A 56,222-nucleotide genomic window follows, 5' to 3' on the forward strand; every position below is an offset into this window, starting at 1 on the left:
GCCCTTGTAGCTCAGTGGTAGAGCACTCCCTTGGTAAGGGAGAGGCCACGTGTTCGATCCACGTCAAGGGCACCAGTATCCTTTCCCCGCAGCTGTAAAAATGCCCATGGCGGCGTTGTCCTTCCTCGCCGTACATGCGTACTGTCTTCGTCAGTCCGCCTTGCCCTGAACATTTTTCCATCTGCTCTGCTATCCGTCGCCCGCATCGCCTCCGCGTTTCAATACACCCGCTCGACCTTCAAGCCCTTCTGACGCAATAAATCCGGCACGCTTTTTTCTCCGACCAGGTGCAGCACGCCGATGGCGGCCAGGCTGTGCTTTTCGCGCGCCAGGAGTTTGGCGATGCCGTCGGCCAGGGCCGGGTTGCGGCCGTCCAGCAACACCTTTTGCACGAACTGCGCGGCGAACGAGGGGTCCGTCGCCGCCTTTGCCGCCAGCTTGTCGAAGGCGGCCGCGTCGGCGTTGCGCCATGCATCGGCGATCTCGCGCGCTTCCTGGCTTTGTTCCTGGTCTTCGATCGACGCCACGCCGTCTTCCAGGAAACGGCACTGCTCAAGCGGCGACATGGCGCCAAACAGCGCCATCTGGCCTTCCATCGATTCGAGTTCCACCACGGGGATCTTGCGCGCCTTGGCCTGCTGCGACAGATAATTGTCGACGGCCAGGTCGGAGCGGTAACCGAGGGTGGCAAATTCGCCGATGGCCAGCACGCTGGCGAGCATCCATGGCTTCATCGGCGCCACCGATTCGGCCGGAATGCCGTATTTTTGCAACAGCGGCGCCAGGCGCGGAGCCAGGGTCTGGCGGCAGTCGGCCGGCACTTTGCTGCCCGGCGCCTCCATGCCGTATTTCAGCACGGCGCTCACAGCCTTGCGCGGATCGGCGCCGGGGTCGATCTCCAGCGCCAGCGCCCCGGCCCGGTGCAGCGCCTGCGTTACTGTCGGCTCGAGCGGGTAAAAATCGGGCGCGCCGACATGGATGGTGCCGAACAGATACAGGGTGTGGGCCGCATCCTGCACCTTGAACAGCGCGCCGCGGTTTTGCGCCACGGGCGGCGCTTCGGCGAAGGCCGCCTGCAACGGCAGCAAGAATAATCCGCAAAACATCACTATAATCTGGCGTCGCATGGTTTTCCTGATTGTTGAATTTTTCATCTTCTCTCGCTAGCAAAGACTCTCGTGCCTGTGTCCCATCTTAACCGCTCGTCGCCGGTCTGGCTGTTTGACCTCGACAACACGCTGCACAATGCCTCGCACGCCATCTTCCCCACCATCACGGCCAATATGAACACGTATATTGCCCGGGTGCTGGGCGACGGCGTGACGCCGGCCGACGACGCCATCGTCAATGCGGCGCGCGCGGCCTACTGGCGCCGCTATGGCGCCACCTTGCTGGGCATGGTCAAGCACCATCAGGTGCAGGCCGCGCATTTTTTGCACGAGACGCACGCCTTCGACGATTTGCGCGCCATGATACGCGCCGAGCGGGGACTGGGGGCTTTACTCAAACGCCTGCCTGGCCGTAAAATTTTACTCACCAACGCGCCGCTGCGCTATTCGAGCGACGTGATGCGCCACCTGGGACTGCGCCAGCACTTTTCACACCACGTCGCCATCGAGGCGATGCAGGTGCACCGCCAGCTGCGGCCCAAGCCATCGACGCTGATGCTGCGCAAACTGATGCGCAAGCACCAGATCCGCCCTGGCCGCTGCATCCTGGTGGAAGACACCCTCGCCAACCTGAAGGGCGCAAAAAGACTGGGCCTGCGCACGGCCTGGGTCACGCAATACCTGAAAATGGCCGACCCGATCGGCGTGGCGAAGTTGCCCAAGGCGTTAAATCGCCCCGCTTACGTCGATGTCAAAGTAAAATCTGTCCGGCATTTGGCACGCCGCCTTCACCGTCTGCGTTGAAGGGGACTCCTGGACTTCCGGCTGACGCCGGAAGCTGCACCGCTAGCGGCGGTGACGGACTTCCCCATCAAGGCAGCATTTTTTTTAACGACAAGAGAAAATATGGCAAGCACACCGCCGGGCCAACGCAGGCTACAAATTCTTCAGGCCCTCGCCGCAATGCTGGAGCAGCCGAAAGGCGAAAAGATCACCACCGCCGCACTGGCGGCCAGACTGGCCGTCTCGGAAGCGGCCCTGTACCGCCATTTCGCCAGCAAGGCGCAAATGTTCGAAGGGCTGATCGAATTCATCGAGTCAAGCGTCTTCGGCCTGATCAACCAGATCGCGGAAAAGCACAGCGACGGGATGACGCAGACGCGCGACATCATCGGCATGCTGCTCAATTTCGCCATCAGCAATCCGGGCATGACGCGCGTACTGATCGGCGATGCGCTGGTCAATGAGGACGAGCGCCTGCAAGTGCGCATGAACCAGTTCTACGACCGCGTGGAGCTGGCGCTCAAGCAGGCCTTGCGCGTGGCCGCCGCCGAAGGCCATGGCAAGGAAAACGAAGTGGCGGCGCGCGCCACCCTGATCGTCAGCTTCGTCATTGGACGCTGGCACCGCTACGCCAAGAGCGGCTTCAAGATCAATCCCTCCCAGGAAGCGGCGCTGCAAATCGCCATGCTGCTGGGGTAAGTCACCGCCGCGGCTGTCCCCATGCATACCGACTGTTTCGCCCTGCTCGACGACGCCAGCACGCCCGGCGCCGCATCGCGCCTGTACACGGGCCTGACGGCGGTCTTGCGGTGCAGCGAGGGGGAACAGTGGCCGGCCCTGCTCGAAGGGCTGCAAGCGGCCTTGGAACGCGGCCAGTATGCCGTCAGCGTGTGCAGCTACGAGCTGGGCGCGCACTTGCTGGCCATGCCGCCGCGCGCGGCGGATCCCGGCGCGCCGCCGCTGGCGCAGGTGCTCGTCTTCGAACATTGCACGCCGCTGTCGCAGGACGAGGTGCTGCAGTGGCTGGCCGCTCGTACGCCAGCGGCGCAAACGCCGGCCGGCATCGCCGGCATCCGCGCCAACGTGGATCAGGCCGAATTCACGCGCGCGCTGGGGCGCATCCACGACTACATCGTGGCCGGCGACACCTATCAGGTCAACTATACGTATCGGCTGCGCTTCGACGCCTTCGGCTCGCCTCTGGCCCTGTATGCGCGGCTGCGCGCCCGCCAGCCCGTGCCGTATGGCGCGCTGGTGATGCTGCCCGATGGCGGCGCCCTGCTGTCGCTGTCGCCGGAGCTGTTCGTGCGCCATGCGCAGGGCGAACTGACGGCGCGTCCGATGAAAGGCACGGCGCCGGCGGCCCCGCCTGAACAAACGGACGAAAACGCGCGCCGCGCGGCCGTCCTGACCAATGATCCGAAAAACCGCGCGGAAAACCTGATGATCGTCGACCTGCTGCGCAACGACATCGGCCGCATCGCCGCCACGGGCTCCGTCAAGGTGCCCGCCCTGTTCCAGGTGACGCGCTACAGCAGCGTGCTGCAGATGACGTCCACCGTGCAGGCGCGTTTGCGCGGCGACGCCAGCCTGGCCGACATCTTCCAGGCCTTGTATCCGTGCGGCTCGATCACGGGCGCGCCGAAACGCCGCACCATGGAGATCATCGCCGAACTGGAACCGGCGCCGCGCGGCATCTACACGGGCGCCATCGGCTGGTTCGATCCGCCAAGCGCCGGTAGTGCCCACGCCGTGGGCGACTTCTGCATGTCCGTGCCGATACGCACCCTGGCCCTGCAGCCGGCGGGCCCTGACGGCCTGCGGCGCGGCGAGATGGGCGTGGGCGCCGGCATCGTCCTCGACAGCGACCCGCACGAGGAATTTGCGGAATGCCAGCTCAAGGCCCGCTTCCTGACGGGGCTGACCAATGACTTCGAACTGTTCGAGACCCTGCACGCGAGCCGCGCCGGCGGCTGCCGCCAGCAGGAGCGCCACCTGGCGCGCCTGGCCGCCTCCTGCGCCTACTTCGGTTTTGCCTGGGATGCGGACGCGGCCCGCGCCGCGCTGCAGACGGCCTGCGCCGCGCGCCCCGACAATGCGCCCTTCCGCCTGCGCCTGGCGCTGCGCCAGGACGGCCAGTTTACGACGCAAAGCGGCGCCCTGTCGCCCTTGCCGGAGACGGTCAACATCATGCTGGCGCCCGAGGCCACGAATGCCGACGACCTGTTCCTGCGCCACAAGAGCAGCGTGCGCGCGCGCTATGACGCAGCGTGGCGCGCGGCCGAGGCGCAAGGCGCCTTCGACATGCTGTTCTTTAACGAGCGGGGCGAGCTGACGGAGGGCGGACGCAGCAATGTCTTCGTCCTGCTCGATGGCCGCTGGCATACGCCGCCCCTGTCCTGCGGCCTGCTGCCCGGCGTGCAGCGCGCAGCCATGCTGGCCGATCCCGCCTGGAACGCGCAGGAAACCATCATCACGCGGGCCATGCTGGCGCGGGCAGAGGCGATCGTCGTGTGCAATGCGCTGCGCGGGGCGCTGCCGGCTGCTCTTATTTAAAGATCGACACGCATCTCGTAACCGCCGTAGATCATCCGCTTGCCATCGAACGGCAGCTTGGCCGGGTCCATCATCTCGGCCAGGCGCGGGTCTTTCATGACCTTGTCGTTGATTTCATCGCGCTTGGCGCGCGACTCATACACAATCCATGAAAACACCACCACTTCGCCATCCTGCAAGTCCACCGCCTGCGGGAACGAAGTCAGCTTGCCCGGCTTGACATCGTCACCCACGCACTCGCGAAATTCCAGCGCGCCATATTCGCGCCAGACGGCGCCGCAACTGCGCGACATGGCCAGATAAGCATCGAGCTTGGCTTTCGGTACGGGCACCACAAATCCATCGACATATGCCATGATGATCTCCTTTGTTGTGACAAACGCGAACAACCAGCTTAGGATAATGATGGCAAGACGACAAGCACGGCATTAAAAAAAAAGCAGGCGTTCAAGCCTGCTTGTGTATCTGCAATTTACATCGCCAGCGCTTTTTCCACCGCGCCAACGAGTTTCTTGTCGTCCGGCGTCACCTTGCTGGGGAAGCTTTCCACCACTTTACCGTGGCGGTCGATCAGGTATTTGTGGAAATTCCAGGCCGGGGTCTTGCCCGTCTGCTTGATCAGGTCCACATACAGCGGGTTCGGATTGGGGCCGGAGACGACGGACTTCGAAAACATGGGGAACTTCACGCCATAGGTGTTGTAGCAGAAATCGGCGATTTCCTTGCTGTTGCCCGGCTCCTGCTTGCCGAAATCGTTCGACGGGAAACCCAGCACCACCAGGCCCTTGCTGCCGTACTTGGCGTACAGCGCCTCGAGACCTTCATATTGATTGGTAAAACCGCAATAACTGGCCGTATTGACGACCAGCACGACCTTGCCTGCGTACTGGCACAGGTTTTGCGGCGCTTCATCCTGCAGGCGGTTGAAGGTCTGCTTGAGGATGGCGGGGCAGGCGGCCGGAGCTATGGCAGCTGGCGCGGTTTCGGCGGCATGGGCCGGCATGGCCAGGCTGGCGCCGGCGGCAAGGGTGGTAAGCGCAAACAGCTGGGCAAGGGTCTTGGACATGAGGGGCACCATGGTTGAACGGAAAAAAACCATTCTATGTCAAACGCCGCGCGCGCGTACAAGACGGACAACAACAGCGATAGCTTGAGCGACATCAACGACGGTGCAGTACTTGCCCAGCGCACAGTTTTTTTACCTATGCTCGGCCTTCCTGTCCCTGCCTTGTGGAGTTGCCATGCCCTTCCCTCACCTGACCGCATTACCCACCGCCCTGCTGGCCGCCAGCCTGCTCATCCTGGCGCCAGCCAGCACGCACGCCGCCACGACGGCCAAAGCCGCCAAGCCCGCCGCAACCAAGGACGCCCCCGCCCTGCCCGCCTACCAGGCCGATCTGAGCCAGACCACCGTGTCCGGCCTGTCCTCGGGCGGCTTCATGGCGGCGCAGTTTGCCGTCGCCTACTCGGCCACCGTCGCCGGCGCCGGCATCATCGCGGGCGGCCCGTATTTCTGCTCGGGCCAGCCGGGCCGCTTCCCGTATATTCCCTACCTGACGAATGCCCTGACCACTTGCATGAATCCGGGCAGCGCGCAAGTGGCGCCGCCCGTCGCCAGCGAATTGCTGCGCGCGGCGAACGATTTTGCGCGCGAACGTCTCATCGATGACACGGCCAACCTGAAACGCCAGCGCGTGTATCTGTTCAGCGGAACGAAAGACCAGACCGTGACGCGGCCGGTGGTGGAACAGGTGGGGAAATTCTATCAACTGGCAGGCACGCCGGCGGCGCAGATCCGCTTCGTCGACACGCTAGGCGCGGGCCACGCCATTTTGACCGACAGCAATCAGGACAAGCCGTGCGCCGTGACGGAGTCGCCGTTCATCAACGACTGCGACTACGTCCAGGCGCGCGACATCCTGCAGCACCTGTACCCGGACCTGCAACCGTCGTCGACCACCCTGACGGGCAAGCTGATCGCCTTCAACCAGCGCAGCTTCATCCAGAACGCGTATTCGAGCATGAACAATACGGGCTACGCCTACATCCCGAAAGCGTGCGACAGCGAGAGCTGCCGCGTGCACGTGGTGTTCCACGGCTGCCTGCAAACGACGCAGGCGATCGGCGACCGTTTCTATACCAGCACCGGCTACAACCAGGTGGCGGACGCCAACAAGATCATCGTGCTGTATCCGCAGGCCGAACCGAGCCCCGTCTATCCGTACAACCCGAAAGGCTGCTGGGATTTCTGGGGCTACACCAGCATCAACCCGATCGACCCGGATTTCTACCGCAAGAGCGGCACGCAGATGGAAGCGGTCAAGGGCATGCTGGACCGCCTCGCCGCGCGCCGCGGCTCGCGTTAAGCGGCCTTAGATGCCGCCCATGCAGATGTACTTGATCACGAGGTAGTCTTCGATACCGTAGGTCGATCCTTCACGGCCCAGGCCCGATTGCTTGACGCCGCCGAAGGGGGCGATCTCGTTCGAGATCAGGCCCGTGTTGACGCCGACCATGCCCGTTTCCAGGCCTTCTGCCACGCGCCAGATGCGGCCGATGTCGCGCGAATAGAAGTAGGCGGCCAGGCCGAATTCCGTGTTGTTGGCCAGGGCGATGACTTCATCGTCCGTCTTGAAGCGGAACAGGGGCGCCAGCGGGCCGAAGGTTTCCTCGGTGGCCACGCGCATGTCGTTCGTCACGTCGGCGATGATGGTCGGCTCGAAGAAGCCGTTGCCCAGCGCATGGCGCTTGCCGCCGGCCAGCAGGCGGCCGCCCTTGCCCAGCGCGTCGGCCACGTGCTCTTCCACCTTGGCGACGGCCTTCGCATCGATCAGCGGGCCTTGCGTGACGCCCGCCTCGATGCCATTGCCGACTTTCAGCTTGGCCACAGCAGCCACCAGCTTGTCGGCAAACGCGTCATACACGCTGTCCTGCACGTACAGGCGGTTGGCGCACACGCAGGTCTGGCCCGCGTTGCGGTATTTCGAGGCGATGGCGCCTTCCACGGCCGCATCCAGGTCGGCGTCGTCGAAGACGATGAACGGCGCATTGCCGCCCAGTTCCAGCGACAGTTTCTTGATCGTCGGCGCGCACTGTTCCGCCAGCAAACGGCCCACCTGGGTCGAGCCCGTAAACGTCAGCTTGCGCACGATGGGGTTCGATGTCATTTCGCCGCCGATGTCTTTCGGCGCGCCCGTGACGATGCTGAACACGCCCGCCGGCACGCCCGCGCGCTCGGCCAGCACGGCCAACGCCAGCGCGGAAAACGGCGTTGCCTCGGCCGGTTTGAGGACCATCGGGCAGCCGGCGGCCAGGGCCGGGCCGACCTTGCGCGTGATCATGGCAGCAGGGAAATTCCACGGCGTGATGGCGGCGCACACGCCGATCGGCTCCTTGGTGATGACCAGGCGGCGGTCGGGCCACGGCGATTGCAGGGTATCGCCTGCAACGCGCTTGCCTTCTTCGGCAAACCACTCGATGAACGAGGCGCCGAACTGCACTTCGCCCTTCGCTTCCGGCAAGGGCTTGCCCTGCTCGGTGGTCATGATCAGCGCCAGGTCGTCGGCGTTTTCCAGGATCAGGTCATGCCAGCGGCGCAGCACGGCCGCGCGCTCCTTGGCCGTCTTCTTGCGCCAGGCGGGCCAGGCGGCATTGGCCGCCTCGATGGCGCGGCGCGTCTCGGCCGCGCCCATCAGGGGCACCGTGCCGATATGCTCGCCGGTGGCGGGATTGCTCACATTAATCGTCTGGCCACCATCGGCATCCGCCCAGGCTCCATTCACGTAAGCCTGGTGACGCAACAAGGTAGGATCTTTCAACTGCAGCATATGGATCTCCGGTCTGGTTTGAATTATCGACGAGGGATACTATGCCACAGCGCGGCCGATTCCGCAGGCGATGGGCGGAACTACTCGACCTTGAAAGACGACAGTTTCGGGTCCGGCGCCGGGTATTCGAGTTTCATGGCCTGCAGCGTTTCCAGCAGTAGCGAGGCCACCACCAGGTTGCGCTGCGTTTTGGAATTCGATGGCACGACGTACCACGGCGCGTGATCGGCATCGGTCTCGCGGATCGCCGTTTCATAGGCGCGCTGGTAGCCATCCCACTTCTTGCGCTGGGCGATATCGTTGGGATCGAACTTCCACTGGCGGTCGGGATCGTCGAGCCGCTCCTGCAGCCGTCCCCGCTGCTCGTCTTTCGAAATATGCAGGAAGACTTTCAGGATGACGGTGCCCGTCTCGCTCAGCATGCGCTCGAAATCGCGGATCTGCGCGTAGCGGCGCTGGCATTCGGCCTTGTCGATCATGTCCTGCACGCGCGTGATCAGCACATCCTCGTAATGGCTGCGGTTGAAGATGGCGATCTCGCCCTTCACCGGCACGTGCTGATGCACGCGCCACAGGTAATCGTGCGCCAGTTCGATATCGGTGGGGCCCTTGAACGCCACGGCGCGGATGCCCATCGGGTTGATATTGCTGAAGATGGCCTTCACCGTGCCATCCTTGCCCGAGGTATCCATGCCCTGCAGGACCAGCAGCACCTTCTTTTTGTGCTGCGCGTACAGCATGCTCTGGCACTCGGCGATCTGCGCCGTCAACGCCACGGTTTCCTCGCGGTCCAGGGCCTTGCACTGGGCTGGGGTCAGCTTCTTGTTGGCCGCCTTGGTGGCCGCGCCCAGCAGGCGCTTGCCGGCGAATTCCTCGTTCAGATCAAAACCTTTGCCGGCCCGGAATTGCGTGCGCGCCTTCATGCCGCCACCGCCAGCTTGCGGTGCTCGATTTTTGTGCAATGGTCCATCACCACGTCCAGGCCCGCCGCCCGCGCCAGCTGCGCCGCCTCCTCATTGATGACGTCGAGCTGCAGCCACAGGCAGCCCGCCTTGACGGCGATGGCTTCCTCGGCGATGGGCAGGATATCTGCCGGCTTGCGGAAGCAGTCGACGATGTCGATGCGCGCCGGCGCGACAGCCGCCGCGGCCTGCGCCAGGGTGGCATAGGCGCGCTGGCCCAGCACGTCGCGCCCGGCCAGGGCCGGATTGACGGGCAACACGCGGTAGCCCTGCCGCAGCAGGTAATCGGCCACTTCGTGGCTGGCGCGTTCAGGCTTGTCGGACATGCCGACGATGGCGATGATGCGGCTGTCTTGCAGGATGCGGGCGATGTTGGGCATATTCTGGTCTATGAGGCGTGCGACATTGCCCGCCTAGCGTAGCAGATTCCCGTCCCGCCGGGAGCTAGCCAGAAGACTTAGAGCCTATCCCGGTAGGGAGCGTCTTCTGCTGGCAACGCATCAGGAGCGCGGACAAGGCGTGAGGAGGACGCGTGGCGAGCCACGCGACGACGATCAACGCAGTCCCCGCTCCTGAGGGGCGTCAGCAGGGGATGCATTCATCTACTGGGATAGGCTCTTAGCCATACGCACGGCCGCCATCTGCGCCACGAAAGCTTGCGCGCGCGCCGTCACGGCCGCGTAATCTCCCGTGGCGCCCGGGCCACTGAGGCTGCTGCCGATGCCCACGGCCACGGCGCCGCTGGCAAACCATTCCGGCAGGTTCTCCACCGTCACGCCGCCCGTCGGCATCAGCGGCGCTTGCGGCAACGGGGCGCGCAGGGCCTTGATATAGGCGGGGCCGAACATCTCGGCGGGGAAGACCTTGACGATGTCGGCGCCCGCCTGCAGGGCCGTGACGATCTCCGTCGGCGTCATCGCCCCCGGCATGGACAGCACCTGGTAGCGCTGGCACAGCGTAATCGTCTCCACGTTCACGCCGGGCGAGATGATGAACTGCGCGCCGGCCAGGATGGCGGCGCGCGCCGTCTCCGTATCGAGCACCGTGCCCGCGCCCAACAGCACGTCAGGACCATGGCGTTCGCGCAAGGTGCGCAGCACGCCCAGGGTATCGGGCGTGGTGAACGCCACTTCCAGCGCCGTGATGCCGCCGGCGATGCACGCCTCGGCGATCTGCACGGCCGCCTGCGCCGAATTGGCGCGCACGATGCCGACCATGCCCCGCCCGAGGATGCCATTGAAAACCATGTGCTTTTGCATCGGCTCTCTCCTGTCAGGCCGGCAGGGCGCCAAAGCGCACTTCCGGCAAACCGCGCACGCCCACCTGGCGCGCATGAAACAATCCGCCGGCCAGCGGTTCGCCCGCCAGCTGGACCGGGGTCAAGCTTTCCTGCGCCGTCGTGACGAACAATTCATCGTAATGCGGGCCGCCCAGGCTGACGCAGCTGGGCTGCGAGACGGGCAAGGCTATCGCCCGTTCGACGCTGCCGTCCGGCGCGAAGCGCAAGACCCTGCCCGCGCCCCACTGCGCGCTCCACAAGTGGTCATCCGCATCGATGGTGGCGCCGTCGGCGGCGCCCGGCCCCGGATCGAGCACGGCAAACACACGTACCCGGCTGGCGTCGCCGCCCAGGTAATCATCCCAGCGGTAGATCGCCTTCTTCATCGAATCGCAAAAATACATGGCCGTGCCATCGACGCTGAAGCAGATGCTGTTCGAGATGGCGATCTGCGGCAGCGGCAGCCGTTCCAGGCTCAAGTCCAGGTTGAGGCGGTAGAAGCTGGCGATCGCATCGCGGCACGGGCGCTCATCGAGCGTGCCGAAGACAAAGCGTCCCTGGCGGTCGCAGCGGCCATCGTTCAGGCGCGTCATGGGCAGGTCGCCCTCCACCGTATGCAAGGGCGTGACGGCCCCGCTGCACGCGTCAAACCACGCCAGGCGCGAGGCCAGTCCCAGCAACAGGATGTCGTCGCGGTCCGTCAGCGCGAAACAGGCCAGGCGCTCGGGCATGTCCCAGCGCTGGCGCTCCCCCGTGGCCAGCACCAGCGCATGCAGCTGGCAGCCTTCGATATTCGTCCAGAAAACGCGGCCGCTGCGTTCGCACCAGCGCACACCCTCGCCCAGGAAATTCTGCGCATCGACCAGTAATTGGGCCTGTGTCCCCATGTCTATTCCTTCTTTCAGTGAGATTCGCGTGGTACTGCCGAACCACGGCAGCCGACGAGGAAGTCCAGATCCGCGCCTTCGTCGGCCTGCGTCACGTGCTTGATGTACATGGACTGGTAGCCGCCCTTCATGGCCGGCTCGGGGGCGCGCCATTCTGCGCGCCGGCGCGCCAGCTCGGCCTCGTCGACGTCCAGGTGCAAGCGCCGTCCCGCCACGTCCAGTTCGATCATGTCGCCGTCGCGCACCAGCGCCAGCGGCCCGCCCACGGCCGCTTCCGGCGCCACGTGCAGCACCACCGTGCCGTAGGCCGTGCCGCTCATGCGCGCGTCCGAGATGCGCACCATGTCGCGCACGCCCTGCTCCAGCAGTTTTTTCGGCAATCCCATATTGCCCACCTCGGCCATGCCAGGGTAGCCCTGCGGGCCGCAATTTTGCAGCACCATCACGCAGCTGGCATCGATATCGAGCGCGGGATCGTCGACGCGCTTTTTGTAATGCTCGATGCTGTTGAAGACGACGGCGCGGCCACGGTGCTGCATCAGCTCGGGCGACGCGGCCGAGGGCTTGATGACGGCCCCGCGCGGGGCCAGGTTGCCCTGCAGGACGGCGATGCCGCCTTCGTCCTTGAATGGCTGCGCCAGCGGCGTGATCACTTCGGGATTGAAATTTTCCGCCTCGGCCACGTTGACGGCCATGCTGGCGCCCGTGACGGTGAGCGCCCCGCCATGCAATTTGCCCAGCAAGTCGCGGATGATCACGGGCAGGCCGCCCGCATAATAAAAATCTTCCATCAGGTACTGGCCCGACGGCATCAGGTTGAGCAAACAGGGAATGTCGCGGCCCAGGCGGTCCCAGTCGCCCAGGCGCATGTCCACGCCGATGCGCCCGGCAATGGCCAGCAGGTGGATCACGGCATTGGTCGAGCCGCCGATGGCGCCGTTGACCATGATGGCGTTTTCAAACGCTTCGCGCGTGAGGATCTGCGACAGTTTCAGGTCTTCATGCACCATGTCGACGATGCGCCGGCCCGTCAGCTGCGCCTGCAGCTTGCGGCGCGCATCGACGGCGGGAATGGCCGCGTTGCCGGGCAGGGTCACGCCCAGCGCTTCGACCATGCTGGCCATGGTCGATGCCGTGCCCATGGTCATGCAGTGGCCGGCGGAGCGCGACATGCACGATTCGGCCTGCTTGAATTCGTTTGAGGTCATGCGCCCGGCGCGCACGTCTTCGGAAAACTTCCACACGTCCGTGCCCGAGCCGATCGGCTTGCCCCGGTAATTCCCGTTCAGCATGGGGCCGCCAGACAGCACGATGGTGGGCAAGTCCACGCTGGCCGCGCCCATCAGCAGCGCGGGAGTGGTCTTGTCGCAGCCCGTCAGCAGCACCACGCCGTCGATGGGGTTGGCGCGGATCGATTCTTCCACATCCATGCTGGCCAGGTTACGGAACAGCATGGCCGTCGGGCGCAGATTCGTCTCGCCCAGCGACATGACGGGAAATTCGACGGGAAAGCCGCCCGCTTCGAGCACGCCGCGCTTGACCATCTCGGCCAGGTCGCGGAAATGGCCATTGCAGGGCGTCAGTTCGGACCAGGTATTGCAGATGCCGATGACGGGACGGCCATCGAAAGCGTCGCCGGGATAGCCCTGGTTCTTCATCCAGCTGCGGTGAATGAAACTGTCCTTGTCGTCGCCGCCAAACCACGCTTGCGAACGCAAGGGACGCTTGTTCTTGTTGCTGCTCATACTGTCTCCTGCGGGGAAATCAAGCCGCGCGCGGCGGCGATCAGCAGCGCACCGTGACCGGCCAGATAGTCTTGCTGCTGGTCGTCGACGATGATGCGCTTGCCATAAAAAAATCCGTGTTCTTCGATCAGCAAGCCGAGCGCCTGGCGCAGCATGGGCTTGCCCGTAATGACGAGCGGCGTATCGGGCCGCATCTGGATGGCGGTGCTGTTGCGCAGCGCCAGCAGGTCGCCGCTGAGGACGGCACCCATCAGGAAATTGGCCCGCTCATTGCATTCGATGGCGCTGAACTGGCCCAGGGTGCGCACGCTGAAGCAGGCGCGCGCCAGCCCCGTTTTTTGCGCCGCGGCCGCGCCGGCCAGCAGCATTTTCGGCACCAGGGTCTGGGCAAAACCGCCATCGACCGATTGCTTGATCAAGGTGTGCTGCGTGATCGCCTGCAGCAATTCCCCGGCGATGGTGGTGCTGCAGCCGAGGATGCGGCGCTGCTCGTCCACGCTGATCAATTTGGTATGCGAGCCGGGCATGATCAGGGTCGCCGCGCCGCGCAACTGCAGGCGCTCGAGCAGCGCGACGACTTCCGTCTCTTCGCCGCGCATCATGTCCATCGCTTCGACGTTATGCAGGCCGACGGCGCCATGCTGGTTGCGCACGCCGGGAATCAACCACAGGGGCTGCGCCAGCACGTCGGGCAAGTCCACCGCCTGCATGCCTTGCGCCAGCTGGGCCAGGCCGGCAGGCGCCGGCAGATGCGGCACTTCCTGCACACCCATGGGCGAACTGATCATGCCCGAAGCGAGCGCCAGGTCCACGGCCGACGGCGCGATGCCGGCGCTGGCCAGCACGCTGGCGATGGTGTCGCGCAGCGCCTGTTTCAGCGCGCCGTTATGGCCATCGATGGCGGTATTGCGCACGCCCGTTTCCAGCTGCGCCTGGGCGACGACGGCGCCGCCGCGCCACAGCAAGGTACGCGTATTGGTGGTGCCGGCATCGATGGTGAGTATGTTCATGGGCAGGTTGGCAGCGTCGGTAAGGGCAAAAATAAATGAGGGAAAAACTACCCCATGGTAGAACTGCCCCGCATATCTGACCAATCACTTATTTGACATCATTGATACCGGTTCGGATATGTCAAACGCATCGATATCCTGCACGCCCAAACGGTAGGCGAGCTGGAACCGCCTCACCTGTCCCGGCTGCAATTGCACGCCCTGCGCCAGCAGGGAAAAACAGCGCGCATCGGAATACAGATGACAGCTGTCCTGGGTGCTGGAAAAACGCAGGACCCGGCCGGAAGCGGGGTCGGCAACCCGCGCCGCCTCACGCAGCTGGCCGCTGCCCGTCCAGTAAAAGTCATGCCGGAATCCCGCCGATTGCGCCAGCGCAGGCCAGGCCAGGCGTGAAGCAAGCGGTGCCGGCTGGCGGAAGTCAAACGCGCTGCCTGCCACGTCGAGCGGAGCGCTGCAAGAGTGGCCGCCAGGCCAGTAGCGGTCCGCTGCCAGACGCAGCACATGGTCTCCCACTGCAGCGCGGCCGCCCTGCAGATTGAAGCGGGGCGCGGCAAGCGCAAAACGGGAAACCGCATCGGCCGTGGCGGCGCAGTCGAGGTGCAAGCTGCCATCGTCGTCAAGCCGGTAGGCCAGTCGCACCGACAGGCCGTCCTGCGCCAGGCGCAGCAGCAAGCGGCCGTCGTCCGGCGGGTCGCACCGCCAGCCCGTGGACGCGTGCGCCGCAGAGGGTGCCGCGCCCAGCACGTCGGCCAGGCGGCCATAACGGTCGGGCGCCCACCAGGCCCGCACGCTGGCATCGTGCGCGTCGATGGCCACGCGCATGCCGCGCGCATTGCGCAGCAGATGCATCATGGCGCCTGCCCGGGCGCTGGCGGCGGCCGGCTGCGCTGCTGGAATTCGCGCGGCGTGCAGCCGAGTTCGCGCTTGAAGACGGCGTGCATGTACTGCACCGTGGTAAAGCCGCAACGCACGGCCACCTCGGCCACCTGTCCCGGCCCGCGCGCCAGCAGGGTCTTGGCCGCATCGAGCTTGAAATGCAGGATCTCGTCGTGCACGCTGCGCCCCAGCTCGTGGCGGAAGTGCGCTTCGAGCGAGGAGCGCGACACGCCCACGTAATCGGCCACCTGCTCCGTCTTGATGCCCTGGCAGGCGTACTGGCGGATGAAGTGGCGCGCCTGCATCACCTGCGGATGCTGGAAGGGCTGGTGGCGCGTGGACGCGAGCACGTTCAGGCCCGCCGGCGGCACGAGGATGCGCGTGCCGGACAGGCGCGCGCCGTTGAGCATCTGGTGCAGCAAATGCGCGGCCGTGCGGCCCATTTCCTCGGTGCCCTGGATCACGGAGCTCAAGGGAATGCGCGTGAGCATGCGCGCCAGCGGGTCGTTGTCGATGCCGATCAGGGCCACTTGCTCCGGCACGGCGATCCCCGCATGCATGCACGCTTGCAGCAGCTGGCGCGCGCGCGCGTCGCTCACGGCGATGATGCCGACGGGCTTTTCCAGACTGTTGAGCCAGGCGATCTGCTGCTCCACCGCCTCGTCCCACGACGGCGCGCTGGTGGCCACGCCCCGGTACACGTCGGCGCGCATGTGGTCGCGCTCCATCAGGGCGCAAAATGCCGTTTCGCGTTCCTGAGCCCAGCGGTTGACATCGGCCTCAGGCAGGCTGAAACAGGCAAAGCGGCTCAGTCCCGCTTCCACCAGGTGTTCATAGGCCAGCTTGACGATCTTGAAATTGTCGGTCGCCACGTACGGGATGCCGGCCGGGTAATCGTCCTCGCGCGCATACGAGCCGCCCACGGCCACCACGGGCAGGCGGCTGTGCGCCAGCGCCGCGCAGACGGCGGGATCGTCGAAATCGGCGATGATGCCGTCTCCCTGCCAGCGCTCGATGCCGGGCAGGCGGCAACGGAAGTCCTCTTCCAGGAACAGGTCCCACGACACGCGCGTGGTGTTCAGGTAGGCGGCGATGCCCGCGATGATGTCGCGGTCGTAGATCTTATTCCCGTTAAACAGCAGCGCGATCCGGTGCGCGGTCGGCATCTTCATGGTGTCTCCTCCCGTGCCAGATCGTTTCACGGCTATCTGCGTCCGGCTCGCGTGCTGACATCGACCCACACGGCGAGGGTGAGGATACTGCCTTTCACGATCATCTGCCAGTAGGTGTCCACGTCCAGCATGGACATGCCGTTATCGAGGCTGGCCATGACCAGCGCGCCGATCAGGGCGCCGTACACGGTGCCCGAGCCGCCGCGCATCGAGGTGCCGCCGATGAAGCAGGCGGCAATGGCGTCGAGTTCGCTGAAGGTGCCGGCGGACGGCGAACCGGCCGCCAGGCGGCCCGTGTTGATCAGGCCAGCGAGCGCGCACATCAGGCCCATGATGCCGAAGATCCACAGCTTGACGGCTTTGACGTTGATGCCGGACAGGCGCGTCGCTTCCATATTGCTGCCCACGGCGTAGATGCGCCGGCCGAACACGGTCTGGCTGGTGATGTAGCTGAACAGCCCCAGCAAGGCCAGCAGCAGCAGCACGGGCAGCGGAATGCCTTCATAACCGTTCAGGGTCCGCACGAAGGCATACAGCACGGCGCCGATGACGGCCAGGCGCAGGCCGTCGGCCCAGGGCGCCGTCTGCGGCAAGCCATGCTGGGCGCGGCTGGCGCGCGCGCGCCACGTCAGGAAGGCGGCCAGCAGGAACAGGCCGATGCCCAGCACGATGCCGGGCACCGCAGGCAGGTAGCCCTGTCCCAGGTAGACCATCGGCTCGGAGACGGGCGCGATCGTGATGCCGCCCGTGATGCCCAGCAGGATGCCGCGATACGCGAGCATGCCGCCCAGTCCCACGATGAAGGACGGGATGCCCCGGTACGCCGTCAGGTAGCCATTGAGCAGGCCGATCACCAGGCCGCAGCCCAGCACCGCCATCAGGTTCAGCGCCAGCGGCCAGTGCTGCGTGACGTCCAGCACGGCGGCGATGCCGCCGAGTAGCCCCAGCAGGGAGCCGATCGACAGGTCGATCTCGCCGGCGATAATCACCAGCACCATGCCGCAGGCGAGGATGCCGGTGACGGACATCTGGCGCAGCAGATTCGACAGGTTGCGCGGCGTGAGGAAGCTGCCCTCCGTTTTCCACGAAAAAAAGGCCCAGATCAGCGCCACGGCGATCAGCAGGGCCAGCATCTTGTATTGGGTGAACAGCTGTTTGATACTGTGCGGTTTCATGCTGCGGGTTCCTTGTTTGCGGTGTTGGCGGCGGGCGCCGGGCGCTGGTCCAGCGCCGCCGCCAGCACGGTTTCCTGGCTCAGGCCATCGTTGATAAAGTCGCCGCGCAGGCGGCCTTCGCCCATCACCAGCACGCGGTCGGACACGCCCAGCACTTCAGCCAGTTCCGACGAGACCATGATGATGGCCACGCCCCGGTCGGCCAGCGCCAGCATCAGTTTGTAGATTTCATATTTGGCGCCCACGTCGACGCCGCGCGTGGGCTCGTCGAGGATCAGCACGCGCGGGCGCGTCAGCAGCATCTTGGCCAGCACGGCCTTTTGCTGGTTGCCGCCCGACAGGCTCGTAATGGGCAGCGACGGGCTAGCCGCCTTCAGTTCCAGCTGCGCGATCTCGCCGCGCACGGCCGTCAATTCCGCCTCGCCATCGATGCGCGTGGCACGCGCGAATTGCTCCAGCACGGCCAGGGTGATGTTCTGCCCCACGTCGAGATCGGGCACGATGCCGTGATGCTTGCGGTCTTCCGGCACCATGGCCAGGCCCATGGCAATCGCCTTTTGCGGGGACGAAGTGTCGATGCGGCGGCCATCGAGCCACACTTCGGCCTGGCACGGCCCCTGGTAGGCGCCGAACAGGGCCGAGACGAGTTCCGTGCGCCCCGCCCCCACCAGGCCGGCGATGCCGAGGATCTCGCCCTTTCGCAGGGTGAACGACACATCGTCGACGCGCTTGCGCTGCGGGTTGTCGGCGTCGATGCAGCTTACGTGGCGCGCCTCGAACAGCACTTCGCCGATAGGTGCCGGCTGCGCACGCTGCGGATACAGCTGGCTCATTTCGCGGCCCACCATTTGCGCGATGATGCGCTCGACGTTCATCTGCGCCATCGGCGTGGTGGCGATATGCTTGCCGTCGCGGATGACGACGATGGTGTCGCAGATGGCCGCCACTTCATCGAGCTTGTGCGAAATGTAGATGCAGGTGACGCCTTTGGCCTTCAGCGCGCGCAGGATATCGAGCAGCACGGCGATTTCCGAGGCCGTCAGCGACGACGACGGCTCGTCGAGTATCAGCAATCGCGCATTCTTGTTGAGCGCCTTGGCGATTTCCACCAGCTGCTGGTGGCCGCCGCCGTAATTCATCACGGGTTGCGCTACGTTCAGTTCGGGAATTTTCAGTTCGCGCAGCAGCTCGTCGGCGCGCTTGTACATGGCCGCGTAATGCATGCGCCCGCCGGGCAGGGTGAGCTCGCGGCCCATGAAGATATTCTCGGCCACGGACAGCTGCGGCACCAGCATCAGTTCCTGGTGGATGATGATGATGCCCGCGTCTTCCGTGTCGCGGATCGATTGCGCGCGCAGGGGCTGGCCATCCCACAGGATCTCGCCATCCCAGGTGCCGTGCGGGTACACACCGGACAGCACCTTCATCAGGGTCGACTTGCCGGCGCCATTCTCGCCGCACAAGCCGATGCACTCGCCGGCCCGCACCTGCAGGTCGATGCCGTCGAGCGCGCGGACACCGCCAAACTGTTTGACGATGCCTTTCATTTCAAGCAGATAGTCGGACATGCTCACTCTCGTTGCGGATACGGGGGAAATGTCGGATTACGCGGCGCCCATGGCGCCGCTAATCCGACCTACGGTCGATGCGGACGGCCGACACCACCACCGGCGTTTCCGGAGCCGGCGATTGTCGGATAACGGCCGATGCGGGCAATCGTAGGTCGGCTTAGCGCGCAGCGCGTAAGCCGACAGCAAGCGGGTAATCAATTACCCAGCTGCGCCTTGGTATAGAAACCGTCGTCGACGAGAATGTTCACGTTCGCCTTGGTCAAGGGCGTGGGTTTGAGCAGCACCGTGCTGACTTTTTTCAGGCCGTTGTCATAGCTGGAGTTGTAGGCGGGCTTTTCATTGCGCGCCAGTTGCACGGCCAGCTTGGCCGCTTCGGCGGCGATGGTTTTCAGGGGTTTGTAGACGGTCATCGATTGCGTGCCGGCGATGACGCGTTTGACCGCCGCCAGATCGGCGTCCTGGCCCGAGACCGGCACCTTGCCGGCCAGTTTTTGCGCGGCCAGGGCCTGGATGGCGCCGCCGGCCGTGCCGTCGTTCGAGGCGACGATGGCATCGATCTTGTTGCCGTTGGCCGTCAGCGCGTTTTCCACGATGGACAGCGCTTCGGTGGCGCTCCAGTCCTTCACCCACTGCTGGCCGACGATCTTGATATCGCCCTTGTCGATGAACGGTTTGAGCACCTTCATCTGGCCTTCGCGCAGCATCTTGGCGTTGTTGTCGGTGGGCGAGCCGCCCAGCAAATAGTAATTGCCCTTCGGCTGCAGCTTGGTCACGCCTTCGGCCTGCATCTCTCCCACTTTCTCGTTGTCGAACGAGATATACGCATCGATATCGGCGTTCAGGATCAGGCGGTCATACGACAACACCTTGATGCCGGCCTTTTTCGCTTCCTTGACGGTGTTGTTGAGCACCGTGGCGTTGAACGGCACGATCACCAGCACGTCCACGCCGCGCGAGATCAGGTTTTCGATCTGCGAAATCTGGCGCTGCTCGCTGGCGTCGGCCGACTGCACGAAGACCTTGGCGCCCTGCTTTTCGGCGGCGGCGATGAAGAAATCGCGGTCGCGCGTCCAGCGTTCCACGCGCAAGTCGTCGATGGAAAAGCCGATCTTCGGGTTTTTCGCATCGGCCAGGGCGGCGCTGCTGCTCAATGCCAGCATGGCGGTCATGATGGCTGCACTGATGATCTTGTTCATTGTGTGTCTCCTTGTGGATTTTTTAGCTACATTTTTTAACTGCGGGTACTGCTGAAAAATTTTATGTCTGTGGTGGTGTCGGGTTACGCGCGAAGCGCTAACCCGACCTACGTGCTGCGACTGCTAATGGTTGTGGCGCGGCAGGGTCTGGCCCACGGCGCGGTATTTCAGGGCCAGCTCCATGCAGGCGCCCGTTTCCAGCTGGCCCACGCTGGCGCGGTAGATTTCCTGCCACGGCGTGGCGCTGTCGTTGACGGGCGGCGGCAGTTCCATGGCGCGGCGCGCCAGTTCAGCCGCATCGACCAGCATGTCGCACTGGCCCCCGTTCAGGTCCACGCGGATGATGTCGCCCGTGCGCAGCAGCGCCAGGCCGCCGCCGACGGCGCTTTCCGGTGACGCGTTCAGGATCGAGGGGCTGTCCGAGGTGCCCGACTGGCGCCCGTCGCCCAGGGTCGGCAGGTTCAGAATGCCGGCCTTGAGCAAGGCATCGGGCGGCTGCATGTTGACCACCTCGGCCGAACCGGGCCAGCCGACAGGGCCGGCGCCGCGCATGACCAGCATGCAGCTGTCGTCGATATTGAGCGCCGGGTCGTTGATGCGCGCATGATAGTCGCTTGAACCGTCAAAGACGATGGCGCGCGCCTCGAACACGCCCTCGCTGCCAGGGCGCGACAGATAGCGCTCGCGGAAGGCGGGCGAGATCACGCTGGTCTTCATGATGGCGAAGTCGAACAGGTTGCCCTGCAAGGCCATGAAACCGGCCTTTTCCTTCAGCGGCGCGGCAAACGGGCGGATCATCTCGCGGTCCGCGCTCTCCCGGCCTTGCAAGTTGGCCGCCATGCTCTGGCCCGTGACCGTCAACCGGTCCGCATGCAGCAGGCCCGCCTGCTGCAGCTCCCACATCACGGCCGGCACGCCGCCGGCGCGGTGGAAGCGCTCGCCCAGATACTTCCCGGCCGGCTGCATGTTCAACAGCAGCGGCACGTCGTAGCCATGTTCCATCCAGTCGCTCGAGTGCAATGCCACGCCCGCATGGCGCGCCATGGCCATCAGGTGCGGCTGGGCGTTGGTGGAGCCGCCGATGGCCGCGTTGACGATGATGGCGTCCAGGAAGGCCTCGCGCGTGAGGATGCTCGACGGGCGCACGTCGTCATGCGCCATGCCGACGATGCGGCGCCCCGTTGCATAGGCGATCTGGCCCCGTTCGCGATACGGCGCGGGGATGGCCGAGCAGCCCGTCAGCGACATGCCCAGCGCTTCGGCCAGCGCATTCATGGTCGATGCGGTGCCCATGGTGTTGCAGTGGCCAGCCGACGGCGCCGAGGCGGCGGCGATCTGCAGGAATTTGTCGTTGTCGATCAAGCCGGCGGACAGCTGGCGGCGGCCCTTCCAGATGGCCGCGCCGGAACCGACCAGTTCGCCGTCCATCCAGCCATCAAGCATGGGGCCGCCCGACAGCACGATGGCGGGAATGTCCACCGTGGCCGCGGCCATCAGCTGGGCCGGCGTGGTCTTGTCGCAGCCCGTCGTCAGCACCACGGCGTCGATCGGATAGCCATGCAGGATCTCCACCAGGCCCAGATACGCGAGGTTGCGGTCCAGCGCGGCCGTGGGACGGCGGCAGTTCTCGAAGATCGGGTGCAGCGGGAATTCCATCGGGATGCCGCCCGCGTCGCGGATGCCGTCGCGCACGCGCTGGGCCAACTCCAGGTGGATGCGGTTGCAGGGACTGATATCGCTGCCGCTTTGCGCGATGCCGATGATGGGCCGGCCCGAACGCAGTTCCTCGGCCGTGATCCCGTAGTTCATGAAGCGCTCCAGGTACAGCGCCGTCATGTCGATGTGATCGGGATTGTCGAACCAGTCCTGCGAACGGAAGCGCCGCGCCTGGCGGTTGCCTGGGGTACTCATGCGCCGTACCAGCCTGCGTCGACATAGTATTCGCGGCCGGCGCACTTGGCGGCGTTGTCGGACGCGAGGAACAGCGCCAGCGCCGCCACGTCTTCCGGCTCCACGCGCAGTTGCAGGCATTGTCCCTGCAGGATCACGGCTTCCGCTTCCGGCGTATGCCACAGCCGCTCCTGGCGCGGCGTGCGCACGGCGCCGGGAATGATGCAGTTGACGCGGATGCCGTCGGCACCCAGGTCGCGCGCCAGGCCGCGCGTCAGCCCTTCGATGCCGGCTTTCGCCGTCATGTAGATCGACAGGTTTGCCTGCGCCAGGTGCCAGGAAATCGAGCCCAGGTTGAGGATCACGCCGCTGCCCTTGGCGCGCATGCCCGGCGCCACTGCCTGGGCGCAGAAATACTGGTGGCGCAGGTTGACGGCCATGCGCTCGTCCCAGTAGGCGGGCGTGACGTCCTGCAGCTGGTGGCGGTCGTCATTGGCCGCGTTGTTGACGAGGATATCCGTGGCGCCCGCGCTGTGTTCAATCTCGGCGAAGGTGGCGGCCAGGGCTGCCAGGTCCGTCAGGTCGCAATAGCGGAAAACGGGCGGCTGCGCCAGGTGCGCCAGCTTTTCCTGCAGCGCCAGCGACGCCTCGCGGGCGATGTCGAGGAAGGTGACGTGGGCGCCCTGGCGCGCGAACGCCTCGACGATGGCCACGCCGATGCCGGTGCCGCCGCCCGTGATGACGACGCGCTTGCCGGCCAGGCTGGGGTAAGTTGCATGCTGCATGGTGTCTCTCTTTTTAAAATAATCGGATCAAAGCAAACCGCGGCGGGCCAGGTTCTGGTACAGCGCGCGCACGCCGAACGTCCAGGGGGCAATCGCATCGCAGCGCTGCACTTCGTTGACCAGCGCGCCCAGCGCGGCGCTGGCAATCGTCACGCGGTCGCCCAGGTGGTGCGTGAAGCCGCCGCCCTGCGCGCCGCGGTCCTTCACGGGCGAGAACATGGTGCCCAGGAACAGCATGAAGCCGTCTGGATACTGGTGGTACTGGCCTGCCGTCTGGCGCACCAGGTCGAGCGGGTCGCGGCTGATCTCGCGCATGAAGCTGGCGCCTTCGAGCACAAAGCCGTCGTCCGCGCCTTCGATCAGCAGCGACACTTCCGCCTCGCGCACGGTGTCGAGCGTGAAGTGCTCGTCGAACAGGCGGATGAAGGGGCCGATGGCGCAGGAACCGTTGTTATCCTTGGCCTTGCCCAGCAAGAGGGCGCTGCGCCCTTCGATGTCGCGCAGGTTGACGTCGTTGCCCAGGGTCGCCCCCAGCACCTCGCCGCGGCTGTTGACGGCCAGGACGATCTCGGGCTCCGGGTTGTTCCAGGCGGACGATGGCAGCAAGCCCACCTGCGCGCCGCAGCCGACCGACGACATCGGCTGCGCCTTGGTAAACACTTCCGCATCGGGGCCGATGCCCACTTCCATGTATTGCGACCAGGCGCCGCGCTGCTGCAGCTGCTGTTTCAAGCGCTGCGCCGCCTCCGAGCCGGGTTTTAATGCGGACAAGTCGCCGCCCAGCGTCGTTTGCAGCGCGGCGCGCAAGCTTGCCGCGCGCGCCGCGTCGCCGCCCGCCTGTTCCTCGATCACCCGTTCGAGCAGGCTGACGGCGAAGGTCACGCCGCAGGCCTTGACGGCCTGCAGGTCGCACGGTGCCAGTAGCAGCGGCTCGCCGGCCGGCGCGGCCAGCGCCTGCTCCAGCAGCGCCTGCACGGAGCCGAGCGCAGTGCCGGGCGCATGGCGGGCGATATCGAGCGCATCGCTGCGTTCGAACAGCTCGGCCACCGTCGCTACCGTCTGCGTGATGTCGACCACCTCGCCGCCGCGCACGGCGACGACGCAGGGGCCGTCACGCCAGATGCGGCCGATGAGGAGAGCCTGCGCCAGGTCGGCGGGCAACAGGGAGGCGGGGGAAATCGGCTGCATGACAAGCTTTCAAAAGGTCGTGACGGGATGGCTGGTCTTCAAGTTCGGACCGATTCTGCGCGCCGCCCTGTGTCGCCGCAATTACGAAAATCACCAAATTGAATGATGATTATTGGTATTGCAGCGCACAAAAAAAAGCCGCCGCCCGGCCTGCGCTCCCGCCCTGTCCGCAGGCGGGAAGGGGCACTATGGCGCATTGCATCAATTGGCCTATCGATATCGTTTTGGATATCGGCTATGCGAAAAAAGTGATTGGTGAGGGATGGATGGACAAACTAGTATCAGCCGTGGCCCGCAATCGGCCATTCGCACGGAGCCCGCCCGCTGGACGACGGCCCTGGCACATTCAACTATCGAAGACGGTGGAGACCTGAAATGAAAACAACAATGAAAATGCTGACCGCGAGCCTGGCGCTGGCCATCTCCGGCATGGCGGTAATGCCCGTGGCAAGCGCCGCAGACAAGGGCGCGATCGGCATCTCGATGCCGACCAAATCGTCCATGCGCTGGATCGCCGACGGCGACAACATGGTCAAGGTATTCAAGGAGCGCGGCTACAAGACGGACTTGCAGTTTGCCGACGACGATATCCCGAACCAGCTGGCGCAGGTGGAAAACATGATCACCAAGGGCGCCAAGGTGCTGGTGATCGCCGCCATCGACGGCACCACCTTGTCGAACGTGCTGCAAAAGGCGGCCGACAAGGGCATCAAGGTCATTTCGTATGACCGTCTGATCCGCGGCACGAAAAACATCGATTACTACGCCACCTTCGACAACTTCCAGGTCGGCGTGCTGCAAGCGGGCTATATCGAATCGGCGCTGAAACTCAAGGAAGGCAAGGGTCCGTTCAATATCGAACTGTTCGGCGGCTCGGCCGACGACAACAATGCGCACTTCTTCTACAACGGCGCGCTGTCGGTCCTGAAACCGTACATCGACAGCGGCAAGCTGGTGGTGCGCTCGAAGCAGATGGGCATGGAAAAGGTCGCCACCCTGCGCTGGGACGGCGCCGTGGCGCAGGCCCGCATGGACAACCTGCTCAGCGCCTACTACGGCAATGCGAGAGTCGACGCGGTGCTGTCGCCGTATGACGGCTTGAGCATCGGCATCCTGTCCTCGCTCAAGGGCGTCGGCTACGGCACGCCGAAACAGCCGTTCCCCGTCGTGACGGGCCAGGATGCGGAAATTCCGTCGGTGAAATCGATCATCCGCGGCGAACAGGCATCGACCGTGTTCAAGGACACGCGCGAACTGGCCAAGGTCACGGCCAATATGGTCGACGCGATGATGAGCGGCAAGACGCCGGCCGTCAACGATACCAAGACCTATAACAACGGCGTGAAGGTCGTGCCGTCCTACCTGTTGAAACCGGTCACCGTCGACAAGGCGAACTGGAAGCAGGTGCTCGTCACCGGCAGCGGCTACTACACGGAAGCGCAAGTGAAATAAGCATCCATGGTACTGAAGGCCCGGCACTGCCGGGCCTTTCGCTTCACGCACGATCAAGAACAAGACTGCCGCACGGCCGCTGCCCACCAGCGCGGCCGTGCCAGAGAGGTTATATGACGAACACTATCCTGGAAATGCGCGGGATACGCAAAACATTCCCGGGCGTCGTTGCGCTCGACAATGTCAACCTGCGGGTACGCAGCGGCGAGATCCACGCCATCGTCGGCGAAAACGGCGCCGGCAAATCGACCCTGATGAAAGTGCTGAGCGGCGTCTACGGCCATGGCAGCTATACGGGCGACATCGATTACCTGGGCCAGACGCGGCACTTCCGCAGCATCAAGGACAGCGAAGAAATCGGCATCATCATCATCCACCAGGAACTGGCGCTGGTGCCCCAGCTGTCGATCGCCGAGAATATCTTTCTCGGCAACGAGCCGGCCCGCATGGGCGTCATCGACTGGGAATACGCGCAAGCGAAGACGCGCGAACTGCTGCACAAAGTCGGCCTGAAGGAGTCCCCCGACACCCTGATCACCAACCTGGGCGTGGGCAAGCAGCAGCTGATCGAGATCGCCAAGGCGCTGTGCAAGGACGTCAAGCTGCTGATCCTCGACGAGCCGACGGCCAGCCTGAATGAAAGCGACAGCGCGGCCCTGCTCGACCTGCTGCTGGGCCTGAAAGCCCAGGGCATCGCCTCGATCCTGATTTCGCACAAGCTCAATGAAATCTCGCGGGTCGCCGATGCCATCACGGTGCTGCGCGACGGCAACACGGTCGACAGTTTCGACTGCCGCACGGAGCCCGTCAGCGAAGACCGCATCATCGAAAAAATGGTCGGGCGCGAAATGGCGGACCGCTATCCGCCGCGCACGCCCACCATCGGCGAGACCATTTTCGAAGTACGCGACTGGCGCGTCTTCCATCCCGAGCATGCCGACCGCCCCGTCATCAAGGGCATCAATCTGCACGCGAAAAAGGGCGAGATCATCGGCATCGCGGGCTTGATGGGCTCCGGGCGCACGGAACTGGCGATGAGCCTGTTCGGGCGCGCCTACGGCCAGCGCATCAGCGGCACGGTGCTCAAGCACGGCCAGGAGATCGACGTCAGCACCATCGGCAAGGCGATCGCGCACGGCCTCGCCTATGTCACGGAAGACCGCAAGGGCCTGGGCCTGATCCTCGAGGAAGACATCCAGAAGAACACCAGCCTGGCCAACCTGGACGCGATTTCGCGGCACATGGTGATCGACGAGCAGCGTGAATTCGGCGTGGCCGAGGAGTTCCGCCGCAAGCTCAAGACCCGTTGCTCGAGCGTGGCGCAGAAGGTGGTCAACCTGTCCGGCGGCAACCAGCAGAAAGTGGTGCTGGCGAAATGGCTGTTTTCGCGCCCCGACGTGCTGATCCTCGATGAACCGAGCCGCGGCATCGACGTGGGTGCCAAGTACGAGATCTACAGCATCATCAGCGAGCTGGCCGCCGAAGGCAAATGCATCATCATGATTTCCTCGGAAATGCCGGAATTGCTGGGCATGTGCGACCGGATCTATGTCATGAACGAAGGCCGCTTCGCGGCAGAACTGAGCGCGGCAGAAGCATCGCAGGAACGCATCATGCGCGCGATCGTTACACACGGAGAAAACAATGGACAATAAATTGACAGCAGGCGCGCCGGCGGCAGCAGCGCCAGCGGCCGCGCCGCAAGCGAAAAGCTATGCCGGCTTCTTGAAAAACAATATGCGCGACTACGGCATGCTGCTCTCGCTGATCGTCATCATGGGTTTTTTCCAGTACATGACCGACGGCACCCTGATGCAGCCGCTGAACCTGACGAACCTGGTGCTGCAAAACAGCTACATCGTCATCATGGCGCTGGGCATGCTGATGGTCATCGTGGCCGGCCATATCGATTTGTCCGTCGGCTCGGTGGTCGGCTTCGTCGGCGCGCTGGCCGCCGTCCTGATCGTCAACTACCACATGCATTTTGTCGCCGCCAGCATCCTCTGCCTGCTGGCCGGCGCCGTCATCGGCGGCGCGCAAGGCTATTTCGTCGCCTTCTTTAAAATTCCGTCCTTCATCGTCACGCTGGCCGGCATGCTGGTGTTCAAGGGCCTGACCCTGGCGCTGCTGGCAGGCCAGTCGGTCGGTCCCTTCCCGGAAGGCTTCCAGATGCTCAGCTCCGGCTTCCTGCCCGACCCGTTCGGCGGCGACAACCTGCGCGGCCTGTCGCTGCTGCTGGGCGTGATCGCCGCCGCGGCGCTGATCGTCACCTCGCTGCGCAGCCGCGCCAAGCAACTGAAACACGGCATGGAAAACGAGCCGCGCGCCTTCTTCCTGCTGAAAAATGCCATTTTCGCCGCCGTGATGGTGTATTTCAGCTACCTGCTGGCGTCGTACCGCGGTTTTCCCAACGTGCTGGCCGTGATGTCGCTGCTCATCGTCGCCTACACCTTCATCACCAACCGCACCGTGCTGGGCCGCCGCGTGTATGCCGTGGGCGGCAACGAAAAGGCGGCGCGCCTGTCGGGCATCAAGACGGAACGGGTCAGCTTCTACACCTTCGTCAACATGGGCATGCTGGCCGCGCTGGCCGGCCTGATCTTCGCGGCGCGCCTGAACACGGCCACACCGAAGGCGGGCACAGGTTTCGAGCTGGACGTGATCGCCGCCTGCTTCATCGGCGGCGCCTCGGCCTCGGGTGGCGTGGGCAAGGTGATGGGAGCCGTCATCGGCGCCTTCATCATGGGCGTGATGAACAACGGCATGTCCATCATGGGCATCGGCATCGATTACCAGCAGGTGATCAAGGGCCTGGTGCTGCTGGCGGCCGTGTTCATTGACGTGATTAATAAAAATAAATGAGAAGAACAAGGAAGCACAGGTTCGAGCCTTAGGGGGCTCTGGCCGGCGTTCGCGCCGGCCTTTTTTATTCCATTCACATCATCAATATGATTTCAGCAAGCCACCACGAAGCTTTCGCAACGAAAGATACCCACCACTGACCACGAAAACACCTTCCTCGTTCCTGATCTCGATATTGCCCTCATCCCAGCGCAGCAAGCGCGGCAAATTCTGCCGATAGATAACGATGCCAGTATGGCGCGCTTCCTCGACATAATGCATTTTTAACAGACGCACTTCTATTTCCCCAAGCATGCCAAGTCCATTATCCCGTACCTTGAATGCGGCCGGAAGGACGGCTATCAGCGAGAACGACGATCCTATCCCCGCCCCCAGCAATACCACCTCAAGTGGCGCCTTCGATTCACGATCCAGAGAAAAAAGATAAGTGATGGCTACCATGCATATCAGCAGGGTAACGATCCAGGAAGTTGCCTGGGCCTTGGATTGAAACAGCACAAAGTAGCGCCACTTTGCTAGCGGAAAGAAAATAGACGTGACACTACGGCGTATTTTTTCCATCCTGCCGTCCTCAAACCGATGCTTTGTCTGCTTCATTTTCGCTCCATTGTTAACACAAAAAGAAAGCTGTCCGCACAAGCGGTACAGCTATTTATTATGTTTTGGAAAAAAATGAAGAGGTTGACAGAAATCATCTAAGGCGACTTTTGCATCGCGTCAGACAGCCGCCAGCCGCGCCGCCCTATCCCCCCACCATGCCGCCTCCTCGAACACGGAAAAGCCCGACAAATCCGCATGCGCGAACAGGATGGCGCCGTCGTGCTCGCGCAAGGCCTTCAAGCCCGCGTTGCTGCGAAATCCCGGCAAGGGTGCCGCCATGGCGTGGCCACGCACGGTGATGTCGACGCGCTCGACGCAGCTGGCAAAATCGCGCCCATACGCCGTCTTTAAATCGATGCTGGCCAGCGCCAGCAGTTCTTCGGGGCTGGCCGTGTCGAGCCACTTGCGCGCTTGCTGCGGCGTGCGGTCGGACAGGGCCACGTAAGCGCTGAAGACGGTCTTCTCGGGCGGGCGCACGCGGATGTCCTGGTGGGTCGAGACGACATAGCCGAGGCCCGGTTCCTGGTACACCACGTTGTCCCAGCACAGGGGCGCATGCGACAGTTCGTCGGGAAAGCGTTTCAGTAAAAAATTCGCCACCATCCACGGCGCATACGCGGGCGTATCGCGTTTCGCGTCGAAGCCATACTCGGCGATGTTCTTCACCACGCGCGCCGCCACGTACAGCGGCATGGCGCAGATGGCCTTGCGCGCCTTGACCAGGTAGGTACGCGGCTGGCCGTCGACCAGCTCCAGGCACAGCGCTTCCACGCCCTGTTTTGTGGTGGTCACGGACACCACCGTGCCCGCATGGCGCCGGACCTTGGACGCCTGTTCCATGGCCGTGGCGACCGGCTGCATGCCGCCCGGCCAGGTCAGCCAGGCGCCATTGCCCGCGTTGGCCGCCTGGCCCCAGCGGCTGCAGTAGTAATGCAGGCCGGCCCAGGCCGAGACCTGGTCGTAGCGCGTGCCGTAATCGTCGCGGCAGCAGTAATTCAGATACCAGTGCAGGGTGGGCGAGGTATAGCCTTCGCGCTCCATCCACTGCTTCAAGGTGATGGTGTCGAGCGCCTGCCAGGCCGGATCTTGCGACGACTCCACGGTAGGAAAGACGAAGACGCGCTTGCCATCGTTGCCATGCGCCTGGCGCAAACGCCGCACCTCGGCAAAGAAGCGTTCATGCTGCGCCAGTTCCGCAGGCGGCACGCCTTCGGTGGGAATGAAGCCGTCCTGCCAGTGGCCGTTGAACAGCAATCGCTCTTCCGGAGCGTGCAGGATGTAGCGCTCGTCGTAATATGGCTTTTCCGCCTGCGGATCGCGCTGGATAATCCCCAGGTCGAACAAAATCTCTCGCACATGGGTCGATTCGGGCGACGGCAACGGCAGGTAATGGCCACCGGTCGGATAGGCCAGGTCGCCGAAGTGGCCGCCGGCCGCGTTGCCATACGGCTGCGGGCCATCGATCATGAGAAAATCCCTGTGCCCCAGCTTGTTCAAACGCCAGGCGGCCGTCAGGCCCGCGATGCCGGAGCCGAGGATGGCCACGTCGGTCGTCAAGGTGCGTGCAGGCGGCGGCAGCGCCGTGCCCTCGCGCAGCAGCTTGCGCAAATAATGCCCCTCGCTGCGGCCCGGATACAGCACCTTGGGCGTGATTTCCTGCCAGCGCAGATACGCGGCGATGCTGCCGATGCCGGCGGCCGCCGCCGCGGTGCCGCCGGCGGCCCACAGCATGAAGGAGCGGCGCTGCATCAGCGGATCACCCGGTTCCAGTCCTGCTCGAATTCATGCACGAGCGACTGGGTATTCAAGCGGTTCGGCGCCATGGGCAGCGGCTGCATGTCGGGCGGGAAGATGAACATCTCGCGCGTGGTGTCCGCATTCAGGTAGCGCATCGGCAGGCGGTATTGCGTCGGCGGTGCGTAGTCGAGCTGGGGCGAGGCAAGGATAAAACCCCATTCACCGAACGAGGGCACGTAGGCGTGGTAGGGCCAGGTGCGCATGCCCACTTCGCGCAGGGTCGAATTGATGGTCCAGTAGGCGTGCGGGGCAAAGAACGGCGAGGTCGATTGCACCACCATCAAGCCCTTGGCCGCCAGGTGCTTTTTCACCAGGTCGTAGAACGGCACCGAATACAGTTTGCCGAGCGCGAAGCTGGACGGATCGGGGAAATCGACGATGGCCGCGTCGAACATGTCGCCGTTGTTGCGCAGCCAGACGGCGGCATCGGCATTGACGACGGTGACGCGCTTGTCCGAGAACGCGTTGTTATTTAACTTTGCCAGTTCCGGGCGCGTGGTAAACGCGGCCGTCATGGCGGGATCGAGATCGACCACGGTGACGTGTTCGATCTGGGGATAACGGAGGATTTCGCGCAGCGCCAGGCCATCGCCGCCGCCCAGCACCAGCACGCGGCGCGCCCACGGCAGCGCTTCGAGCACGGGGTGCACCAGCGCCTCGTGGTAGCGGTACTCGTCGCGCGAGGAAAACTGCAAGTTGCCGTTGATGTAGAGCCGCGTATCGTCCTTCCAGCGCGTGATCACCAGGCGCTGGTAGGGCGTGGTGGTGGAATACACGATCTGGTCGCCGAACAGGCCGTGCTCGCCCCAGGCCACCATGCGGTCGGACATGGCAAAGCCGGCGACCAGCACCAGCATCACGGCGCAGGCGCGCAGGAAGCGCCCCGTGAGGTTCTTCAGCTCCGCGCGGAACACGTAAATCGTCCACAGGCCCACGCCCACATTGAGCATGCCGAACAAAAAGCCCGTGCGCACCAGGCCCAGGTAGGGCGACAGCACCAGCGGAAACAGCAGGGAGACGGCCAGCGCCCCCAGGTAATCGAAGGTGAGCACGCGGCTGACCAGTTCGGAAAACTCCGTCTGGCGCGAATTCAGGGCGCGCATCACCAGCGGCACTTCCATGCCGACCAGTGCGCCGATCAGGAACACCATCACATACAATAAGGTGCGAAAGGGCGCGGCCATCCACGAGAACGTCATGAACAGGATGGCGGCCGACAAGCCGCCGATCAGGCCCACGGCCAGCTCGATGTCGACGAAGCGCGAGAGCACGTCGTCGTCCCGCACATACTTGGAAAAGTGGGCGCCCACCCCCATGGCAAACAGGTAGCAGCCGATGATGGTGGAAAACTGCAGGATGGAATCGCCGAGCAGGTAGCTGGACATGGCGCCGGCGATCAGTTCATACGCGAGGCCGCAGGAGGCGACCACGAAGACGGACAAAATCAGAATCTTTTTGTTCATTGGACTTTTTTTTGTTCTAATATGCGTTGACGTTATCAAATACTCATTGCGAGGAAAGCCGTGCCCGCCATCCTAAACTATCTGATCCATCTTATACTGGCCGCCGCGCTGCTGATTGCCTTTTTTATCATCTACACGCGCGTCACGCCGTATAACGAAGTGCTGCTGATCCGACAGGGCAACCAGGCGGCGGCCCTGTCGCTGGGCGGCGCGCTGCTGGGCTTTTCCGCCACCATCGCCTCGTCCCTGATGCACACGGCCGACTACCAGCAATTCTTCGCCTGGGCCTTTGGCGCCATGGTGGTGCAATTGCTCGCGTATGTGGTCACCACGCGCCTGCTGCGCATGTCGAAGGATCAGATCGAATCGAACAACAGCGCCTTCGGCGGCCTGCTGGGCGCCATTTCGCTGTCGATTGGCGCCATCAACGCCGCCTGCATTTCCTGACACCGCTTTATTTATTCAAGGACATCCATCATGAGCCTCGGCAGCTTTATCAAGAAGCAGTTTATCGACGTACTGCAGTGGAACGAAGAGACGGAAGGCGTGCTGGCCTGGCGCTTCCCCATGCAGGATTTCGAGATCCAGAACGGCGCCATCCTGAATGTGCGTGAATCGCAGGTCGCCGTCTTCGTCAATGAAGGCAAGATCGCCGACGTCTTCGGTCCCGGCACGCACAAGCTGACGACGCAAACGTTACCGTTGCTGACCAACCTGAAAAACTGGGACAAGCTGTTCGATTCGCCGTTCAAGTCGGACGTGTATTACTTCAGCACGCGCGTGCAGACCGGCCGCAAGTGGGGCACGCCGCAGCCGATCACCATCCGCGACAAGGATTTCGACATGATCCGCGTGCGCGCCTTCGGCATGTATTCGTACCGCATCGCCGACGCCCGCACCTTCTTCACCGAGATCAGCGGCACGCGCGAAGTCTATACGCGCGACGAGGTGGAAGATCAGTTGCGCGGCATTCTGATGTCGAGCATGGCCAGCTCGCTGGGCGGCGCGAATGTCCCCTTCCTCGACATGGCGGCCAACCAGGCGCTGATGGCGCAAGAGGTCAAGGATGGCCTGACGCAGGCGTTTGCCCGCTACGGCGTGGGCCTCGATGAATTCAACGTGGCCAGCATCAGCCTGCCCGAGGAATTGCAGGCGGCGCTCGACGAGCGTATTTCCGCCGGCATGAAGGGCGGCCTGGGCGCCGACAAGATGAGCGGCTACACCAAATTCCAGGTGGCCAACGCGATCCCGCTGGCGGCGCAGAACGAGGGCGGCATGGCCGGTATCGGCGCAGGCCTCGGCGCCGGGCTGTCGATCGGCCAGGTGATGGCGCAAAGCATGGGCGGTGCGCTGCAGCAGCCCGCCCCGGCACCCGCTCCGGCGGCGCCACCTGCCGAGGAACCGATCGAGGCGCGCCTGGAAAAACTCAAGGGTTTACTGGACAAGGGACTCATTTCGCCGGCCGACTACGATGGCGCCAAGGCTGAACTGCTGAAAAAACTGATCGGCTGATTAGGGCGAAATACGACTGCATGCAAACTGTTTCCTGTCCCAGCTGCGGCGCGGAAGTGCATTTCCGCTCGCACGCTTCCGTGCTCGCCGTGTGCGAGTACTGCCACAGCACCATCCTCAAGGACGCCGATGCCGTCAGGGACGTGGGCAAGATGTCGGCCGTCCTGGAAGACTATTCGCCAATCCAGATCGGCACGGCCGGCGTGCACGACGGCGTGCACTTCACCGTCGTCGGGCGCATCCAGCAGCGCTACAGCGCCGGCACGTGGAACGAGTGGTATCTGCTGTTCGACGACGCCAGCACGGCGTGGCTGGGCGACTCGTCCGGCCTGTACACGCTGACGCGCGAGCGCGGCACGCAGGATGCCCTGCCCGCCTTTGGCGAGCTGGCGCCGGGCAGGCGCTACACGATCTGCGGCGAACCGTACACGGCCGCCGAGATACGCAATGCCGAATGCATCGCCGGCCAGGGCGAGCTGCCCTTCAAGGTGGGCGCCGGCTGGCGCATCCAGGTGGCGGACTTCCGCAACTACGCGAGCTTCGTCACGCTCGACTACACGGATGGCCCGCAACCGGTCGTCTACCAGGGCGTCGCCGTCACCCTGGACAGTTTGCAATGCCAGCTGCTGCGCGACGACGAGGCCATCGCCAAGAGCGCCGGCAAGTACCGCGGCAAGCTCGATGCGCTCGACTGCCCCTCCTGCGGCAGCGGCATTCAATATGTGCCGGGTGCGGCGGCGCAGCTCGTGTGTCCCGCCTGCCATGCGCAGCTCGACGCCAGCGGCCCGGAAGCGCAGGTGCTGGCCATCGGCAAGCAGGTGCACGAGAACGCCGACATCACGCTGGAACTGGGCGCCAGCGCGAAGATCAGCAATGTGGATTTCACGGTGATCGGCATGATGCGCCGCGCCGACGACGAGGGCAGCGAGTGGAACGAATACCTGCTGTACAACGCGCGCGCCGGCTTCTTCTGGCTGGTGGAGACGGACGAGGGCTGGTCGCGCTCGAACGTGCTGCCGAACTGGCCCAGCTGGGCCTCGCTGGACGCCGCCAGCTGCACGCTCGATGGCGCCACCTACCGCAAACTGTATGACTACGGCTCGCAGGTCGTGTATGCGGCCGGCGCCTTCAACTGGAAGGTGGCCGTCGGCGACAGCACGCGCGTCTATGAATTCGAGCAGGGACAGACCAAGCTGGCGGCGGAACTCACGGGCGAGGAAATGACCTGGTCGCGCTCCGTGCCCGTCGCCTACGACCAGATGGCCGCCTGGTTCGGCGCCGCCTTCCATGGCGCCATCAAAACGACGAATATCCAGCTCAGTCACCGCGGCATCGCCAAGGTCTTCATCGTCATCGTGCTGGTCTTGAATGCGATCCCCATGTTCGTGTCGTTCTCCAGCACCTTGATGTGGAGTTTGCTGGGCTGCCTGGCGCTGTTCCTGCCCGCCGCTTTTCTCGACAAGAATGCAAAGAATCCCCATGAGTAAATACGTGATCTACGCCCTGATGGTGACGTTTTCCGTCACGGCCGCCAACTGGGTGCGCATGTTCAAGGTGGCCGGCAGCGGCAGTAGCGGCGGCAGCAGCTGGAGTTCGCGCACGGGCGGCGGCGGCGGCAGCTATGGCGGCGGCTCCAGCGGCGGCAGCCACAAATAAGCATGGCGTCCGCACCGCATCTCCCCCTGGGTACCCATCTGCTGGCCGACCTGTCGGGCATCGCACCGGAACGCCTGCGCGACTGCGCCGCGCTCGAGCGCCTGCTGCGCGAGGCGGCCATCGCGGCCGGTGCGCAAGTACTGCACGGCCATTTCCACAGCTTTGGCCCGGGCCAGGGCGTCACGGGCGTGCTGCTGCTGGCCGAGTCGCACATCTCGCTGCATACCTGGCCCGAAGTGGACTTTGCCGCCGTCGACATCTTCATGTGCGGCGCGGCCCGGCCGCAGCTGGCGCTGGACATCATCCAGGCGGCGCTGCAACCGGCGCATTGCCGGCTGCAGTCCGTGCGGCGCGCCCCGCCCGGATAGGCCTGGCGTCGCTGGTGGATCGCGCGGGGATCGCTTACACTGTCGGCTGATCCCCCAACCTTGACTCCCATGCGCCGTTCCGCCCTCCTTGCCCTGCCCCTGCTGCTGCTGGTTTCCGCCTGCGATGACTACACGGCGCCCAGCCTGTACCAGGCCACCACGCCCGAGTGCAAGACGTGGACGGATGGCTCGCGTTTCGAACTGCCGCGCGGTATCAGCATCTACGCCACGCCGCCTGTCACCTTGAAGGAAGGCGGCACGGAGCTGGCGCTGATTTTTACCTTGCCCGTCGGCACCCAAGCCAGTTTTACGCGCCTGTCCTTCCTGCTGGAAGAACCGAAAAAGCCGCCTTTCGCGGAAGCCAAGATACTCACCATTTACCAGCGCGGCATGAACCAGAAGGCGGAGATCGTCGACGTCATCGAGCAGCTGCCCATCATGTTTGCCGCCGTCGGCAACAGCAAGGAAACCCAGTGGCGCTTGCGCCTGCAACTGCCGCGCCAGCTGCCGCAGCGCTTTGATCTGTCCATGCCCGACATGCTCGTCGGCGGCAAGCGCTACCCGGTACGCACGTTTACGTACCGCTATTTCCCCGAACGCCAGGCATACGGCATGTGCAGCTGAGCCACACCGTCCATTGACGGCAGTGCGTGCCGCTGGCACACTGGCGTTTTCCATCACACAACAGGAGTAGACAACATGCGCCATTCGGATACTGCCGTGCTGTCGGCTGCCTGATCACTGTATTTCCCGGCTAAGCCCCTTAGCCCGCAATTCCCCATACGCGTGATCGCGTAGCCGACTTCCCCTTCTTTCGTGCCAGTCATCGCGACTGGCGGTGCCTGCACGCGCAGGCTACACGTCCGCACGCGGACGACAGAATTTGGAATCACGCTACCATGATCGCATTCGATTTTGCGCAACTACGCCTTATCGGGCTGCAGCAGGCCATCGCCAGCGCAGCCACCCAACTCGACTTATCTTCCCCCGCCGCGCAGCTGATGCGCGTGAGCGCCGTGCACCGCGACAGCATCGGCGTGCACGACGGCAGCCTGGAACAGCCGGCGCAGATCCTGCCGCGCCTGCTGCACGCGCTGCTGGAACACGACACCATCCTTGCTGTCGGCGACTGGATCGCCGCCGAACCCGATCTTCACGGCGCGCTGTGGATAACGGCGCACTTATCCCCAGTCACGCAGATCGCGCGGCGCGGCAATGACGGCCGGCGCCAGGTGCTGGCCAGCAATGTCGACACGGCCCTGCTGGTGATGGGACTCGATGAGGATTTTAATCCGCGCCGCCTGGAGCGTTATCTGGCCATCGTGCTGGCGGCCCAGGTCAGCCCCGTGGTGGTGCTGAGCAAGGCCGACGTGGCCGACGACGTGCCGGGCAAGCTGGCGCTGCTGAAACAGCGCCTGCCGCCCCACGTCCCGCTGTTCGCCATCGATACACGCCATGCGTATGACGTGGCCATCCTGGAACCCTGGCTGGGTGCCGGCCAGACCCTGGTACTGCTCGGCTCATCGGGCGCGGGCAAGTCCAGCCTGACCAATACCTTGTGCGCGGCGGATCAAGCGAACAACGGCGTGCGCCACGGCGACGGCCGCGGCCGGCACACGACAACGGCCCGCTCGCTGCACCTGTGTGCGGATGGCGCCTGCATCATCGACACGCCGGGCTTGCGCAGCTGGCGCGCCGATGCCGATGCGCAGACCCTGGCGGCCACGTTCGACGACATCGCGGCGCTTGCCGCAACGTGCCAGTTCCGCGATTGCCAGCATGCCAGCGAACCCGGTTGCCAGGTGCGTGGCGCCGTCGACGGGGACCGCCTGCGCAACTATCACAAGCTGCTGCGCGACGCACGCCGCAGCGAGGAGACGCCGCTCGAGCGCAGCGCAGCGCGCGCCAAGTGGAAAGTGACGATGAAGGCCTTCAGGCAACGTGACAAGGATGGAATGGCGTGAACAGCCGAGCCACAGCCAGGATGCTGGAATATATCAAAGTTGCAATTGAGAAATATGCAAGGTATAGTCAAATGCACTACCAACAGAGATGCCCCGCACGCAATGCGCGCGGTCCGCCAACCATGACATGAGGATGCACTGTGTTCAAGGGAAAAACCGTTTTACTACTGAGTACATTGTCAGCTTGCCTGTTCGCCAGCAGCTCGCTGTTCGCGCAGAAGCTGATCGTGCCGCAAGAGATTCACCATGCCGACAAAGTCTACACGCTGGCGTTTACCGCGCCGCAGGGTCGCAACAGCAAACGGGCCTTGTATGAATATACGACGAATGGCGAAGCGGTGGAAAAATGGAGCAGCCTGATTACCATACTCTACGAAGGCAATTCCAAGACCGATCCCTTGGACTTCTCGGCCGCCCTGCTCAAGTCGCTGGCAGCCACCAAGCCGGAACCCATTTCCTCCGTCACTGTCGAGAACGGCCACGTGCTGATGCGGTCGGTATATGAACCGGATGCGGCCAACCCCGTGTATGAATCGAACGTCAGCAAGAGCTTTCATGGCGCTGCCGCCTGTGGTGGCCTGCTGCAGTTTCAATATGCGGTAAAGACACCGGCGGGCGCGGACCAGTCAGCGGCGGGCAGGCAGGCTAGCCTGAAGCTGGTCAATGAGGGCAATGCCAGCCTGGCTGCCCAGTTGCGCGATAGCGCCTGGCAGCCAAGCTGCGAATAAGCCAAGCGGCTGAAGCATAAAAAAGGCAGCCCGCAGGCTGCCTTCTTGTATTACTGCATGCGAGCAAATTAATGCTTGCGCAGCTTCTGGATCGCTGCCAGCTGCGCAATCGCGCTGGCCAGCTCGGCTTGCGCTTGCGCGTAGTCGATGCCCGAATCCTTGTTGTGGATATTTTCTTCCGCCAACTTCTTCGCTTCCAGCGCTTTCGCTTCGTCGAGGTCGTGACCGCGGATCGCGGTATCGGCCAGGACGGTCACGGTATCCGGTTGCACTTCCAGCAGGCCGCCGGCAACGAAGACGAACTCTTCTTCAGCCTGGCCGACTACCTTGATGCGGACCGCGCCCGGACGGATGCGGGTAATCAAAGGCGTGTGGCGTGGGTAGATACCCAGCTCGCCCTGTTCACCCGGCAACGCGACGAATTCTGCTTCGCCTGAAAAAATCAGTTCTTCAGCGGAAACCACGTCAACGTGAATTGTGTGTGCCATGTGTGTCCTATCGGGTTGAAGAACCCCGCCGTCTAACGGGCGGGGTTAGGCCCAGACTTAACTTAGTTAAGTTTCTTGGCTTTTTCGATTGCTTCTTCGATCGTGCCGACCATGTAGAACGCTTGTTCCGGCAGGTGATCGAGTTCGCCCGAAGCGATCATTTTGAAGCCCTTGATCGTGTCTTTGAGCGAAACGTATTTACCAGGCGCGCCGGTAAAGACTTCAGCGACGTGGAAAGGCTGCGACAGGAAACGCTGCATCTTACGTGCACGGGCAACCAGCAGTTTGTCTTCCGGTGCCAGCTCGTCCATACCCAGAATCGCGATAATGTCGCGCAATTCCTTGTAGCGTTGCAGGGTCGTTTGCACGGCACGCGCGGTGTCATAGTGCTCTTGACCAACGATCAACGGATCGAGCTGACGCGAGGTCGAATCCAGCGGGTCCACGGCTGGGTAGATACCCAGGGAAGCGATGTCACGCGACAGCGCAACGGTCGAATCCAAGTGAGCAAACGTGGTAGCAGGCGACGGATCGGTGTAATCATCGGCTGGAACGTAGACGGCCTGGATCGAGGTGATCGAACCGGTCTTGGTCGACGTAATACGCTCTTGCAGACGGCCCATTTCTTCCGCCAGGGTCGGTTGGTAACCCACAGCCGACGGCATACGGCCCAGCAGTGCCGACACTTCGGTACCGGCCAGCGTAAAGCGGTAGATGTTGTCGACGAAGAACAACACGTCCTTGCCTTCATCACGGAACGATTCAGCGATCGTCAGGCCGGTCAGCGCGACGCGCAGACGGTTACCTGGCGGTTCATTCATCTGACCGTAGACCATCGCCACTTTGGAGTTCTCTGGGTTTTCCAGATCGACCACTTTCGCGTCAGCCATCTCGTGGTAGAAGTCGTTACCTTCACGGGTACGCTCACCGACGCCGGCGAACACGGACACGCCGCTGTGCGCTTTGGCGATGTTGTTAATCAGTTCCATCATGTTCACGGTCTTGCCTACGCCAGCGCCGCCGAACAGACCAACTTTACCGCCTTTTGCAAACGGGCACACCAGGTCGATCACCTTGATGCCGGTTTCCAGCAGTTCTTGCGATGGCGACAGTTCGTCGTATGCAGGAGCGGTGCGGTGGATCGACGCGATCTGCTCGTGCGACACGGGGCCGCATTCGTCGATCGGGTTGCCCAGCACGTCCATGATGCGACCCAGGGTTGCTTTACCGACTGGCACCATGATAGGTTTGCCGGTGTTCTGGATCATCATGCCGCGACGCAGGCCATCGGACGAGCCGAGTGCAATGGTACGGACAATGCCGTCGCCCAACTGCTGTTGTACTTCCAGGGTCAGTTCCGAGCCTGCCATCTTCAAGGCATCAAATACCTTAGGCATCGCGTTGCGGGGAAACTCAACGTCCACCACAGCGCCGATACACTGAACGATTTTGCCATCAGCCATGTTCGTTCCTTCAATATAGTTAAATTCGTTTAAACCGCAGCCGCACCGGCGACGATTTCGGAGAGTTCTTTGGTAATCGCAGCTTGGCGGGTCTTGTTGTAGATCAGCTTCAATTCGCCGATCACACTACCCGCGTTGTCGCTTGCAGCTTTCATCGCGACCATCCGTGCCGATTGCTCGGACGCCAGATTCTCCGCGACTGCCTGGTACACCAGCGCTTCTACATAGCGCTCCAGCAATTCGTCGATGATGCTTTGTGCATCCGGCTCGTAGATGTAATCCCACGAGTGTGCGCTCTTGTCGGCGACCATTTTGTCAGCCGTCAACGGCAGCAACTGTTCGACCACTGGTTCCTGCTTCATCGTGTTGATGAATTTGGTGTAGCACAGGTACACTGCGTCGAGCTTGCCAGCCTGGAATTCTTCGAGCATGACCTTGACAGGTCCGATCAATTTATCCAGGTGCGGCGTATCACCGGTTTGAATGGCAGAGGCGACGATCTTGACGCCGATGCGATTCAAAAAACCCAAACCCTTGTTACCGATGGCAACTGCTTCAATCCGGTTGCCAGCTGCTTCCAGCTCGCGCGACTTCGACGTCACCTGGCGCAGGATGTTGGTGTTCATGCCGCCGCACAGACCTTTGTCGGTCGTGACAACGATGAAACCCACTGCCTTCGCTTGCGTACCCTGGGCAACTGCCAGGAACGGGTGCGTGTATTCCGGATTGGCGTTCGCCAGATTGGCGGCGATATTCCGAATCTTGTCACTGTAGGGACGAGCGGCCCGCATCCGGTCTTGCGCCTTGCGCATTTTGGACGCGGCGACCATTTCCATCGCCTTGGTGATCTTCTTCGTATTCTCTACGCTCTTGATCTTGCCTCGTATCTCTTTGCTTGATGCCATGAGTCCTTACTCCTTCTGCGCGTAGGGCGGCGCCTCACTCGAGGCGGGCGCCGCCTGGCCGCTTAATATGCGCCGGATTTCTTGAAATCAGCAATGGCCGCCGACAGAGTTGCTTCGCTGTCTTTGTCGAGTTGCTTGGTTTCTTCGATCTTGGCCAGCAGAGCAGCTTGCTTGGTCTTCATGTAAGCGTGGACACCAGCTTCGAACGACAGCACTTGCTTGACTGGCACGTCGTCCATGAAGCCTTTGTTCACCGAGAACAGCGATACGGCCATCAGCGAGATCGACAGTGGCGAGTATTGGGCTTGCTTGAGCAATTCCGTTACGCGGGCACCACGGTCCAGCTGCTTGCGGGTCGATTCATCCAGGTCCGAAGCGAACTGCGCAAACGCGGCCAGTTCACGGTACTGCGCCAAGTCGGTACGGATACCGCCGGACAGGTTTTTGATGACCTTGGTCTGGGCGGCGCCACCGACGCGCGATACGGAAATACCGGCGTTAATCGCAGGACGGATACCGGCGTTGAACAGCGAGGTTTCCAGGAAGATCTGACCGTCGGTAATCGAAATCACGTTGGTTGGAACGAATGCGGACACGTCGCCAGCTTGCGTTTCAATGATCGGCAGTGCCGTCAGGGAACCGGTCTTGCCTTTGACGGCGCCGTCGGTGAACTTCTCGACGTAGTCGGCGTTCACGCGTGCTGCGCGTTCCAGCAGGCGGCTGTGCAGGTAGAACACGTCGCCTGGGTACGCTTCGCGACCTGGTGGACGGCGCAGCAGCAGCGAGATTTGACGGTATGCAACAGCTTGTTTGGACAGATCATCGTAGACGATCAGTGCATCTTCACCGCGGTCACGGAAGTATTCGCCCATGGCGCAACCGGAGTACGGCGAGATGTATTGCATGGCGGCCGATTCCGAAGCGGAAGCGGCGACAACGATGGTGTATTCCATCGCGCCGTGCTGTTCCAGCGAGCGCACGATGTTCTTGATCGACGAGGCTTTTTGGCCAATCGCGACGTAGATACATTTCATGCCCTGGCCTTTTTGATTGATGATCGCATCAATCGCCACGGCCGACTTGCCGGTTTGACGGTCGCCGATGATCAGTTCGCGCTGGCCGCGGCCAACTGGAACCATCGCATCGATCGACTTCAGGCCGGTTTGCATTGGTTGCGAAACGGATTCACGGGCGATCACGCCCGGAGCGATTTTTTCAATCGCGGCCGTCAGTTTGGTCTCGATGGCGCCTTTGCCGTCGATCGGCTGGCCCAGCGCGTTGACAACGCGGCCGAGCAGCTCAGGACCGACTGGCACTTCCAGAATGCGGCCGGTGCATTTCACCGTGTCGCCTTCGGAGATGTGCTCGTAGGCACCCAGAATCACGGAACCGACGGAGTCACGTTCCAGATTCATTGCCAGGCCAAACGTGTTGCCTGGGAATTCCAGCATCTCGCCTTGCATCACGTCCGACAAACCGTGGATGCGGCAGATACCGTCGGCGACGGAAATAACCGTGCCTTGATTACGCACTTCAGCGCCGCCGTCAAGACCTTGGATCCGGCTCTTGATCAACTCGCTGATTTCAGATGGGTTGAGTTGCATACTAACTCCTAAAAGTGTTTCTCTCAGCTTGCGCGAGGGGTAAGGGTCTGTCTAAGCTGGCCTGCCGAAGCGCGTGTCTTACGACACCAGTGCAGCGTGCAGTTGCTGCAGCTTGGCGCGCACCGAGGTATCGAGCACTTGGTCGCCAACAACCACGCGCACGCCGCCGAGCAGCGATGGATCCACTGTGACGGCAGGGTTGAGCTTACGACTGAATTTCTTTTCCAGCGTTGCGACCAGCTCGGCCGTTTGGCCTTCGCTCAGATCGAAAGCGCTCGTGATCTCGGCGTCAGCCGCACCTTCCAGGCCATTTTTCAAGGCATGGAATTGCGCGCCGATTTCCGGCAGCAGGCTGATGCGGCCATTTTCGATCAACATCGTGACGAAGTTTTTCACTTCCTCATTGAGCGGCGATTTCAACAACGACAGGATGGTGGCGGCGACGTCGCTTTCCGAAACCTTCGGATTGCGCGCGTACGCCTGTACCTCGGGGTGGCTACCGATCTGTGCCAGTTCGGACACCAGCTCGGACCACGCCGCGAGGTTGCTTGACTCCTTACCAGCTTGGGCTACGCGGAACAAAGCTTCCGCGTAGGGACGGGCGACGGTTGCGAGTTCTGCCATGATTACAGCTCGACAGCAAGACGCTGCAACATTTCGGCGTGAGCCGTAGCGTTGACTTCACGCTTCAGGATCTGCTCGGCACCCTTGACAGCCAGGTCAGCCACCTGAGCGCGCAATTGTTCGCGTGCTTTCGACAGTTGCTGTTCGGCGTCCGACTGGGCTTGCGCAATGATACGCGCAGCTTCAGCTTGTGCATTTTGCTTGATCTCTTCAGCAACCAGCTGCGCGCGCTTTTCAGCGTCCGCAACGCGTTGCGACGCTTCTTCACGTGCACTGTTCAATGCCTCTTGCGCACGCTTTTCAGCGACTGCCATCGAAGCCTGACCTTGATCGGCCGCAGCCAATCCATCCGCGATTCGTTTGGCACGCTCATCCAGCGCGTTGTTCAGCGCTGGAAATACGAACTTCATCGAGAACCAGACCAACACCGCGAAGGTGATCATCTGGCCGATGAGCGACATATTGATGTCCATACCTTTGCTCCTAACTAAAAGTTTCTCCTAGGGTTGGAGCGAATTACTGAGCAACAGCCGTCAGAGCGGACAGGAACGGGTTAGCGAACGTGTACAGCAGAGCAACACCAACGCCGATCATCGAAATAGCATCCAGCAGACCAGCGATAACGAACAGTTTGGTTTGCAGTTGTGGCATCAGTTCTGGTTGACGTGCCGAAGCTTCCAGGAATTTGCCACCCAAGATAGCGAAGCCCAGAGCGGTGCCGATTGCGGCCAGGCCGATGATGATTGCTGCTGCCAGAACGGTCATGCTTTGTACTTGTGCGATCAGAGCTTGCATAAAATTCTCCTAAATTTAAAAACGAAAGATACTAAAAAAACAAAATATAAAGTTAATGATTAATGTTTCTCAACCGCAAGGCTCAGATACACAACCGTCAACGCCATAAACACAAAAGCTTGCAAAGTTACAATCAAGATATGGAAAATTGCCCATGGACCACCCAACGCCCACTGTGCCCACCAAGGCAACAACGCGATCAAGATGAAAATCAGTTCGCCGGCATACATATTGCCGAACAGTCGCAGCGACAGGGAGATCAGTTTTGCAACCAGCTCAACCATTTGCAGCAAGAAATTGACAGGTGCCAGGGCGATCGTGCCGATCAGGCCGCTCGCGTGGAACGGTGCCGTGAACAGTTCCTTGATCCAGCCGCCCAGACCCTTGGCCTTGATCGAGAAGGCGATCACGCACAGCACGACGGACAGCGACATGGCGAAGGTGTGGTTGACGTCGGCGGTCGGCACGGCGCGCAGTTTATGCACGCCAAACCAGCTCAGGATCTTCGGCAACAGGTCAACCGGCAGGAAGTCCATCGCGTTCAACAACCAGACCCACACAAAAATAGTGATGGCCAGCGGTGCGATGACCTTGCTTTTCGCGTGGAAGGCCCCATTAATAGTGTCATTGACGATTTCCATGACCATTTCGACGAAGTTTTGCAACTTGCCAGGGACACCAGCCGTCGCGCGGCGCGACGCCATATAGAAAACAGCCAGGAAAACAAAGCCCAGAATGGCCGAAATCCAGAACGTATCCAGATTGATCATGCCGTCGGCACTTCTCAGGTGGGCCAGATGGTGACTGATGTATTCTGTGGCGTTGGCCGGGGCAGCATGGCCCGCTTCAATAGCGTGTTCTGTGGTCATAATGAATTTAGATTTGTCGTTTCAGAGCTCAACAGGCCCCAAAACCAATGATTAAACAGCGAGCAATGAAAACCAGTATGCTAAGGTTGCCACCGCGAAACCCAAGATCAGCCATAACCAGGCGGCCGACTGAAACAACACCAGTGCCAATATAAACAGCACCGCTGTGATAAATATTTTCACCACTTCTGCGCGCAAATGCGCCCGGAATGCCTTGTTGGCGTCGCTAGAACCGCGAACCACCAACAGGGCATACACCAGGCTACCGATGACTGCGATAGCGCCGCCGTATGCGGCGGACCAGCCTCTGACACTGCCACCAAAAAACAGGGTAACCGTGGCAAAACTGATAGCGATTGCTAGCTGCAATGCAACTACTTTGTAGACTGGCTTGGCAATACCTTGTTGTGAATCACTCAATTGCCAAGTTCCCAGAAAAATCTACACACGCAAAGACACGGGATTATAGTTGGCTTTGATCTATAGAGTCAAACGTTGGTGCACCGCAGCAGGGCAATTGCTGCGTGAAACTGACGCTTTACCGACTATTCGCCGCCATTTGCACCACTATATGGCAAAGTCGCTTGTCTGGCCGCTTCCAGCCGTGTTATCAAGGAATTACGTGGTGCATCCGGAAAGCATGGCCGGATCGGCCACACCCGCACGGCCCCTGTCTTTGCAGCTTGCTATTTAACCACGCAAACGTGTCAACAAGCCATCGAGCACGTCAAGATCGGCAAAATCGATGACCAATTGGCCACGGCCTTTGTTGCCCATTTTGAACACCACGGGCGTAGCCAGCGCATCGGACAGCTCTTCTTCCAGGCGCGCGATGTCGCCGGACTTTTCCTTTTGCCGCGGCTCAACCGGGTTGGCCGCTTCCTCGAGCGTGCGGGTGACGAGCTTTTCCGTTTCGCGCACCGACAGGCGCTTGGCCACGACCTGGTTCGCCAGGGTGATCTGGCTGGCCGCATCGACGGCCAGCAGCGCGCGCGCATGGCCCATGTCGATATCGCCGGCCATCAGCATGGTTTGCACGGGGTTGGCCAGGTTCATCAAACGCAACAGGTTCGACACGGCGCTGCGCGAGCGTCCCAGCGCAGTGGCCGCTTGCTCATGCGTAAAACTGAAGTCGGCGATCAGGCGGTGGATGCCCTGCGCCTCTTCCAAAGGATTGAGGTCTTCGCGCTGGATGTTCTCGATCAGCGCCATCGCGGCGGCGGCCAGGTCGTCCACGTCGCGCACCAGCACCGGCACTTCCGTCAGGCCGGCCAGCTGCGAGGCGCGGAAACGGCGCTCGCCTGCGATAATTTCATATTTGACAAGTCCGCTCAGGCTGTCCTGCCCGATCGGGCGCACCAGGATCGGCTGCATCAGCCCTTGCGCCTTGATCGAAGCGGCCAGTTCATTCAAGGCCCCCTCGTCCATGCGCGTGCGCGGCTGGTACTTGCCGGCTTGCATTTGTGATACGGGCAAGTTCGACGGTTGTGTCGTGTCCGGACTGGCAAAATCGCCGCCGCCGCCCAACAGGGCGTCGAGTCCGCGACCCAGTCCTTTTAATTTTTTCGTAGCCATGCTGTCCTAATCGTGTTTTCAGAGTAAGCGCTTACATCAAACCGTGCAGGCGCCCGCCTCTTGTTTACATATGTTTGATGCGCTCGACCATCTCGGCGCCGAAGGCGATATACGCCTGGGCACCTTTCGAGCTGGGGTCGAAGGTCACGCCGGGCAAGCCGTACGACGGCGCTTCGGCCAGGCGCACGTTGCGCGGGATGATGGTATTGAAGACCTTGTCGCCGAAGTGCTGTTCCAGCTGCGCCGACACTTGTTGCGATAATGTCATGCGCGGATCGAACATCACGCGCAGCAAGCCGATGATCTTCAAATCCGGGTTCAGGTTCGCATGCACCTTCTTGATGGTGTTGACCAGGTCGGACAAGCCTTCCAGCGCGTAGTACTCGCACTGCATCGGGATGATCACGCCATGCGCGGCGCACAGGCCATTCAAGGTCAGCATCGACAATGCCGGCGGGCAATCCACCAGGATGAAGTCATATTCACTGTCGACTTCGGCCAGCGCATCCTTCAGGCGGCGTTCGCGGTTGTCGAGTTCGACCATCTCCACTTCGGCGCCGGCCAGTTCGCGGTTCGACGGCAAGACATCGAAGCGCCCCGCTTCCGAACGCTGGCGTGCCGTCTTCACATCGGACTCGCCCAGCATGACTTCATAGGTCGACGCCTTCAGGCCGGCCTTGTTGATGCCGGCGCCCATGGTCGCATTGCCCTGCGGGTCGAGATCGACCAGCAACACGCGCTGGTTCAACTTGGCCAGACCGGCGGAGAGGTTGACGCTCGTTGTGGTTTTACCAACACCACCCTTTTGATTTGCTACACAAAAAATTTTGGCCATGTATCTTCTAGTTGTAAAGAGATGCAAACTTCATCGTGCGCCCCGGCATCTGGCCGAAACGATTTATACTGTTTATTTTATTTATACGATATAAATCGTTTATATGGGTTATATTATTTATACCGTATAAACTGTTTATATGATTTATACCGTTCAATTCCTAGGCCTTTAAACTCTTGCTATAAAGACCAGATGACGCTCTGCATTTAGCCCTGGCACCTGGATCGCTCGTAATTCCGTCACTTTCCAGTCTGCCGGCAGTCGCTCTCTCTCGTCTGGCGGTGCCACCCCTTTCAAGGCGATGAATTGCCCGTCCTCGGCCAGCACGTGGTGCGACCAGTTGACGAAGTCGGACAGGTCGGCAAAGGCGCGCGAGGTGATCACGTCGAATTTCTGCGCCACTTCCAGCTGTTCCACCCGTTTCGTGTACACGGTGACGTTGGTCAGCCCCAGTTCCGCCTTCACTTGCGTCAAAAATGCCGTCTTTTTATGCACGGTGTCGATCATCGACACCTTCACATCGGGCCGCGCGATGGCCAGGACCATGCCCGGCAAGCCGCCGCCGGCGCCCACGTCGAGCACATGCTTTGCATCCGCGAACGCCGGCACGGCCGCCAGCGAATCGAGCACGTGCAGGGTCAGCATCTGCATCGGATCGCGCACCGACGTCAGGTTGTACACGCTGTTCCATTTGGCCAGCAAGGCCAGGTAATCGAGCAGTTTTTCCGTCTGATCCGCGCTCAGGTCAAGCCCCAGCGCGGCGATGCCTTCATTCAAAATGGGGGCCAATGCGGCCCGGTCAAACTGCTTCATTCAACAACCTCGTCCTTTAAAGTGGTGGTCTGTATTTCGGCTTGCCCTGCGCCAAAACCGCGCTTTTTCAGATGCACCAGCAGCAGCGAAATCGCCGCCGGCGTCACGCCCGATATGCGCGATGCCTGGCCCAGAGTTTCAGGGCGCTGCTTGTCGAGTTTTTGCCGCACTTCGACCGACAGCGCGCCGATATCGAGGTAATTGAAACCTTCCGGCAAGGCCAGGTTTTCATAGTGTTCATGGCGCTCGATTTCCTTGCTCTGGCGCTCGATGTAGCCCGCATATTTGAGCTGGATTTCCACCTGCTCGCGCACGGCGGGGTCTTCCACGCCGGGGCCGGCCAGGGCCTGGCCTTCCATGCCCGTCATGCTCATCAGGGTGTCGTAGGCCACGTTCGGGCGGCACAGCAGGTCCGCCAGCGAGTACTCGCGCTCGATGGCCTGGCCGACGATGCGTTCCGATTCGGCGGCCGCCAGGATGCGCGGATTGACCCACGTGGAACGCAGGCGTTCGAGCTCGCGCGCCACCGCTTCGCGCTTGGTCTCGAACGCTTGCCATTGGGCGTCGCCCACGCAGCCCAGCGCGCGGCCGATTTCCGTCAGGCGCATGTCGGCATTGTCTTCGCGCAGGCTCAAACGGTACTCGGCGCGGCTGGTGAACATGCGGTACGGTTCCTGCACGCCCTGGGTGATCAGATCGTCGACCAGCACGCCCAGATAGGCCTCGGAGCGGCCCGGTACCCAGGCTTCCTTGTCCTGCGTCAGCAAGGCCGCATTCAGGCCCGCCAGCATGCCTTGCGCGGCCGCTTCCTCGTAGCCCGTGGTGCCGTTGATCTGGCCGGCGAAGAACAGGCCGGCAACGGCCTTCGTTTCCAGCGAGGCCTTCAAGCCGCGCGGGTCGAAATAATCGTATTCGATGGCATAGCCGGGGCGCAGGATATGGGCGTTTTCCATGCCCTTCATCGACTGCACCAGGGCGATCTGCACGTCGAACGGCAGGCTGGTGGAGATGCCGTTCGGATAGAACTCGTGCGTCGTCAAACCTTCCGGCTCGAGGAAGATCTGGTGCGATTCCTTGCCCGAGAAACGGTGGATCTTGTCTTCGATCGAGGGGCAGTAACGCGGGCCCACGCCTTCGATGACGCCCGTGTACATGGGGCTGCGGTCCAGGCCGGCGCGGATGATGTCGTGCGTCTGGCTATTCGTGTGCGTGACCCAGCATGGCACCTGGCGCGGATGCATGGCCGTGTTGCCCATCACGGAAAACACGGGTACGGGATCGAGGTCGCCCGCCTGTTCTTGCATGACGGAAAAGTCGATCGTGCGGCCATCGATGCGCGGCGGCGTGCCCGTTTTCAAACGGCCCTGCGGCAGTTTCAGCTCTTTCAGGCGGGCCGACAGCGAGATGGCGGGCGGATCGCCGGCGCGGCCGGCCGAATAGTTATTCAAGCCCACGTGGATCTTGCCGTCGAGGAAAGTGCCGGCCGTCAGCACGACGGCGCGCGCGAGGAACTTCAGGCCGATCTGCGTCACGGCGCCGACGACCCGGTCGCCTTCGACGATCAGATCATCGACCGCTTGCTGGAACAGCCACAGATTCGTCTGGTTTTCCAGGCGCGTGCGAATGGCGGCCTTGTACAAAATACGGTCGGCCTGGGCGCGCGTGGCGCGGACTGCCGGGCCTTTCGAGGAATTCAGGATGCGGAACTGGATGCCGGACTCGTCGGTGGCAATCGCCATCGCGCCGCCCATGGCATCGACCTCCTTGACCAGGTGGCCCTTGCCGATGCCGCCGATGGAGGGGTTGCACGACATCTGGCCCAATGTCTCAATATTATGCGTGAGCAATAGCGTCTTCTGCCCCATGCGGGCGGAAGCGAGGGCCGCCTCGGTACCGGCGTGACCACCACCGACAACGATGACGTCGAATTCTGTAGGAAATAACATGATAAATAGGTAACAGTGCAAGTAAAAATGCGGGAAGAGAGCTCCGATTATAGAGTCTTTTTGCGAACGCAACCTTCCACGGGCCAATTTTTGCTTAATTTTTACTCAGCAAGGGCAAGTCAACGGCCATTTTTGTTTCACGTGGAACACGCCCAGGCGCCAGGACAGGCCCGCGCCGCGCTGCGGGGTCCGGCAATGTTTGCTACAATTGCCGCATCGTTTGCCCCGTGCTCACGCCAGTGGCCAGCGCGACGATCATCCAGGAGGACGGCCTCCCCCATCATGGGAACACACCGGGACGGCCCGCTCTGTATAGGAGCCGCCATGGCCTGGATACTTTTAATAATTGCCGGCATGTTTGAAGTCGTGTGGGCATACTCGATGAAACTCTCCGAGGGTTTCACCAGACTCACTCCCTCCGTGATTACTGTGGTCATGATGATCGCCAGCTTCGGCTTGCTGTCGCTGGCCATGCGCACCCTGCCCCTGGGCACGGCTTACACCATCTGGACGGGCATCGGTGCCGTCGGCGCCTTTATCGTTGGCATCGTCTTTCTGGGCGAGCAAGTCAATACCATGCGCGTGTTCGCCGCCGTCCTCATCGTGTGCGGCATCGTGCTGATGAAACTGTCATCGAGCCACTGAGAGGAATCCCCATGCTCCTCGAACACTATTTTCCCGTCCTGCTGTTCATTCTGATCGGCATCCTGGTCGGCATCGTGCCCATGCTGCTGGGACGCGTACTGGGGCCGCACAAGCCCGATGCGCAAAAACTGTCACCGTACGAATGCGGCTTCGAGGCGTTCGGCGATGCGCGCATGAAGTTCGACATCCGCTTCTACCTGGTAGCCATCCTGTTCATCCTGTTCGATATCGAGGTGCTCTTCCTGATGCCGTGGGCGGCCAACGTCCACGAACTGGGCTTGCCCGGCTTCTGGGCCGTCATGGGCTTTCTCGGCGTGCTGGCCATTGGCCTGGCCTATGAATGGAAACGCGGCGCGCTCGAGTGGGAGTAAGCTCCGCTTTTGGTTCCACGTGAAACAGGCACGGGGCAGGAAAGCGGAGTATGCTGGACTTCTGTCCTTACTGTCAGGAGCATGCATGTCCGCCTTCCAGTTCCGTACCGTGCCGCATCTGATCGTTGATCCGGGCGCCGCTGCCCAACTGGGCGCCCATATCGCCCACCACTTCCCCGCCGTGCGCCGCGCCCTGCTCGTCACCGACGCGGGCTTTTTGCGCACGGGTCTGGCCGATGCACCGTTGCGCAGCTTGCAAGCGGCCGGCATCGAGGCGCATGTCTTTTCCGATGTACAAGCCGATCCGCCCGAAGCCGTCGTGCTGGCTGGTGTGGCCCAGGCGCAGATGTTTCACGTGGAACTGATTATCGGCCTTGGAGGCGGCAGCTCACTGGACGTGGCCAAGCTGATCGCCGTGCTGGCGCCCGGTCACCAGGAACTGGCCCAGCTGTACGGCATCGGCAATGTGCACGGTCAGCGCCTGCCGCTGGTGCAATTGCCGACGACGGCCGGCACGGGCTCGGAAGTCACCCACATCGCCATCGTCACCACGGGCGCCACCAGCAAGATGGGCGTCGTCGCGCCGCAACTGTATGCGGACCTGGCCATCCTCGACGCCAGCCTGACCCTGGGCTTGCCGCCCGCAGTGACGGCCGCCACCGGCATCGATGCCATGGCGCATGCGATCGAAGCGTACACCAGCCGCCTGCTGAAAAATCCCTTGTCCGACATGCTGGCCACCCAGGCGCTGTCGCTGCTCTCCAGCAACTTGCTCGCAGCCTGCCGCGATGGCAGCAACTTGCCGGCGCGGCAAGCCATGCTGCTGGGCGCCATGCTGGCCGGCCAGGCGTTTGCCAACGCACCCGTGGCTGCCGTACATGCGCTCGCCTATCCCATCGGCGGCCTGTTCCACGTGCCGCATGGCCTGTCGAACGCGCTGGTGTTGCCGCACGTGCTGCGTTTTAATCTATCCCATGCGGCGCCCCTGTATGCGCAACTGGCGACCGTATTGCAACCCGGCATCACGGGCAGCGAGGAAGCGCGGGCCGAGGCCCTGATCGACGCCATGCAGGACATTGCCGTAGCTACCGGTATCGCGCGCACCTTGCGCGAAGTGGGCATCACGTCCGGCGACCTGGACCGCCTGGCCGATGAAGCCATGCTGCAGACGCGCTTGCTGGGCAACAATCCCCGGCCCGTCACGCGCGCCGATGCACGCGCCATCTATGCTGGCGCACTGTGAACCAGCAGACGGAATCTGCCAACCCGCCCAGCTACACTGACGCCATGACGCCTCCCGACATCCCCATTCATCCCGACAGCACCCACTTTCCGTACGGTGCCTGTGCCGGCTGCCACGACAGCGCGCCGCTGCCGTTTGCCTTCGAGTATGCCTATCAGCCCATCGTCGACCTGGACACGCGCAGCATCTATGCGCACGAGGCACTGGTGCGTGGCCCGAACGGCGAAAGCGCGGCCAGCGTGCTGGCGCAAGTCAACGACGCCAACCGCTACCGCTTCGATCAGGCGTGCCGCGTCAAGGCCGTGGCCGGTGCAGCGCGCCTCGGCATGCAGGGCTTCCTGTCGATCAATTTTTTGCCCAACGCCGTCTACCGCCCGGAAGTGTGCATCCGCAGCACCCTGGAAGCGGCCAGGCTGCACCGCTTCCCTACCGACAAGATCATATTTGAAGTGACGGAAGGCGAACGGGTGCAAGACCGTCCCCACCTGGTCGAGATTTTCCGCGCCTACCGGCGCTTCGGTTTCCAGACGGCCATCGATGATTTCGGTGCCGGCTATGCGGGCTTGAACCTGCTGGCCGAATACCAGCCCGACATCATCAAGATCGACATGGACCTGGTGCGCGGCATCGATACGCAGGCGCCGCGCCAGGCGATCGTGCGCGCCATCGCCAGCCTGTGCCATGAGCTTGGTATCCGCGTGCTGGCCGAAGGCATCGAGGCCCGCGCCGAGCGCGACTTCCTAGCCAGCTGCGGCATTTCCCTGATGCAGGGCTACTGGTTTTCCAAGCCCGTCTTCCAGGGACTGGGCCAGATCGCCGAGTCGGCCTGGGAATAAAAACGGCCACGTGAAACGTGGCCGCAGGTTCCACCAACGATACTGGCTAGTTGGGAATATCGACGACAGTCCCCGTCACGCTGATGGCATTAGCGGGCGCCGGCGTTGCCGCAATCGCCGGCACGTTGACATTCGTGATCAGGGTCGACGCATCGGCACGCGTCACCGTGCGCACCACCTGCGATGGCGGCAAGGCTTGCTTGGCGTTCAAGTGCGCATACATGGCGTCCAGCGCCCGGTTCAGGTAGACGTGCAGCGGTACGATCAGGGTCGGCAAGGCGCTGCTGAAGGAATCGAAATGGTTGGCATTGGTCACCTCGATATAGCGCAGCTGGCTATTTGCCCCTTCCACCGCGGCGTTCAGGCCAAGATAGGCACGCGAGGCGTGATTGACGGGAATCAAGGTGTCGCTGCGGCCGTGCACGATGATGGCCGGCTTGCCCTGCAACTTTCCGCTGGCCGCGACTTCGGCCATGCCAGCCCGCACGCGCACGCTCTGCCCGCCCAGGGTGCCCTGCAAGTTGGCGCCGCTGACGGCGTCGCGCCCCGTCGCCAGGCTGCGCAGGCACAGGAAGCCGTCGAGCGACTGGTCCGCCAGGCTGGTCGATGGCGACACGCCGGCCGTGTAGACTTTGGCGCCGCCCACGCTGTTCTCGTACACGACATTGCCGAGGATGCCGTTTTGCGCGGCAAAGCTGGCTGCCTTTTGCGCTGTGGTAAACGCGATCGGATTGCCGCTGCCGTCCGTCTGCGCAAACGTGAAACCGCACACTTTATCGGTCACGGAAAATTTCCCATAGGCATACGCATACGTGACGGCCACGAGGATGTTCGTGCCCGCGTGCGCCGCCTGCAGCGGATCAGAGTCGACCAGCCAGCCATACGCGCGCAAGCGCTGCTTCGCGTCCGCCTGCTGCGCCGCCAAGTCGGCGCCGTTCAATAAGCCCTTGGCCACCAGCGCCGTGCAGCGTCCCGCATTGCCGGCCACGGAAGCGATGCACGGCTGATACAGGGCCGCATAGGTGGCGTAGTCGAACAGCGCGCGGCCCGGATTGGCGACCACCGCCCCGCCCTGGCGCACGCTGTAGGCGTTAGATGCCGCCGGCTGGACCTGCGGTTCGCTGGCCGCCACGCCGCTGATCAAACCTTTCGTATCCTGTTCCGCCGCCAGCAGGGCGGAGCCGGCGCCGTTGGAAATGCTTGAGGCGATCGTGATGGTGTTCTTCGGCGTCAGGCGCACGATGCGCGAACTGCCGTCGCGGGCCAGCACGCCGTAGCGTTCATTCAAGACGTAAAACGCCATCTCGACCGCCTGCAAGGTGACCTTGCCCCAGTCCTTCTCCGGGTTTTGCTGCGAGTGCGCATGCTTGAAGGCGATGCGGTTCGGATAGGCGCCAGACCAGGCCAGCCGGTCCGCGTCGCTCAAGTCGGGCGCGAAGAGCGCGTTCTTGCCGGCGGCGACCCTGCCCGCGCGCACGCCGTTCTGCAGGTTGACGCTGTCGTCCTCGAACACATACAGGCCCGTGCCGGAACCCTTGTCCGCATACGCCACGGCGCAACCTTTTTTCAGGCCCCATTCGCCCGAGCTGCCGATGGCGCCGTAAATGCCGCGCGAGCCGCTGGACGTGCCCGTGACGATGCAGGCGCGGTCCGGGTCGAAGGTGGCCGGCACCTGCACCATCAGGGTGACGTTTTTCTTGGCCGTGCCATCATCGGCATAGGCGATGTATTCGCTGCCCGCGACCAGGCCCTCGCCGCTACCCACGTTGCCGGCTGCATCCACGTTCGGCCCGTACAGGGTGCCGTAGCCGCTGTTGGCGGCGATGTCGAGCACGGCGCGGTAATTAGCATAGATCGCATTGCGGCGCAGCTCGAGCGGCGTCGGCTGTTCAGCATTCGCATACGCGGGCGTGGCGCCCGCCAGCCCCGTCTTGCCCAGCCCGGCCGTCAGCAGATCGTTCGTCTTGCCGTCGTAGTCGGCGCGTGCAATCGTCCCCAGGTAGCCGGGCATCTGGTTCAGCTCTTCCGGCGCATGGTTGCTGCCGCAGGCTGCCAACGCCAGCAGGGTGCACAGGCTCATGCCAACAGTGCCCGCGCGCGTGATCGTCATTTGCATGGTGGTTCTCTCCGTTGAAGTAACAGTGGACGCACAATGAAAAACGCCGGACGATCCGTCCGGCGTTGCTTGAAAATCAGACAGCGGCTTTGGCCGCCCTGCCGCCGAAACGCGCGATGGCTTCGCCGACGATGCCGCGCCGGAACAGCAGCACGCAGATGACGAAGATCACGCCCGTGACCATGCCCACCGATTCACCGAGGGTGCCGAACCACTCGATGCCCGTGTGCGTGGCCAGGTAGGTGCCGACATCGCCCAGCTTGTTTTCCAGCGCGATGATCAGCACGGCGCCGAGGATGGGACCGGACAAAGTGCCCATGCCGCCCACCAGGGTCATCAGCACGACCAGGCCCGACATGCCCCAGTACACGTCGGTCAAGGTCTCAAAGCCCAGCACCAGCGTCTTGGTGGCGCCGGCCAGCGCGGCCAGCGACGCCGACAGCACGATGGCCATCAGCTTGTACTTGTTGACGTCGTAGCCGAGCGAGATGGCGCGTGGTTCGTTTTCCTTGATCGCCTTGAGCACTTGTCCGAACGGCGAATGGATGGTGCGCACGATCAGGGCGAAGCCGGCGACAAAAATGGCCAGCACGACGTAGTACAGCACCGTGTCGTTGGCCAGGTCTATCGTGCCCAGCAAGGTTCCACGTGGAACACCCTGCAAGCCGTCCTCGCCGCCCG

The 56,222-nt window shown here is 62.7% G+C and carries 55 protein-coding genes and 1 tRNA gene (1 of these 56 running past the window's edge); 20 read left to right on the forward strand and 36 right to left on the reverse strand.

Annotated elements, in window-relative coordinates:
• Positions 1–75: transfer RNA gene (locus JAB8_RS06080), tRNA-Thr, on the forward strand.
• A gap of 143 nt (positions 76–218) precedes the next feature.
• Here the strand turns inward: JAB8_RS06080 and JAB8_RS06085 are convergent.
• Positions 219–1,088, reverse strand: coding sequence for a TraB/GumN family protein (locus tag JAB8_RS06085; RefSeq protein ID WP_254679459.1), 870 nt, complete (start codon positions 1,086–1,088; stop codon positions 219–221).
• A 90-nt stretch (positions 1,089–1,178) separates the two neighbouring features.
• Between JAB8_RS06085 and JAB8_RS06090 the strand changes: the two genes are divergently transcribed.
• The 3 genes from JAB8_RS06090 (at position 1,179) to pabB (ending at position 4,448) form a co-directional block, all read left to right on the forward strand.
• Entirely contained in the window at positions 1,179–1,913 is a 735-nt protein-coding gene (locus tag JAB8_RS06090) for a pyrimidine 5'-nucleotidase (protein WP_083287249.1), read from the forward strand.
• A gap of 102 nt (positions 1,914–2,015) precedes the next feature.
• Entirely contained in the window at positions 2,016–2,591 is a 576-nt protein-coding gene (gene slmA / locus JAB8_RS06095) for a nucleoid occlusion factor SlmA (RefSeq protein ID WP_070218959.1), read from the forward strand.
• A 21-nt stretch (positions 2,592–2,612) separates the two neighbouring features.
• The gene (pabB, locus tag JAB8_RS06100) at positions 2,613–4,448 is read left to right on the forward strand and encodes an aminodeoxychorismate synthase component I (protein WP_070288881.1); all 1,836 of its coding nucleotides are present in this window, start codon (positions 2,613–2,615) and stop codon (positions 4,446–4,448) included.
• Here pabB and JAB8_RS06105 read toward each other — a convergent pair.
• Entirely contained in the window at positions 4,445–4,804 is a 360-nt protein-coding gene (locus tag JAB8_RS06105; protein WP_070218957.1) for a DUF1428 domain-containing protein, read from the reverse strand. The genes pabB and JAB8_RS06105 overlap by 4 nt on opposite strands.
• Positions 4,805–4,920: 116 nt before the next feature.
• On the reverse strand, positions 4,921–5,514 hold the full coding sequence (locus tag JAB8_RS06110; RefSeq protein WP_070219106.1) for a glutathione peroxidase: 594 nt from the start codon (positions 5,512–5,514) through the stop codon (positions 4,921–4,923).
• A gap of 175 nt (positions 5,515–5,689) precedes the next feature.
• Between JAB8_RS06110 and JAB8_RS06115 the strand changes: the two genes are divergently transcribed.
• On the forward strand, positions 5,690–6,814 hold the full coding sequence (locus tag JAB8_RS06115; RefSeq protein WP_070288882.1) for a poly(3-hydroxybutyrate) depolymerase: 1,125 nt from the start codon (positions 5,690–5,692) through the stop codon (positions 6,812–6,814).
• 6 nt (positions 6,815–6,820) lie between these two features.
• On the opposite strand, the gene gabD is transcribed toward JAB8_RS06115, so the two are convergent.
• From gabD to JAB8_RS06190, 15 genes are all read right to left on the reverse strand, one after another.
• Positions 6,821–8,275 carry an NADP-dependent succinate-semialdehyde dehydrogenase gene (gene gabD / locus JAB8_RS06120; protein WP_070218955.1) on the reverse strand — a complete coding sequence of 485 codons (1,455 nt, stop codon included), beginning with the start codon at positions 8,273–8,275 and terminating at the stop codon, positions 6,821–6,823.
• Between the two features lie 80 nt (positions 8,276–8,355).
• On the reverse strand, positions 8,356–9,198 hold the full coding sequence (locus tag JAB8_RS06125) for a PPK2 family polyphosphate kinase (protein ID WP_121670809.1): 843 nt from the start codon (positions 9,196–9,198) through the stop codon (positions 8,356–8,358).
• Positions 9,195–9,617 (reverse strand): CoA-binding protein, encoded by a 423-nt coding sequence (locus JAB8_RS06130; protein ID WP_070288883.1) that lies wholly within the window; start codon positions 9,615–9,617, stop codon positions 9,195–9,197. Before JAB8_RS06130 ends, JAB8_RS06125 begins: the two co-directional genes overlap by 4 nt.
• Before the next feature lie 222 nt (positions 9,618–9,839).
• Positions 9,840–10,496 (reverse strand): bifunctional 2-keto-4-hydroxyglutarate aldolase/2-keto-3-deoxy-6-phosphogluconate aldolase, encoded by a 657-nt coding sequence (locus tag JAB8_RS06135; protein WP_070218953.1) that lies wholly within the window; start codon positions 10,494–10,496, stop codon positions 9,840–9,842.
• Positions 10,497–10,509: 13 nt separating this feature from the next.
• Positions 10,510–11,403: an SMP-30/gluconolactonase/LRE family protein gene (locus JAB8_RS06140; protein WP_070218952.1), complete on the reverse strand. Its 894-nt coding sequence runs from the start codon at positions 11,401–11,403 to the stop codon at positions 10,510–10,512.
• 14 nt (positions 11,404–11,417) lie between these two features.
• On the reverse strand, positions 11,418–13,148 hold the full coding sequence (araD, locus tag JAB8_RS06145) for an L-arabinonate dehydratase (protein WP_070288884.1): 1,731 nt from the start codon (positions 13,146–13,148) through the stop codon (positions 11,418–11,420).
• Positions 13,145–14,158: a 2-dehydro-3-deoxygalactonokinase gene (locus JAB8_RS06150; protein ID WP_070218950.1), complete on the reverse strand. Its 1,014-nt coding sequence runs from the start codon at positions 14,156–14,158 to the stop codon at positions 13,145–13,147. Before JAB8_RS06150 ends, araD begins: the two co-directional genes overlap by 4 nt.
• Positions 14,159–14,242: 84 nt before the next feature.
• Positions 14,243–15,010: a hypothetical protein gene (locus tag JAB8_RS06155; protein WP_083287248.1), complete on the reverse strand. Its 768-nt coding sequence runs from the start codon at positions 15,008–15,010 to the stop codon at positions 14,243–14,245.
• Positions 15,007–16,206, reverse strand: coding sequence for a DNA-binding transcriptional regulator (locus tag JAB8_RS06160; RefSeq protein ID WP_070218948.1), 1,200 nt, complete (start codon positions 16,204–16,206; stop codon positions 15,007–15,009). The genes JAB8_RS06155 and JAB8_RS06160 overlap by 4 nt, the downstream gene beginning before the upstream one ends.
• A gap of 32 nt (positions 16,207–16,238) precedes the next feature.
• Positions 16,239–17,381, reverse strand: coding sequence for a sugar ABC transporter permease (locus JAB8_RS06165; protein WP_070218947.1), 1,143 nt, complete (start codon positions 17,379–17,381; stop codon positions 16,239–16,241).
• Entirely contained in the window at positions 17,378–18,949 is a 1,572-nt protein-coding gene (gene xylG / locus JAB8_RS06170) for a D-xylose ABC transporter ATP-binding protein (RefSeq protein ID WP_070288885.1), read from the reverse strand. Before xylG ends, JAB8_RS06165 begins: the two co-directional genes overlap by 4 nt.
• A gap of 197 nt (positions 18,950–19,146) precedes the next feature.
• Entirely contained in the window at positions 19,147–20,148 is a 1,002-nt protein-coding gene (gene xylF, locus JAB8_RS06175) for a D-xylose ABC transporter substrate-binding protein (RefSeq protein WP_034752745.1), read from the reverse strand.
• Between the two features lie 123 nt (positions 20,149–20,271).
• Entirely contained in the window at positions 20,272–22,059 is a 1,788-nt protein-coding gene (locus JAB8_RS06180) for an IlvD/Edd family dehydratase (RefSeq protein WP_070288886.1), read from the reverse strand.
• Positions 22,056–22,823 carry an SDR family oxidoreductase gene (locus JAB8_RS06185; RefSeq protein ID WP_070288887.1) on the reverse strand — a complete coding sequence of 256 codons (768 nt, stop codon included), beginning with the start codon at positions 22,821–22,823 and terminating at the stop codon, positions 22,056–22,058. Before JAB8_RS06185 ends, JAB8_RS06180 begins: the two co-directional genes overlap by 4 nt.
• Before the next feature lie 27 nt (positions 22,824–22,850).
• Positions 22,851–24,011, reverse strand: coding sequence for a fumarylacetoacetate hydrolase family protein (locus JAB8_RS06190; RefSeq protein WP_070288888.1), 1,161 nt, complete (start codon positions 24,009–24,011; stop codon positions 22,851–22,853).
• Positions 24,012–24,386: 375 nt separating this feature from the next.
• On the opposite strand from JAB8_RS06190, the gene chvE reads away from it, so the two are divergent.
• The 3 genes from chvE (at position 24,387) to mmsB (ending at position 28,325) form a co-directional block, all read left to right on the forward strand.
• Positions 24,387–25,463: a multiple monosaccharide ABC transporter substrate-binding protein gene (gene chvE / locus JAB8_RS06195; RefSeq protein WP_070218942.1), complete on the forward strand. Its 1,077-nt coding sequence runs from the start codon at positions 24,387–24,389 to the stop codon at positions 25,461–25,463.
• 113 nt (positions 25,464–25,576) lie between these two features.
• The gene (mmsA, locus tag JAB8_RS06200) at positions 25,577–27,118 is read left to right on the forward strand and encodes a multiple monosaccharide ABC transporter ATP-binding protein (RefSeq protein ID WP_070288889.1); all 1,542 of its coding nucleotides are present in this window, start codon (positions 25,577–25,579) and stop codon (positions 27,116–27,118) included.
• A complete protein-coding gene (gene mmsB / locus JAB8_RS06205) occupies positions 27,108–28,325 on the forward strand; it encodes a multiple monosaccharide ABC transporter permease (RefSeq protein WP_070218940.1) in 1,218 nt (405 codons plus the stop codon). Before mmsA ends, mmsB begins: the two co-directional genes overlap by 11 nt.
• An 81-nt stretch (positions 28,326–28,406) precedes the next feature.
• Here mmsB and JAB8_RS06210 read toward each other — a convergent pair whose 3' ends face one another.
• The 3 genes from JAB8_RS06210 to JAB8_RS06220 all read right to left on the reverse strand — a co-directional run bounded on the left by JAB8_RS06210 (position 28,407) and on the right by JAB8_RS06220 (position 32,185).
• Positions 28,407–28,922, reverse strand: a complete 516-nt coding sequence (locus JAB8_RS06210) for a hypothetical protein (RefSeq protein ID WP_070288890.1) — start codon at positions 28,920–28,922, stop codon at positions 28,407–28,409.
• Positions 28,923–29,042: 120 nt separating this feature from the next.
• Entirely contained in the window at positions 29,043–30,674 is a 1,632-nt protein-coding gene (locus JAB8_RS06215) for an NAD(P)-binding protein (RefSeq protein ID WP_070288891.1), read from the reverse strand.
• Positions 30,674–32,185, reverse strand: a complete 1,512-nt coding sequence (locus JAB8_RS06220) for a polyamine aminopropyltransferase (protein ID WP_070218937.1) — start codon at positions 32,183–32,185, stop codon at positions 30,674–30,676. Before JAB8_RS06220 ends, JAB8_RS06215 begins: the two co-directional genes overlap by 1 nt.
• 60 nt (positions 32,186–32,245) lie before the next feature.
• Here JAB8_RS06220 and JAB8_RS06225 point away from each other — a divergent pair, with 60 nt between their 5' ends.
• The 8 genes from JAB8_RS06225 to JAB8_RS06255 all read left to right on the forward strand — a co-directional run bounded on the left by JAB8_RS06225 (position 32,246) and on the right by JAB8_RS06255 (position 38,413).
• Complete coding sequence (locus tag JAB8_RS06225; protein WP_070288892.1) at positions 32,246–32,632, forward strand: DUF350 domain-containing protein; 387 nt, start codon at positions 32,246–32,248, stop codon at positions 32,630–32,632.
• 30 nt (positions 32,633–32,662) lie between these two features.
• Entirely contained in the window at positions 32,663–33,697 is a 1,035-nt protein-coding gene (locus JAB8_RS06230; protein WP_070288893.1) for an SPFH domain-containing protein, read from the forward strand.
• 20 nt (positions 33,698–33,717) lie between these two features.
• The gene (locus JAB8_RS06235; RefSeq protein ID WP_070288894.1) at positions 33,718–35,184 is read left to right on the forward strand and encodes a DUF4178 domain-containing protein; all 1,467 of its coding nucleotides are present in this window, start codon (positions 33,718–33,720) and stop codon (positions 35,182–35,184) included.
• Positions 35,177–35,353, forward strand: a complete 177-nt coding sequence (locus tag JAB8_RS29430; RefSeq protein WP_157792409.1) for a hypothetical protein — start codon at positions 35,177–35,179, stop codon at positions 35,351–35,353. The genes JAB8_RS06235 and JAB8_RS29430 overlap by 8 nt, the downstream gene beginning before the upstream one ends.
• 2 nt (positions 35,354–35,355) lie before the next feature.
• Positions 35,356–35,721 carry an adenosylmethionine decarboxylase gene (gene speD / locus JAB8_RS06240; protein WP_070288895.1) on the forward strand — a complete coding sequence of 122 codons (366 nt, stop codon included), beginning with the start codon at positions 35,356–35,358 and terminating at the stop codon, positions 35,719–35,721.
• 69 nt (positions 35,722–35,790) lie between these two features.
• The gene (locus JAB8_RS06245; RefSeq protein ID WP_070218932.1) at positions 35,791–36,345 is read left to right on the forward strand and encodes a hypothetical protein; all 555 of its coding nucleotides are present in this window, start codon (positions 35,791–35,793) and stop codon (positions 36,343–36,345) included.
• 275 nt (positions 36,346–36,620) lie between these two features.
• The gene (rsgA, locus tag JAB8_RS06250; RefSeq protein ID WP_070288896.1) at positions 36,621–37,685 is read left to right on the forward strand and encodes a ribosome small subunit-dependent GTPase A; all 1,065 of its coding nucleotides are present in this window, start codon (positions 36,621–36,623) and stop codon (positions 37,683–37,685) included.
• 140 nt (positions 37,686–37,825) lie between these two features.
• Positions 37,826–38,413, forward strand: a complete 588-nt coding sequence (locus tag JAB8_RS06255; RefSeq protein WP_139143704.1) for a hypothetical protein — start codon at positions 37,826–37,828, stop codon at positions 38,411–38,413.
• Positions 38,414–38,481: 68 nt separating this feature from the next.
• On the opposite strand, the gene JAB8_RS06260 is transcribed toward JAB8_RS06255, so the two are convergent.
• The 13 genes from JAB8_RS06260 to mnmG all read right to left on the reverse strand — a co-directional run bounded on the left by JAB8_RS06260 (position 38,482) and on the right by mnmG (position 50,330).
• Positions 38,482–38,901, reverse strand: coding sequence for a F0F1 ATP synthase subunit epsilon (locus tag JAB8_RS06260; protein ID WP_065307860.1), 420 nt, complete (start codon positions 38,899–38,901; stop codon positions 38,482–38,484).
• Positions 38,902–38,963: 62 nt separating this feature from the next.
• Complete coding sequence (gene atpD, locus JAB8_RS06265; RefSeq protein ID WP_034752705.1) at positions 38,964–40,364, reverse strand: F0F1 ATP synthase subunit beta; 1,401 nt, start codon at positions 40,362–40,364, stop codon at positions 38,964–38,966.
• A 29-nt stretch (positions 40,365–40,393) separates the two neighbouring features.
• Entirely contained in the window at positions 40,394–41,269 is an 876-nt protein-coding gene (atpG, locus tag JAB8_RS06270; RefSeq protein WP_070218929.1) for a F0F1 ATP synthase subunit gamma, read from the reverse strand.
• A gap of 62 nt (positions 41,270–41,331) precedes the next feature.
• Positions 41,332–42,873: a F0F1 ATP synthase subunit alpha gene (gene atpA, locus JAB8_RS06275; protein ID WP_034752701.1), complete on the reverse strand. Its 1,542-nt coding sequence runs from the start codon at positions 42,871–42,873 to the stop codon at positions 41,332–41,334.
• 78 nt (positions 42,874–42,951) lie between these two features.
• Positions 42,952–43,497 carry a F0F1 ATP synthase subunit delta gene (locus tag JAB8_RS06280; RefSeq protein WP_034752699.1) on the reverse strand — a complete coding sequence of 182 codons (546 nt, stop codon included), beginning with the start codon at positions 43,495–43,497 and terminating at the stop codon, positions 42,952–42,954.
• Positions 43,498–43,499: 2 nt separating this feature from the next.
• The gene (locus JAB8_RS06285) at positions 43,500–43,970 is read right to left on the reverse strand and encodes a F0F1 ATP synthase subunit B (protein ID WP_034752697.1); all 471 of its coding nucleotides are present in this window, start codon (positions 43,968–43,970) and stop codon (positions 43,500–43,502) included.
• A gap of 43 nt (positions 43,971–44,013) precedes the next feature.
• On the reverse strand, positions 44,014–44,292 hold the full coding sequence (atpE, locus tag JAB8_RS06290; RefSeq protein WP_034752695.1) for a F0F1 ATP synthase subunit C: 279 nt from the start codon (positions 44,290–44,292) through the stop codon (positions 44,014–44,016).
• Between the two features lie 59 nt (positions 44,293–44,351).
• Positions 44,352–45,161, reverse strand: a complete 810-nt coding sequence (gene atpB, locus JAB8_RS06295) for a F0F1 ATP synthase subunit A (protein WP_046681851.1) — start codon at positions 45,159–45,161, stop codon at positions 44,352–44,354.
• A gap of 51 nt (positions 45,162–45,212) precedes the next feature.
• A complete protein-coding gene (locus JAB8_RS06300) occupies positions 45,213–45,581 on the reverse strand; it encodes an ATP synthase subunit I (protein ID WP_070288897.1) in 369 nt (122 codons plus the stop codon).
• A 270-nt stretch (positions 45,582–45,851) separates the two neighbouring features.
• The gene (locus JAB8_RS06305; RefSeq protein WP_070288898.1) at positions 45,852–46,736 is read right to left on the reverse strand and encodes a ParB/RepB/Spo0J family partition protein; all 885 of its coding nucleotides are present in this window, start codon (positions 46,734–46,736) and stop codon (positions 45,852–45,854) included.
• Between the two features lie 64 nt (positions 46,737–46,800).
• Positions 46,801–47,571 carry an AAA family ATPase gene (locus tag JAB8_RS06310; protein ID WP_046681849.1) on the reverse strand — a complete coding sequence of 257 codons (771 nt, stop codon included), beginning with the start codon at positions 47,569–47,571 and terminating at the stop codon, positions 46,801–46,803.
• 168 nt (positions 47,572–47,739) lie between these two features.
• Complete coding sequence (gene rsmG, locus JAB8_RS06315; RefSeq protein ID WP_070288899.1) at positions 47,740–48,384, reverse strand: 16S rRNA (guanine(527)-N(7))-methyltransferase RsmG; 645 nt, start codon at positions 48,382–48,384, stop codon at positions 47,740–47,742.
• Entirely contained in the window at positions 48,381–50,330 is a 1,950-nt protein-coding gene (mnmG, locus tag JAB8_RS06320) for a tRNA uridine-5-carboxymethylaminomethyl(34) synthesis enzyme MnmG (RefSeq protein ID WP_070288900.1), read from the reverse strand. Before mnmG ends, rsmG begins: the two co-directional genes overlap by 4 nt.
• A 324-nt stretch (positions 50,331–50,654) precedes the next feature.
• Between mnmG and sugE the strand changes: the two genes are divergently transcribed.
• The 4 genes from sugE (at position 50,655) to JAB8_RS06340 (ending at position 53,425) form a co-directional block, all read left to right on the forward strand.
• A complete protein-coding gene (gene sugE, locus JAB8_RS06325; RefSeq protein WP_070288901.1) occupies positions 50,655–50,975 on the forward strand; it encodes a quaternary ammonium compound efflux SMR transporter SugE in 321 nt (106 codons plus the stop codon).
• Between the two features lie 11 nt (positions 50,976–50,986).
• Complete coding sequence (locus JAB8_RS06330) at positions 50,987–51,346, forward strand: NADH-quinone oxidoreductase subunit A (RefSeq protein WP_070288902.1); 360 nt, start codon at positions 50,987–50,989, stop codon at positions 51,344–51,346.
• Positions 51,347–51,431: 85 nt separating this feature from the next.
• The gene (locus tag JAB8_RS06335) at positions 51,432–52,589 is read left to right on the forward strand and encodes an iron-containing alcohol dehydrogenase (RefSeq protein ID WP_070288903.1); all 1,158 of its coding nucleotides are present in this window, start codon (positions 51,432–51,434) and stop codon (positions 52,587–52,589) included.
• Positions 52,586–53,425 carry an EAL domain-containing protein gene (locus tag JAB8_RS06340; protein WP_254679460.1) on the forward strand — a complete coding sequence of 280 codons (840 nt, stop codon included), beginning with the start codon at positions 52,586–52,588 and terminating at the stop codon, positions 53,423–53,425. Before JAB8_RS06335 ends, JAB8_RS06340 begins: the two co-directional genes overlap by 4 nt.
• Positions 53,426–53,471: 46 nt before the next feature.
• On the opposite strand, the gene JAB8_RS06345 is transcribed toward JAB8_RS06340, so the two are convergent.
• On the reverse strand, positions 53,472–55,541 hold the full coding sequence (locus JAB8_RS06345) for a 3-hydroxybutyrate oligomer hydrolase family protein (RefSeq protein WP_070288904.1): 2,070 nt from the start codon (positions 55,539–55,541) through the stop codon (positions 53,472–53,474).
• Between the two features lie 76 nt (positions 55,542–55,617).
• Positions 55,618–56,222 carry the 3' portion of a branched-chain amino acid ABC transporter permease gene (locus JAB8_RS06350; protein ID WP_070218920.1) on the reverse strand. Its footprint extends 376 nt past the window's final position, so only the last 605 of its 981 coding nucleotides appear in the window; its start codon lies beyond the right edge, outside the window; its stop codon occupies positions 55,618–55,620.

The sequence above is a fragment of the Janthinobacterium sp. HH106 genome, from assembly GCF_001758725.1.
Taxonomy (GTDB): Bacteria; Pseudomonadota; Gammaproteobacteria; order Burkholderiales; family Burkholderiaceae_D; genus Janthinobacterium.

Bases quoted from the DNA above. Each gene is read 5' to 3' on its own strand.
- JAB8_RS06160 (WP_070218948.1), bottom strand. From the start codon at position 16,206: ATGAAGATGCCGACCGCGCACCGGATCGCGCTGCTGTTTAACGGGAAT.
- sugE (WP_070288901.1), top strand. From the start codon at position 50,655: ATGGCCTGGATACTTTTAATAATTGCCGGCATGTTTGAAGTCGTGTGG.
- JAB8_RS06105 (WP_070218957.1), bottom strand. From the start codon at position 4,804: ATGGCATATGTCGATGGATTTGTGGTGCCCGTACCGAAAGCCAAGCTC.
- JAB8_RS06150 (WP_070218950.1), bottom strand. From the start codon at position 14,158: ATGAACATACTCACCATCGATGCCGGCACCACCAATACGCGTACCTTG.
- JAB8_RS06135 (WP_070218953.1), bottom strand. From the start codon at position 10,496: ATGCAAAAGCACATGGTTTTCAATGGCATCCTCGGGCGGGGCATGGTC.
- xylG (WP_070288885.1), bottom strand. From the start codon at position 18,949: ATGTCCGACTATCTGCTTGAAATGAAAGGCATCGTCAAACAGTTTGGC.
- JAB8_RS06215 (WP_070288891.1), bottom strand. From the start codon at position 30,674: ATGCAGCGCCGCTCCTTCATGCTGTGGGCCGCCGGCGGCACCGCGGCG.
- JAB8_RS06280 (WP_034752699.1), bottom strand. From the start codon at position 43,497: ATGGCAGAACTCGCAACCGTCGCCCGTCCCTACGCGGAAGCTTTGTTC.
- gabD (WP_070218955.1), bottom strand. From the start codon at position 8,275: ATGCTGCAGTTGAAAGATCCTACCTTGTTGCGTCACCAGGCTTACGTG.
- atpA (WP_034752701.1), bottom strand. From the start codon at position 42,873: ATGCAACTCAACCCATCTGAAATCAGCGAGTTGATCAAGAGCCGGATC.
- pabB (WP_070288881.1), top strand. From the start codon at position 2,613: ATGCATACCGACTGTTTCGCCCTGCTCGACGACGCCAGCACGCCCGGC.
- JAB8_RS06285 (WP_034752697.1), bottom strand. From the start codon at position 43,970: ATGGACATCAATATGTCGCTCATCGGCCAGATGATCACCTTCGCGGTG.
- JAB8_RS06235 (WP_070288894.1), top strand. From the start codon at position 33,718: ATGCAAACTGTTTCCTGTCCCAGCTGCGGCGCGGAAGTGCATTTCCGC.
- JAB8_RS06180 (WP_070288886.1), bottom strand. From the start codon at position 22,059: ATGAGTACCCCAGGCAACCGCCAGGCGCGGCGCTTCCGTTCGCAGGAC.
- JAB8_RS06330 (WP_070288902.1), top strand. From the start codon at position 50,987: ATGCTCCTCGAACACTATTTTCCCGTCCTGCTGTTCATTCTGATCGGC.
- JAB8_RS06305 (WP_070288898.1), bottom strand. From the start codon at position 46,736: ATGGCTACGAAAAAATTAAAAGGACTGGGTCGCGGACTCGACGCCCTG.
- xylF (WP_034752745.1), bottom strand. From the start codon at position 20,148: ATGAACAAGATCATCAGTGCAGCCATCATGACCGCCATGCTGGCATTG.
- JAB8_RS06185 (WP_070288887.1), bottom strand. From the start codon at position 22,823: ATGCAGCATGCAACTTACCCCAGCCTGGCCGGCAAGCGCGTCGTCATC.
- JAB8_RS06310 (WP_046681849.1), bottom strand. From the start codon at position 47,571: ATGGCCAAAATTTTTTGTGTAGCAAATCAAAAGGGTGGTGTTGGTAAA.
- JAB8_RS29430 (WP_157792409.1), top strand. From the start codon at position 35,177: ATGAGTAAATACGTGATCTACGCCCTGATGGTGACGTTTTCCGTCACG.
- JAB8_RS06155 (WP_083287248.1), bottom strand. From the start codon at position 15,010: ATGATGCATCTGCTGCGCAATGCGCGCGGCATGCGCGTGGCCATCGAC.
- JAB8_RS06110 (WP_070219106.1), bottom strand. From the start codon at position 5,514: ATGTCCAAGACCCTTGCCCAGCTGTTTGCGCTTACCACCCTTGCCGCC.
- speD (WP_070288895.1), top strand. From the start codon at position 35,356: ATGGCGTCCGCACCGCATCTCCCCCTGGGTACCCATCTGCTGGCCGAC.
- araD (WP_070288884.1), bottom strand. From the start codon at position 13,148: ATGAGCAGCAACAAGAACAAGCGTCCCTTGCGTTCGCAAGCGTGGTTT.
- JAB8_RS06165 (WP_070218947.1), bottom strand. From the start codon at position 17,381: ATGAAACCGCACAGTATCAAACAGCTGTTCACCCAATACAAGATGCTG.
- JAB8_RS06245 (WP_070218932.1), top strand. From the start codon at position 35,791: ATGCGCCGTTCCGCCCTCCTTGCCCTGCCCCTGCTGCTGCTGGTTTCC.
- JAB8_RS06190 (WP_070288888.1), bottom strand. From the start codon at position 24,011: ATGCAGCCGATTTCCCCCGCCTCCCTGTTGCCCGCCGACCTGGCGCAG.
- atpD (WP_034752705.1), bottom strand. From the start codon at position 40,364: ATGGCTGATGGCAAAATCGTTCAGTGTATCGGCGCTGTGGTGGACGTT.
- rsmG (WP_070288899.1), bottom strand. From the start codon at position 48,384: ATGAAGCAGTTTGACCGGGCCGCATTGGCCCCCATTTTGAATGAAGGC.
- JAB8_RS06210 (WP_070288890.1), bottom strand. From the start codon at position 28,922: ATGAAGCAGACAAAGCATCGGTTTGAGGACGGCAGGATGGAAAAAATA.
- JAB8_RS06335 (WP_070288903.1), top strand. From the start codon at position 51,432: ATGTCCGCCTTCCAGTTCCGTACCGTGCCGCATCTGATCGTTGATCCG.
- mmsB (WP_070218940.1), top strand. From the start codon at position 27,108: ATGGACAATAAATTGACAGCAGGCGCGCCGGCGGCAGCAGCGCCAGCG.
- atpE (WP_034752695.1), bottom strand. From the start codon at position 44,292: ATGCAAGCTCTGATCGCACAAGTACAAAGCATGACCGTTCTGGCAGCA.
- JAB8_RS06220 (WP_070218937.1), bottom strand. From the start codon at position 32,185: ATGAACAAAAAGATTCTGATTTTGTCCGTCTTCGTGGTCGCCTCCTGC.
- atpB (WP_046681851.1), bottom strand. From the start codon at position 45,161: ATGACCACAGAACACGCTATTGAAGCGGGCCATGCTGCCCCGGCCAAC.
- JAB8_RS06140 (WP_070218952.1), bottom strand. From the start codon at position 11,403: ATGGGGACACAGGCCCAATTACTGGTCGATGCGCAGAATTTCCTGGGC.
- chvE (WP_070218942.1), top strand. From the start codon at position 24,387: ATGAAAACAACAATGAAAATGCTGACCGCGAGCCTGGCGCTGGCCATC.
- JAB8_RS06125 (WP_121670809.1), bottom strand. From the start codon at position 9,198: ATGAAGGCGCGCACGCAATTCCGGGCCGGCAAAGGTTTTGATCTGAAC.
- mnmG (WP_070288900.1), bottom strand. From the start codon at position 50,330: ATGTTATTTCCTACAGAATTCGACGTCATCGTTGTCGGTGGTGGTCAC.
- JAB8_RS06230 (WP_070288893.1), top strand. From the start codon at position 32,663: ATGAGCCTCGGCAGCTTTATCAAGAAGCAGTTTATCGACGTACTGCAG.
- JAB8_RS06115 (WP_070288882.1), top strand. From the start codon at position 5,690: ATGCCCTTCCCTCACCTGACCGCATTACCCACCGCCCTGCTGGCCGCC.
- mmsA (WP_070288889.1), top strand. From the start codon at position 25,577: ATGACGAACACTATCCTGGAAATGCGCGGGATACGCAAAACATTCCCG.
- slmA (WP_070218959.1), top strand. From the start codon at position 2,016: ATGGCAAGCACACCGCCGGGCCAACGCAGGCTACAAATTCTTCAGGCC.
- atpG (WP_070218929.1), bottom strand. From the start codon at position 41,269: ATGGCATCAAGCAAAGAGATACGAGGCAAGATCAAGAGCGTAGAGAAT.
- rsgA (WP_070288896.1), top strand. From the start codon at position 36,621: ATGATCGCATTCGATTTTGCGCAACTACGCCTTATCGGGCTGCAGCAG.
- JAB8_RS06130 (WP_070288883.1), bottom strand. From the start codon at position 9,617: ATGCCCAACATCGCCCGCATCCTGCAAGACAGCCGCATCATCGCCATC.
- JAB8_RS06345 (WP_070288904.1), bottom strand. From the start codon at position 55,541: ATGCAAATGACGATCACGCGCGCGGGCACTGTTGGCATGAGCCTGTGC.
- JAB8_RS06260 (WP_065307860.1), bottom strand. From the start codon at position 38,901: ATGGCACACACAATTCACGTTGACGTGGTTTCCGCTGAAGAACTGATT.